At 69.1% G+C, this 57,671-nt stretch carries 45 protein-coding genes (2 of these 45 cut by a window edge); 16 read left to right on the top strand and 29 right to left on the bottom strand.

Going from position 1 to position 57,671, the window contains the following annotated elements; all coding sequences use genetic code 11:
* From tmk to ACFQRE_RS11095, 3 genes are all read right to left on the bottom strand, one after another.
* Window positions 1-246 carry the 5' end (the start) of a dTMP kinase gene (gene tmk / locus ACFQRE_RS11105; RefSeq protein WP_380122203.1) on the bottom strand. Its footprint begins 387 nt before the window's first position, so only the first 246 of its 633 coding nucleotides appear in the window; it begins with the start codon at window positions 244-246; the stop codon falls past the left edge of the window.
* Window positions 247-410: 164 nt separating this feature from the next.
* Window positions 411-1,217 carry a MerR family transcriptional regulator gene (locus ACFQRE_RS11100; protein WP_380122201.1) on the bottom strand — a complete coding sequence of 269 codons (807 nt, stop codon included), beginning with the start codon at window positions 1,215-1,217 and terminating at the stop codon, window positions 411-413.
* Window positions 1,218-1,399: 182 nt separating this feature from the next.
* Window positions 1,400-2,113: a TetR/AcrR family transcriptional regulator gene (locus ACFQRE_RS11095; protein ID WP_380122199.1), complete on the bottom strand. Its 714-nt coding sequence runs from the start codon at window positions 2,111-2,113 to the stop codon at window positions 1,400-1,402.
* 121 nt (window positions 2,114-2,234) lie between these two features.
* Here ACFQRE_RS11095 and ACFQRE_RS11090 point away from each other — a divergent pair, with 121 nt between their 5' ends.
* The 3 genes from ACFQRE_RS11090 (at window position 2,235) to topA (ending at window position 7,102) form a co-directional block, all read left to right on the top strand.
* Entirely contained in the window at window positions 2,235-3,281 is a 1,047-nt protein-coding gene (locus ACFQRE_RS11090; RefSeq protein WP_380122196.1) for an NAD(P)-dependent alcohol dehydrogenase, read from the top strand.
* A 20-nt stretch (window positions 3,282-3,301) separates the two neighbouring features.
* The gene (aroE, locus tag ACFQRE_RS11085) at window positions 3,302-4,156 is read left to right on the top strand and encodes a shikimate dehydrogenase (RefSeq protein ID WP_380122194.1); all 855 of its coding nucleotides are present in this window, start codon (window positions 3,302-3,304) and stop codon (window positions 4,154-4,156) included.
* Between the two features lie 87 nt (window positions 4,157-4,243).
* Window positions 4,244-7,102, top strand: a complete 2,859-nt coding sequence (gene topA / locus ACFQRE_RS11080) for a type I DNA topoisomerase (RefSeq protein WP_380122192.1) — start codon at window positions 4,244-4,246, stop codon at window positions 7,100-7,102.
* An 89-nt stretch (window positions 7,103-7,191) separates the two neighbouring features.
* On the opposite strand, the gene ACFQRE_RS11075 is transcribed toward topA, so the two are convergent.
* Window positions 7,192-7,959 carry a maleylpyruvate isomerase family mycothiol-dependent enzyme gene (locus tag ACFQRE_RS11075; protein WP_380122189.1) on the bottom strand — a complete coding sequence of 256 codons (768 nt, stop codon included), beginning with the start codon at window positions 7,957-7,959 and terminating at the stop codon, window positions 7,192-7,194.
* 115 nt (window positions 7,960-8,074) lie between these two features.
* Between ACFQRE_RS11075 and ACFQRE_RS11070 the strand changes: the two genes are divergently transcribed.
* Window positions 8,075-8,527 (top strand): SCP2 sterol-binding domain-containing protein, encoded by a 453-nt coding sequence (locus ACFQRE_RS11070; protein WP_380122187.1) that lies wholly within the window; start codon window positions 8,075-8,077, stop codon window positions 8,525-8,527.
* Window positions 8,528-8,530: 3 nt separating this feature from the next.
* Complete coding sequence (locus ACFQRE_RS11065; RefSeq protein ID WP_380122185.1) at window positions 8,531-10,108, top strand: AMP-binding protein; 1,578 nt, start codon at window positions 8,531-8,533, stop codon at window positions 10,106-10,108.
* A gap of 97 nt (window positions 10,109-10,205) precedes the next feature.
* On the opposite strand, the gene ACFQRE_RS11060 is transcribed toward ACFQRE_RS11065, so the two are convergent.
* Window positions 10,206-11,024 (bottom strand): ABC transporter permease, encoded by an 819-nt coding sequence (locus ACFQRE_RS11060; RefSeq protein ID WP_380122183.1) that lies wholly within the window; start codon window positions 11,022-11,024, stop codon window positions 10,206-10,208.
* The gene (locus tag ACFQRE_RS11055) at window positions 11,021-11,917 is read right to left on the bottom strand and encodes an ABC transporter ATP-binding protein (RefSeq protein ID WP_380122181.1); all 897 of its coding nucleotides are present in this window, start codon (window positions 11,915-11,917) and stop codon (window positions 11,021-11,023) included. Before ACFQRE_RS11055 ends, ACFQRE_RS11060 begins: the two co-directional genes overlap by 4 nt.
* 143 nt (window positions 11,918-12,060) lie before the next feature.
* Between ACFQRE_RS11055 and ACFQRE_RS11050 the strand changes: the two genes are divergently transcribed.
* The 3 genes from ACFQRE_RS11050 to ACFQRE_RS11040 are packed head-to-tail and all read left to right on the top strand — an operon-like array spanning window position 12,061 to window position 15,883.
* The gene (locus ACFQRE_RS11050; protein WP_380122179.1) at window positions 12,061-13,242 is read left to right on the top strand and encodes a sensor histidine kinase; all 1,182 of its coding nucleotides are present in this window, start codon (window positions 12,061-12,063) and stop codon (window positions 13,240-13,242) included.
* A complete protein-coding gene (locus ACFQRE_RS11045) occupies window positions 13,239-13,913 on the top strand; it encodes a response regulator (RefSeq protein WP_380122177.1) in 675 nt (224 codons plus the stop codon). The genes ACFQRE_RS11050 and ACFQRE_RS11045 overlap by 4 nt, the downstream gene beginning before the upstream one ends.
* Before the next feature lie 11 nt (window positions 13,914-13,924).
* Window positions 13,925-15,883, top strand: coding sequence for a diacylglycerol kinase family protein (locus ACFQRE_RS11040; protein WP_380122174.1), 1,959 nt, complete (start codon window positions 13,925-13,927; stop codon window positions 15,881-15,883).
* Window positions 15,884-15,911: 28 nt separating this feature from the next.
* Here ACFQRE_RS11040 and ACFQRE_RS11035 read toward each other — a convergent pair whose 3' ends face one another.
* Window positions 15,912-16,628, bottom strand: a complete 717-nt coding sequence (locus ACFQRE_RS11035; protein WP_380122172.1) for an SDR family oxidoreductase — start codon at window positions 16,626-16,628, stop codon at window positions 15,912-15,914.
* An 81-nt stretch (window positions 16,629-16,709) separates the two neighbouring features.
* On the opposite strand from ACFQRE_RS11035, the gene ACFQRE_RS11030 reads away from it, so the two are divergent.
* Both ACFQRE_RS11030 and ACFQRE_RS11025 read left to right on the top strand, forming a co-directional pair.
* Complete coding sequence (locus ACFQRE_RS11030; RefSeq protein ID WP_380122170.1) at window positions 16,710-17,558, top strand: LysR family transcriptional regulator; 849 nt, start codon at window positions 16,710-16,712, stop codon at window positions 17,556-17,558.
* Between the two features lie 99 nt (window positions 17,559-17,657).
* Window positions 17,658-18,107, top strand: coding sequence for a hypothetical protein (locus tag ACFQRE_RS11025; RefSeq protein ID WP_380122168.1), 450 nt, complete (start codon window positions 17,658-17,660; stop codon window positions 18,105-18,107).
* A 148-nt stretch (window positions 18,108-18,255) separates the two neighbouring features.
* On the opposite strand, the gene ACFQRE_RS11020 is transcribed toward ACFQRE_RS11025, so the two are convergent.
* From ACFQRE_RS11020 to ACFQRE_RS10965, 12 genes are all read right to left on the bottom strand, one after another.
* Complete coding sequence (locus ACFQRE_RS11020; RefSeq protein WP_380122166.1) at window positions 18,256-18,603, bottom strand: hypothetical protein; 348 nt, start codon at window positions 18,601-18,603, stop codon at window positions 18,256-18,258.
* Window positions 18,604-18,615: 12 nt separating this feature from the next.
* Window positions 18,616-20,376 (bottom strand): sodium:solute symporter family protein, encoded by a 1,761-nt coding sequence (locus ACFQRE_RS11015; RefSeq protein ID WP_380122164.1) that lies wholly within the window; start codon window positions 20,374-20,376, stop codon window positions 18,616-18,618.
* Window positions 20,377-20,529: 153 nt separating this feature from the next.
* Complete coding sequence (locus ACFQRE_RS11010; protein WP_380122162.1) at window positions 20,530-21,039, bottom strand: VOC family protein; 510 nt, start codon at window positions 21,037-21,039, stop codon at window positions 20,530-20,532.
* A gap of 81 nt (window positions 21,040-21,120) precedes the next feature.
* Window positions 21,121-21,624: a MarR family winged helix-turn-helix transcriptional regulator gene (locus ACFQRE_RS11005; protein ID WP_380122160.1), complete on the bottom strand. Its 504-nt coding sequence runs from the start codon at window positions 21,622-21,624 to the stop codon at window positions 21,121-21,123.
* A gap of 19 nt (window positions 21,625-21,643) precedes the next feature.
* The gene (locus ACFQRE_RS11000; RefSeq protein ID WP_380122158.1) at window positions 21,644-23,641 is read right to left on the bottom strand and encodes an ABC transporter ATP-binding protein; all 1,998 of its coding nucleotides are present in this window, start codon (window positions 23,639-23,641) and stop codon (window positions 21,644-21,646) included.
* Window positions 23,638-25,374, bottom strand: coding sequence for an ABC transporter ATP-binding protein (locus ACFQRE_RS10995; RefSeq protein ID WP_380122156.1), 1,737 nt, complete (start codon window positions 25,372-25,374; stop codon window positions 23,638-23,640). The genes ACFQRE_RS11000 and ACFQRE_RS10995 overlap by 4 nt, the downstream gene beginning before the upstream one ends.
* Window positions 25,374-26,039, bottom strand: coding sequence for a TetR/AcrR family transcriptional regulator (locus ACFQRE_RS10990; protein WP_380122153.1), 666 nt, complete (start codon window positions 26,037-26,039; stop codon window positions 25,374-25,376). The genes ACFQRE_RS10995 and ACFQRE_RS10990 overlap by 1 nt, the downstream gene beginning before the upstream one ends.
* Before the next feature lie 143 nt (window positions 26,040-26,182).
* Entirely contained in the window at window positions 26,183-26,701 is a 519-nt protein-coding gene (locus ACFQRE_RS10985) for a CHRD domain-containing protein (RefSeq protein ID WP_380122151.1), read from the bottom strand.
* A gap of 98 nt (window positions 26,702-26,799) precedes the next feature.
* Window positions 26,800-28,299 (bottom strand): DUF7059 domain-containing protein, encoded by a 1,500-nt coding sequence (locus ACFQRE_RS10980; RefSeq protein ID WP_380122149.1) that lies wholly within the window; start codon window positions 28,297-28,299, stop codon window positions 26,800-26,802.
* 179 nt (window positions 28,300-28,478) lie between these two features.
* Window positions 28,479-29,474 (bottom strand): hypothetical protein, encoded by a 996-nt coding sequence (locus ACFQRE_RS10975; RefSeq protein WP_380122146.1) that lies wholly within the window; start codon window positions 29,472-29,474, stop codon window positions 28,479-28,481.
* A 232-nt stretch (window positions 29,475-29,706) separates the two neighbouring features.
* Entirely contained in the window at window positions 29,707-32,148 is a 2,442-nt protein-coding gene (locus ACFQRE_RS10970) for a sodium-translocating pyrophosphatase (protein WP_380122144.1), read from the bottom strand.
* A gap of 167 nt (window positions 32,149-32,315) precedes the next feature.
* Window positions 32,316-32,687: an STAS domain-containing protein gene (locus tag ACFQRE_RS10965; protein ID WP_380122142.1), complete on the bottom strand. Its 372-nt coding sequence runs from the start codon at window positions 32,685-32,687 to the stop codon at window positions 32,316-32,318.
* Between the two features lie 113 nt (window positions 32,688-32,800).
* Between ACFQRE_RS10965 and ACFQRE_RS10960 the strand changes: the two genes are divergently transcribed.
* Both ACFQRE_RS10960 and ACFQRE_RS10955 read left to right on the top strand, forming a co-directional pair.
* Window positions 32,801-35,092 carry a DEAD/DEAH box helicase gene (locus tag ACFQRE_RS10960; protein WP_380122140.1) on the top strand — a complete coding sequence of 764 codons (2,292 nt, stop codon included), beginning with the start codon at window positions 32,801-32,803 and terminating at the stop codon, window positions 35,090-35,092.
* Between the two features lie 54 nt (window positions 35,093-35,146).
* A complete protein-coding gene (locus tag ACFQRE_RS10955) occupies window positions 35,147-35,692 on the top strand; it encodes a hypothetical protein (RefSeq protein ID WP_380122138.1) in 546 nt (181 codons plus the stop codon).
* A gap of 302 nt (window positions 35,693-35,994) precedes the next feature.
* Here ACFQRE_RS10955 and ACFQRE_RS10950 read toward each other — a convergent pair whose 3' ends face one another.
* The 9 genes from ACFQRE_RS10950 to ACFQRE_RS10910 form a co-directional block, all read right to left on the bottom strand.
* Window positions 35,995-36,402 (bottom strand): Rv3654c family TadE-like protein, encoded by a 408-nt coding sequence (locus ACFQRE_RS10950; protein ID WP_380122136.1) that lies wholly within the window; start codon window positions 36,400-36,402, stop codon window positions 35,995-35,997.
* A gap of 56 nt (window positions 36,403-36,458) precedes the next feature.
* Window positions 36,459-36,788, bottom strand: a complete 330-nt coding sequence (locus tag ACFQRE_RS10945) for a TadE family type IV pilus minor pilin (RefSeq protein WP_380122134.1) — start codon at window positions 36,786-36,788, stop codon at window positions 36,459-36,461.
* A gap of 26 nt (window positions 36,789-36,814) precedes the next feature.
* Entirely contained in the window at window positions 36,815-37,009 is a 195-nt protein-coding gene (locus ACFQRE_RS10940) for a DUF4244 domain-containing protein (protein ID WP_380122132.1), read from the bottom strand.
* A gap of 134 nt (window positions 37,010-37,143) precedes the next feature.
* Window positions 37,144-37,731 carry a type II secretion system F family protein gene (locus ACFQRE_RS10935; RefSeq protein ID WP_380122130.1) on the bottom strand — a complete coding sequence of 196 codons (588 nt, stop codon included), beginning with the start codon at window positions 37,729-37,731 and terminating at the stop codon, window positions 37,144-37,146.
* Window positions 37,728-38,477: a type II secretion system F family protein gene (locus tag ACFQRE_RS10930; RefSeq protein WP_380122128.1), complete on the bottom strand. Its 750-nt coding sequence runs from the start codon at window positions 38,475-38,477 to the stop codon at window positions 37,728-37,730. The genes ACFQRE_RS10935 and ACFQRE_RS10930 overlap by 4 nt, the downstream gene beginning before the upstream one ends.
* Complete coding sequence (locus tag ACFQRE_RS10925) at window positions 38,474-39,655, bottom strand: TadA family conjugal transfer-associated ATPase (RefSeq protein WP_380122126.1); 1,182 nt, start codon at window positions 39,653-39,655, stop codon at window positions 38,474-38,476. Before ACFQRE_RS10925 ends, ACFQRE_RS10930 begins: the two co-directional genes overlap by 4 nt.
* Window positions 39,652-40,272 carry a hypothetical protein gene (locus ACFQRE_RS10920; protein ID WP_380122124.1) on the bottom strand — a complete coding sequence of 207 codons (621 nt, stop codon included), beginning with the start codon at window positions 40,270-40,272 and terminating at the stop codon, window positions 39,652-39,654. Before ACFQRE_RS10920 ends, ACFQRE_RS10925 begins: the two co-directional genes overlap by 4 nt.
* Window positions 40,273-40,941: 669 nt before the next feature.
* Window positions 40,942-41,802, bottom strand: coding sequence for a hypothetical protein (locus ACFQRE_RS10915; protein WP_380122122.1), 861 nt, complete (start codon window positions 41,800-41,802; stop codon window positions 40,942-40,944).
* Complete coding sequence (locus tag ACFQRE_RS10910; protein WP_380122120.1) at window positions 41,799-42,638, bottom strand: thioesterase family protein; 840 nt, start codon at window positions 42,636-42,638, stop codon at window positions 41,799-41,801. Before ACFQRE_RS10910 ends, ACFQRE_RS10915 begins: the two co-directional genes overlap by 4 nt.
* Window positions 42,639-42,759: 121 nt before the next feature.
* On the opposite strand from ACFQRE_RS10910, the gene ACFQRE_RS10905 reads away from it, so the two are divergent.
* The gene (locus tag ACFQRE_RS10905; RefSeq protein ID WP_380122118.1) at window positions 42,760-43,953 is read left to right on the top strand and encodes a sensor histidine kinase; all 1,194 of its coding nucleotides are present in this window, start codon (window positions 42,760-42,762) and stop codon (window positions 43,951-43,953) included.
* A 128-nt stretch (window positions 43,954-44,081) separates the two neighbouring features.
* Here the strand turns inward: ACFQRE_RS10905 and ACFQRE_RS10900 are convergent, their stop codons facing one another.
* Complete coding sequence (locus tag ACFQRE_RS10900) at window positions 44,082-55,097, bottom strand: hypothetical protein (RefSeq protein ID WP_380122116.1); 11,016 nt, start codon at window positions 55,095-55,097, stop codon at window positions 44,082-44,084.
* A 512-nt stretch (window positions 55,098-55,609) separates the two neighbouring features.
* On the opposite strand from ACFQRE_RS10900, the gene ACFQRE_RS10895 reads away from it, so the two are divergent.
* The 3 genes from ACFQRE_RS10895 to ACFQRE_RS10885 all read left to right on the top strand — a co-directional run.
* Complete coding sequence (locus ACFQRE_RS10895; protein WP_380122114.1) at window positions 55,610-56,419, top strand: LytR/AlgR family response regulator transcription factor; 810 nt, start codon at window positions 55,610-55,612, stop codon at window positions 56,417-56,419.
* Window positions 56,420-56,490: 71 nt separating this feature from the next.
* Complete coding sequence (locus ACFQRE_RS10890) at window positions 56,491-56,856, top strand: DUF485 domain-containing protein (protein ID WP_380122112.1); 366 nt, start codon at window positions 56,491-56,493, stop codon at window positions 56,854-56,856.
* On the top strand, window positions 56,849-57,671 hold the 5' portion of the coding sequence (locus tag ACFQRE_RS10885) for a sodium/solute symporter (RefSeq protein ID WP_380122110.1). 710 nt of this gene lie beyond the right edge of the window; 823 of the gene's 1,533 nt are visible here — the first part of the coding sequence; its start codon is at window positions 56,849-56,851; its stop codon lies off the right edge, out of view. Before ACFQRE_RS10890 ends, ACFQRE_RS10885 begins: the two co-directional genes overlap by 8 nt.

Below are 57,671 nucleotides of genomic sequence, written 5' to 3'. Positions count from 1 at the left end.
GCGGATGAGCTGGTCGACGTGGTGCGCCTTGTCCGCAGCAAAGAGGAGGGCCTCGGCCCGCGGCGACACGTGGTCTCCGTGCAGGACGAGGTCGCGAATCTGCGCACCCAGAGGGGTACCGCCCGGTTGGCGCGTCACGACGACCTCGCGCCCCAGGGACTCGAGCCCGGCCGCCAGCAGACTCACCTGCGTCGACTTGCCCGCGCCGTCGCCGCCCTCGAAGGCGATGAAGAGTCCCTGTGTCACGCGCCCGAGCCTAGGCGAGCGCAAGGACAGCGGGACGCGCGGACACGTTGGTGAGCGGGCGGCATACGCCAACGCCCTGACCACCGGAGGGAAACTGAAGGGTCCGGAGGGCGAATAACCCTCCGGACCCTTGAGGAACCACCATGGGGAGCAAGAATCGGGGCTCAGCTGTGCCTGTCGGCGTTCGCGTGGATCGCGTCCCGCACATAGACCGCGAGCCCCGGCGCGATGTCCTCGTACGTCTTGGTGAACTGCGGGTCGGCGACGTACATGTCGGCGAGGTTGCGCTGGAAGTCGTGGCTGCAGTCGTAGAACCACTTCTCGATCTGTGCCCGGTGCTCCTCGGCCGCGTCCATTGCTTCGGGCGAGGTCGCCGGAAGTCCGGCCGTCAGCGCCGCCACGAACGCATCGTTGACGGTCGCCGACTCGGCCTTGACCTTCTCCCAGTCGGCCACGGTGTACTTCTCCGTGCGCTTCGCCGACTGCTTCCACGCGTCGGTCTCTCCCCAACGCTCCTGCGCCTCGTCCTGGTACTCGTCCTTGAACCCGTCACCGAAGATCTCCTTGAGGTCCTCGCGGGTCGCTGGCTGCTCGTTCATCTTTCTCTCCAATCTGGCGTCGATCGCGTCGACGAGCCCGTGCAGCTCCTCGACCTTGGTCATGACCGCGTCGCGTTGGCGCCGAAGGTGCTCGAGGGTCGAGCCGTCACCGCGGAGCAGGGCCGCCACCGCGTCGAGGGGCAGGTCCAGCCGCCGGTAGGTGACGATCGTCGCCAGTCGCTCCAGGTCCTCAACCGTGTAGAGGCGATAGCCGGCACGGGTCCGCTCGGACGGGCTCAGCAGGCCGACCTCGTCGTAGTGGTGCAGCGTTCGCACCGTCACGCCGAAGGTTTGCGCCACCTGCCCCACCGTGAGCATCTCCATGTCGCCAGTCTCTCGCGACCAGTTCCTGCGTCCTGTTGTTGCGGTCATGGACACACCGTCCTGCCTCACGTCGCGTGAGGGTCAAGTCTCCCCCCTTGCGTCTGCGGATGCGGTTGCTAGAGCGACCAGAGGCGCAGACGCAACGGCGCGGGTATGCCGCCCGCTCCCCTTGCGTCTGCGCTTCCGGTTGCTAGAGCGACCAGATGCGCAGACGCAAGGGTTGGCTCGCATCAGGGCCTGCGGGGCCGGCGCTTCTCGAGCCCGTCGAGGACGACGTCGAGGCCGAACTCGAACTCGGTCTGGTCGTCGCACCAGCCCAAGGTCTGGTCGGGTCCATCGGTGTGCGCCACGGCGGCGAGCATCCCCATGAGGTTCGGGATGACGTGGGCCATCTGCGCCATGACCTCCTCGGACGTCTCCTGCCCCGCGTCGCCGAGGTCGAAGAGCTCCTGGGTGAACCCGAGGACGCGGCTGCCCAGGGCGTGCAGGGCATGGTGCGTGAGGTCGTGGCCGAAACCCCCGGCCATGAGGATCCCCACGACGCCGTCGTAGTAGCGGACCACCTCGAGGCTGATCTGCGTCCGGCTCTCGAGGACTGACGGCATCCACTTGTGTCTGAGCATCACGTCGCGGGCGGCCAAGGACCTGGCGCGCAGGGCGGCCGCCCAGTCCGTCGCGGGATCGGGCAGGTCGAGCCCGGCGATCTCGGCGTTGAGCTCGGCGCCGACGTGGTCGACCATCGCGTCGAGCAAGGCCTCCTTGTTGGCCACGTGGTGGTAGAGCGACATGGCCTCGACCCCGAGGTCGGCCCCGAGCCGCCGCATCGAGACGGCGTCGAGCCCGGAGGCATCTGCGAGTTTCACGGCACGGCGAAGGACCCGGTCGCGGCTCAGCGGCCTGCGGTTGGGGGTGGTCCGGGTCGTGCGTCGCGCGGGGTCGGTCACGGGGGTTCCTCCTGTCGGTGCGCATCGTATCCATGTGGGCCATTGACGAACTTACGCCGTAAGCCATACCTTACGGCGTAAGTGGTCGGCGAACCCCGCCGTCCGACACAGGAGGAACGTCATGACCGACTCGACCCAGTCGCCCACCCGAGAGCACGCGCCACACACCGCGCCACCCGTCCCCGCGACGATGCGATCCGCGTTCTACGAGGGATACGGCGCCCCCGAGGACGTCGTCACTGTCCGCACTGTCCCCACCCCGAAGCCGGCACCGGGCGAGGTCCTCGTCAAAGTCCGCGCAGCCTCGGTCAACGCACTCGACTGGCACTACGTCACGGGCCTGCCGATGTTCGCCCGACCGAGCCTCGGTCTGCGCCGCCCCAAGCGTCAGGTCCCCGGCGCGGACGCAGCCGGCGAGGTCGTCGCGATCGGCGAGGGCGTCACCCGCCACCGCATCGGCGACGAGGTCTTCGCAGACATCGACGGCGGTGGCTTCGCCGAGTACGCCCTGGCACCCCAGGACGGTTGGATCCCCATCCCTGATGGCGTCTCATTCGAGCAAGCCACCACCCTCGGCGTCGCTGCCGAGACCGCCCTCCAGGGCTTGCGCGACTGGGGCAACCTGCAACAGGGCCAGCGCGTCCTCATCGCCGGAGCCTCGGGTGGGGTGGGCAGTTTTGCCGTGCGCCTCGCCAAGCTCCTCGGCGCCAGCCACGTCACGGCCGTCTGCAGCACCCGCAACGTCGACGCCGCCCTGGCCGGTGGGGCCGATCGCGTCGTCGACTACACCCGCGAGGACGTCCGAGCTCTCGGCGACCGGTTCGACGTGTTCTTCGACAACGCGGGCACCCTCCCCCTGCGCCAGTGCCGCAAGCTCCTCGTCAAGGGCGGCACCTACGTCTCGATCACGGCCCCCAAGACCAAGTGGGTCAAGCCCCTGCCTCGCATGCTGAGCGTCCCCCTCTACTTCGCCCTCACCGGCAAGAAGGCGCCCGCCTTCAAGGTCGCATCCCGCAGTGCCACGGACCTGGCCTGGCTCGTCGAACAGGTCGCCGCGGGTCGCCTTGAACCCCTCATCGAGCGGCGCTGGTCGCTCGAGGAAGCCCCCGAGATCCTGCGCAGGCAGGGCGAGTTCCACGCGCAGGGCAAGTCCCTCGTCATCCCGTGAGGACCGTGGGAGGGTGAGCCATGAGCTTCCTCAGCGTGCTGTCCGGCTCCTTCTCCACCCCAGCTGACGGCAACCCGACCGTGGCGATGATGGAAGCGGCCTACGCAGCTGCGGGGCTCGACGCTCGCTACCTCAACGTCGACGTCTCCTCGGCGAACCTCGCCGACGCGATCATCGGCGCCAGGGCGATGGGCTGGGTCGGCTTCAACTGCTCGATGCCGCACAAGGTTGCCGTGATCGACCACCTCGACGGCCTCGGTGAGTCGGCCGAGCTCATCGGTGCTGTGAACTGTGTCGTGGCTCGAGACGGCGACCTCATCGGAGAGAACACCGACGGCAAGGGATTCGTCGAGGCGATGCGCGAGCTGCGCCACCCGGGCGGAACCCACGTCGTCGTCCTCGGCGCGGGCGGCGCCGGGCGAGCCATCGCCGTCGAGGTCGCTCTCGCCGGCGCGGCTCGTGTCACTGTCGTCAACCGCAACGTCGCCAGGGGCGAAGGCCTCGCCCGACTCGTGGTCGAGCGAACCGAGGCCGACGCGGACTTCCAGCCCTGGACCAGCGCGTATGCCGTTCCGACCAGTGCCGATGTCGTCGTCAACGCCACCTCGGTCGGCCTCGGCGACCCCGAGGAGCTCGTCAACATCGACGTCGACAGCCTGCGACCCGAGTTGCTGGTGGCCGACGTGATCCCCAACCCCCCGCACACGGCATACCTGCGCGCGGCAGCGCAACGAGGGGCGCAGACCCTCGACGGACTCGGCATGCTCGTGGCCCAGGGAGCGGTCGCGATCGAGCTGTGGCACGGCATCAGTCCCGACCGGGATGTGATGCGGGCGCGACTGTCGCAGGTTCTGGGCCCGGAATCGCCGAACTGACGGTTACCTGTACCGTCCTTGTCGTTCCCTCGTCGGAGCAGCGACGAATCCGCTGCACGAGGTGATCAGCAAAGGATCAGGTGCGCCATGAGTCCGACCAGCACGGGCCGCAAGCTCGTCATCGTCGAGTCACCCGCGAAGGCCAAGACCATCGCCGGCTATCTCGGCCCCGACTGGGACGTCGAGGCGTCCGTCGGCCACATCCGCGACATCCCGACCCCGTCGGAGATGCCCGCCGACATGAAGAAGGGCCCCTTCGGCCGCTTCGGCGTCGATGTCGACAACGACTTCGAGCCCTACTACGTCGTCGACTCCGACAAGAAGAAGAAGGTCGCCGAGCTCAAGCGCCTCCTCAAGGGCGCCGACGAGCTCTATCTCGCAACGGATGAGGACCGCGAGGGCGAGGCCATCGCGTGGCACCTCCTCGAGACCCTGCAGCCCAAGGTCCCGGTCAAGCGCATGGTCTTCCACGAGATCACCAAGGAAGCCATCCAGCGCGCCGCGGCCAACACCCGCGACCTCGACACCGCCCTTGTCGATGCCCAGGAGACCCGCCGCATCCTCGACCGCCTCTACGGCTACGAGATCTCGCCGGTCCTGTGGCGCAAGGTCAAGGCCGGCCTGTCCGCTGGTCGCGTGCAGTCCGTCACCACCCGCATGGTCGTCGAGCGTGAGCGTGAGCGCATGGCGTTCCGCAGCGCCAACTACTGGGACGTCGAGGGCGAGTTCACTCCCGACGCCGCGTCGTCCGCCTTCACCGCTCGCCTCTCCCAGGTCGACGGGAAGCGCGTCGCCACGGGTCGCGACTTCGGCGACGACGGTCAGCTCAAGGGCGAGGTCGCCCACCTCGACGAGGCCGCCGCGACCGGCATCGCCCACGCGGTGATGGCTGCCGACGTCACCGTCGTCAACGTCGCCGAGAAGCCCTACACGCGCCGCCCGAGCGCACCGTTCACGACGAGCACCCTGCAGCAGGAGGCCTCGCGCAAGCTGCGCCTCAGCAGCAAGAACGCGATGCGGGTCGCCCAGCGCCTCTACGAGAACGGCTACATCACCTATATGCGTACCGACAGCACCGCGCTGTCGCAGTCCGCGCTCACTGCCGCCCGCCAGCAGGCCCGGGACCTCTACGGCGGCGACTACGTCCCCGACGCGCCGCGCAACTACGCCAAGAAGGTCAAGAACGCGCAGGAGGCCCACGAGGCCATCCGCCCCGCCGGTGACCGTTTCCGCACGCCGGCCCAGGTCGCCGGAGAGATCCGCGGCGACGAGTTCGCCCTCTACGAGCTGATTTGGAAGCGCACCATCGCTTCCCAGATGGCCGATGCCAAGGGTTCGACGGCGACCGTCAAGCTCGGCGCCACCCTCGATCGCGAGGCCCCCGCAGAGCAGGTCGAGTTCACGGCCAGCGGGACGGTCATCACGTTCCGAGGCTTCATGGCGGCATACGAAGAAGGTCGTGACGAGCAGCGCAACGCGAACGCCGACGAAGAGCGTCGCCTCCCCCGCATGGGCGTGGGCACCGAGCTCAAGGTCATCCGCGCCGAGGCCGACGGTCACGACACGTCCCCGCCCGCTCGCTACACCGAGGCCACGCTCGTGAAAGCCATGGAGGAGAAGGGAATTGGTCGCCCATCGACCTACGCCTCCACCATCGGCACCATTCAGGACCGCGGCTACGTCTCGAATCGCGGCAACGCGCTCGTGCCGTCGTGGCTGGCGTTTGCCGTGACGCGCCTCATGGAGGAGCACTTCACGCGGCTCGTCGACTACGACTTCACCGCGTCGATGGAGGAGGACCTCGACCAGATCGCCAACGGCGACGCCCAGCGCGCGACCTGGCTCAAGCGGTTCTACTTCGGCGACGAGGCCACGTCGAGTGAGGGCCTGCGCGACCTCGTCGCCGACCTCGGCGACATCGACGCCCGCGCCATCTCGACGATCGACATCGGCGACGGCATCGTCGTGCGCGTCGGTCGCTACGGCCCCTACGTCGAGGAGGTCGCGCCTGCCGGTGTCGACCCCGTGACGGGCGAGGTCTCCGAGGCGTATGCCGCTGCCTCACCTTCCGCTGACGGGTCCGGTGCTGAGGGTGGTGAGGGTTCGGACAAGCCCGCGACCCCGCGACGCGCGACGATCAACGACGACATCGCGCCCGACGAGATGACGCCCGCGAAGGCGCGCGAGCTCCTCGACACCGCCGCCGACGACGGCCGGGTCCTCGGTCAGGACCCCGGCAACGGTCGCGACATCGTCGCCAAGGCCGGGCGCTATGGGCCGTATGTCACCGAGGTGCTGGACGAGGAGACCGCGGCGCTCAAGGGCAAGGCCAAGGTGAAGCCGCGCACCGCGTCGCTGTTCGCGGACATGGATCTCGCGACGCTCGACCTCGACACGGCCCTCAAGCTGCTGTCCCTCCCCCGCATCGTGGGCATGACGACCGACAAGGTCACTGGCGAGGACGGCAAGGAGTTGTCGGTGCAGGTGGAGATCACCGCGCAGAACGGTCGCTACGGTCCCTACCTCAAGAAGGGCACCGACTCCCGCTCGCTCCAGACCGAGCAGCAGCTGTTCGACATCACGCTCGAGCAGGCCGAGGCGATCTACGCCGAGCCCAAGCAGCGTGGCCGGGCAGCCGCGAAGCCGCCACTCAAGGAGTTCGGCCCCGACCCGGTGTCGGGCAAGCCGGTTGTCGTCAAGGACGGCCGCTTCGGCGAGTACGTCACCGACGGCGAGACCAACACGACCCTCCGTCGCGACGACGACCTCGAGACGATGACGGCTGCTCGCGCGTTCGAGATGCTCGCCGAGAAGCGCGCCAAGGGCCCGACGACCCGCAAGCGCGCCGCCAAGAAGACGGTGAAGAAGGCCGCCACCAAGAAGACGGCCGCCAAGAAGACCGCGGCCAAGAAGACGACGGCGAAGAAGGCCGCCAAGAAGGCCTGACCCCAGCCCCGACTTCGTGCCCGAGACGGACAAGAGGAGCGCAGCGACGAGTGTCCGTCTCGGGCACGAAGTCGGTTTGACGGTGCTGGTCAGGTGACGCGGGCGAACTCGCGCCAGCGCGCGAGCATCGCCGCATCGTCGGAGGCGAACTCGTCGCCTCGGTTCCAGAGACCGAGGTAGAGCTCGGCGGCGCTGCCGCTGAACGTCACGTCGACGTCGTCGAGCTCCACAGCCCTGGGCGTATGCCGTGTGCTCACCAACGGTTCGCCGCTCACCTCGACAATCCAGGCATGGTCGACATCGCCCGGGCGCACCGCAATTCGCATCGGCTCCTCGCTGCGCAGCTGGTACTTCGCCCGCGGCAGGAAGCCCGTGAGCAACTCGTCGATCCCGTCCGCAGCGAGCGGTGAGCCGATGTCGGCGAGCTGAGCGGACGGCATACGCGACAGCTTTGCCGACAGCGCGTCGACCGCGTGGATCGTCGTCTCGTGGCACTGCCGACGCGCCCAGAACTCGCGGGGCGCAGGCGCATCCTTGAGGAAGACGAGCGCGTCGAGGTCGGCGGGAGCGGCTTCGAGGGCGGCGAGGAGGGCCGCACCACCTTCGGTCAACCACTGCACGGGATCGGCCCGCGCCAGGCCCTCCTGCTCGAAGGGCTCGATGTCGCGCGCTCCCTCACTGTCACCCACGACGTTGGCGGTCGCCCAGCGATGCACCGCACCCTGGTGGGCGAGCAGGTCACGAACCGTCCAACCGGGACAGGTTGGGACCGGAGCGTCGAGACCGGCTGAGGCTGCGTCACGCACAAGGCTGCCTGTTGCTGCGGTCAACGCCGCGAGGTGAGACTCACGATTCATGGCTGCATCGTCGCGCATCGGTGTGACGGGAGGCACTGGAGTGCGCGCCTTGTCGCCCTACCTACTCACAAGTAGGGTCGATCCTTGACCCCGTACCTCAATGAGGAGCCTCACGATGACTGACATCGACCCCACGACTTTCGCCACGATGGACCCTGCCGATTTCGCCGCGACCGTCAAGACGCTCTCCGACAAGGAGATCAACGAGCTCATGGGTGGCGAGCACCGTCAGGCCATCCTCGACGCGATCTTCGACCGCTTCCCCACGCTCTTCAACCCCGAGAAGGCCAAGGGCGCCGACGCCCGCGTCAACTGGCGCATCACCGGTGGCTCCGGCGGCACGGATGACACGTACGCCGTCGTCGTCAAGGACGGCGCGTGCACGGTCGAGAAGTCCCCCACCGAGGAGCCCAAGACCTCGATCATGCTCGGCCCGGCCGAGTTCGCGAAGCTCATCACCGGCTCGGGCAACCCGACGATGATGGTGATGATGGGCAAGATCAAGGCCCGCGGTGACCTGAGCGCGGCCATGGCCTTCCAGAACTGGTTCGACACCCCCAAGGCCTGACTTATGTCGATCAGCCTGCTCACCGTTGGTGCGGTGATGGCCAAGCGCGGCATGCTCGCACCCGGCCCTCCGCACCGCCAGGTCAGCCAGCTCCGCTCGCTCCACAAATGGGGCTTCGGCCTCGCTGGCGAGCTGCGTCAGGCGGCCCATCGCAGCCCCAAACAGGTCGCCGTCATCGACGAGCTGCGTGGTTCGGTCACCTATGGCGAGCTGCTCGCCCGGTCCGAGCAGGTCTCGAAACTGTTGAGCGCCAAGGGTTTCCGTCCAGGACAGCGCCTTGGCCTGCTCGCGCGCAACCACGTGGGGGCGATCGAGATCATGACCGGCGCCTCGGCCGTCGGCATCGACCTCGTGCTCATGAACACCGGCCTGTCCGCTGGCCAGCTCGCGCTCGTCGCAGACCAGCAGGAGCTCACCGCCCTCATCCACGACGACGAGTTCGACGGCGTGGTCGGTGACCTGCCCGACACGATCACGGTCATCCGTGAGCGCGACTGGGCGGCCGAGCTCGACGCTGCGCCGGCGGCGACGCGGCTCGACCCCCCCGCCAAGGGCGGCCGCACGATCATCCTCACGTCGGGGACGACCGGCACCCCCAAGGGCGCCGCCCGCAAGACCCCCGGCGGCTTCGGTCCGCTCATCTCGATCATCGAGCGCATCCCCCTGCGAGCCGAGGACCGGATCCTCGTCAGCGCGCCGATCTTCCACACCTGGGGGTATGCCGCGATGCAGCTGAGCTTTGCCCTGCGGGCCACGATCGTGCTCCAGAGGCGCTTCGACCCGCAGGCGACCAAGGACCTCCTCGAGACGAGGGCGTGCCACGCGATGTTCGCCATCCCCGTGATGCTCCAACGGATGATGGAGCTGCCCGCTGACCCAGCAGGCAAGAGCCGCCGTCCCGAGCTGCGCGTCGTCGCGACCTCGGGGTCGGCCTACCCGCACGGGTTCACACGCACGTTCATGGACGAGTACGGCGACGTGCTCTACAACCTCTACGGCTCCACCGAGGCGTCCTGGATCTGCATCGCGACGCCCGAGGACATGCGCCGCGACCCCGACACCGCGGGCACGCCACCCCTTGGCACCGTGGTCAAGATCCTCGACGCCGACAACAAGGAGGTGACGCCGGGCGAGACGGGTCGCATCTTCTGCGGCAACGAGCTCGTCTTCGATGGCTACACCTCCGGGTCGACCAAGGACTTCGTCGACGGGCTCGTGTCCACCGGGGACATGGGCCACGAGAAGGACGGCCTGTTCCATGTCGACGGTCGCGACGACGACATGATCGTCAGCGGTGGGGAGAACGTCTATCCCATCGAGGTCGAGTCACTCCTCGTCGACCACCCGGCCGTGCGCGAGGTGTCGGTCGTGGGCGTGCCCGACCCAGAGTTCGGTCAGCGCCTCGCAGCGTTCATCGCGCTCAACGACGGGGCGGAGCTCTCGGCCGACGAGGTCAAGGCGCACGTCAAGGCCCACCGGGCCCGCCACTGTGTGCCGCGCGAGGTGCATTTCCTCAAGGAGCTCCCCCGCAACGCCACCGGCAAGATCCTTGCCCGAGAACTGCGCGCCAGCATCACCTGACGAACGAGCGACTTCGTGCCCCAAACGGACACGCTCGGTCGGCCGAAGGCCTCCGTTTGCGTGTCCGTTTGGGGCACGAAGTCGAATGGCGTGCGGGCTACTTCACCTCGCGGTGCATGACCCGGTAGGACCCGATCGCGAGCGGTAGCAGGACCCACACACCGAACGAGGTCGCGAGCTGGCCCCAGTTCTCACCGGTCATCGTGCCCTCGAAGAGAGGTCCCGTGACCTGGTTGAGGTCGAGCCACTTGCTGGGTCCGTCGAGTGCCCTGATGAGGCTGGTCGCCACCGTCCAGAGCGTCGGCAGGAGCAGTGACGCCACGATGGCGAAGGGTGTGTTGAGGAAGACGAACCCGAACGCGAGGCCCTGCAGCACGTAGATCGCGAAGGCGACGATGACTCCGACGGCCACGGTCCAGGTGACGTCCCAGGCGCCGTCTCCCCCGGCCACGCCACCGCCGATGACGTTGGCCAGCGCCGAGGCGGCGAATGCTGATGCTGTGACGATGAGTCCGAGCGCCACGGCTGCCACGATCTTGGCGACGATGACTCGACCGCGTCGGGGCTCGAGGGTGAATGTCACCAGGCCGGTGCGCTGACTCCACTCGGCGGTGGCCGCCATGATGCCGACGATCGGCAGGAGCATGACGAGCGGGAGTGCCGTGAATCCGAGGAAAGTGCCATACGTCATCTCGGCCGCCTCGCCCCAGATGAGGAGGGCGGTCACGACGAGGAGCGAGATCGCGGACATCACGATGAGCATCCAGCGGCCGGCACGCGTGTCGACCATCTTGCGCAGCTCGGCGTTGATCAGGCGGGACATCGGAACTCCGGGACGCCCGTCCTGCGCGGGGGTCGCCACCGGCCGGGCCAGTGCGGGATCAATCTCGGGGGTGCGGGTGTCGGTGGTGGTCATGCTGCGGTCCCTTCGCGTGACGTGGCGGCGGTGAGGCTGAGGAACATCTCCTCGAGGGCCTCGCCGCCCCCGGAGCGGAGCTCGAGGAGGACGATGCGCTCGTCCAGGGCGATCTGTCCGACGACTCCCGGTTCGGCATCGACGACGAGGCCGGACGAGATGTCGTTGACCGTGACCCCGGCGCGCTGGAGCGCAGCTAGCAGGGCTGCGTCGTCGTTCGAGCGGACGGTGGTGCCACCGCGGCTGAGCAGCTCGTCCTTGGTGCCCATCGCGACGATCTGGCCGCGGCCGATCATGACGAGATCGTCAGCGATGACCTGAACCTCGTGGAGCAGGTGGCTCGACAGCAGCACCGTGCCGCCGCCGTCCGCGAAGTTGCGGAGCAGCCCCCGCATCCAGTGAATGCCCTGCGGGTCAAGGCCATTGGCCGGCTCGTCGAGGATGAGGACCTCGGGCTGACCGAGCAGAGCGGAGGCGAGTCCGAGCCGCTGACGCATGCCGAGGGAGTAGTTGCGGACCCGGCGGCTGGCTTCCTCGTCGGTGAGCCCGACGATGGCCAGGGCCTCCTCGACACGCGACTTCGGCACACCGATCTGGATCCCGGCGAGACGCAGGACCTCGCGGCCCGTGCGGCCGGGATGCTGCGCCGAGGCGTCGAGCATGACGCCGACCTGGCGCCCCGGGTTGTGGAGGTCGCGGTAGGACTTGCCCAGGATGGTCGACCGTCCACTCGTCACGGGCGTGAGGCCGGTCATCATCCGCATGGCCGTGGACTTGCCGGCACCATTGGGGCCGAGGAATCCGACGACGCTCCCCGGACGGACCTCGAAGGAGATGTTGTCCACCGCGGTGAACCCGCCGTAGCGCTTAGTGAGGTTCTCGACTGTGATCATGACGACCACTCTGGTCCGTGCGCACGGGTGCGCACATCGGTCGTCGGTCCCGACCGGCATACGACTTTGGTATGCCGTCCGCTCACCGATCGCAGCCCGTGGGCTGACGTGCGCGCACCCGTCGGCTGCCTAGGCTCAACCTCATGCCCCCCTCCACGCCCGTTGCACCGAGCCGCCTGAGCTCGCTGTGGCGCTATGCCTTGGCGCTGCTCATCAGCGTGGTGGCCTGGGGAGCCGTTGCCATCGCCATGGACGACGCCAACATCGGCGACGAGCCCATCACCGTGTGGCTCATCCTCGGCGACACGGCGCTCGGTTTGGCCTCCTTCATCCTCATGCGATGGCGGCATCGCTGGCCGGGCCCGGTCGCCGTCATCACCGGGGCGTTCTCCTTCGTGTCGGCAGCCAGCGCAGGACCGGCCACCTGGGCCGTCGGCTCCACTGCGTCTCGGCACCGCTGGCGTCTCCTGGGTCTGGTCGCCCCCCTGAACATCGTCGCCGGCGTCGTCCAGGAGCGGTTCTACCCGGGCGAGGACGAGCTGCCGCTGTGGGCGTTGATCCTGTTCGGATTCCTCATCGTCGGCATCGTCATCGCCGTGGGCTACGCGATGGGTTCGCAACGCGACCTCATGGACTCATTGCGCGATCGAGCAGACACGGCCGAGCGGGAGCAACAGGCTCGAATGGCGCAGGCCCAGGCCGCAGAGCGCACCCGTATCGCCCGCGAGATGCATGACGTTCTGGCACACCGGATCTCACTCGTGGCGATGCACGCGGGAGCACTGACCTATCGCACAGACCTTTCGGCGGCGGAGCAGGCAACGGCAGCGAGAGCCATCGAGGACAACGCCCACCATGCGCTTCGGGATCTGCGTGATGTTCTCGGAGTGTTGCGGGACCCCACCCAGCCGACGAGCAGCAACCCCGAGTTACCGCAGCCGGTCATCAGCGACATCGCCCGCCTCATCGAGGAGGAGCGCACCAGCGGCATGCGGGTGACCCTCGACGACACCATCGACGGTGAGCTGCCCGACAACCGGGGGCGGACGGCATACCGGATCGTCCAGGAAGCACTCACCAACGCACGCAAGCACGCCGCCGCGACGTCGGTCACGGTGACGCTGAGCGGCAGCGAGGACGACGGTCTGACCGTGACGATCCGCAACGCCGCCCCGGTCGGCACGCCCGGATCGACGCTGCCCGACTCGGGCCTCGGGCTCATCGGGCTCGACGAGCGGGTCGGGCTCACGGGCGGTCGGTTGAGACACGGGCGCGATGCCGGGGGCGGTTATGTCGTCGAGGCGTGGATACCGTGGCAGGTGTGAGTGACCCGAGCGATCCTGCACCCATCCGGCTGGCCATCGTCGACGACGACCCGATGGTGCGCGCGGCGCTGCGCATGATGCTCGGCGGCGACTCGGGCATCACCGTCGTCGGCGAGGCGGCCAGTGGCGAAGAGGCGCTCGCGCTCGTGCCGGAGTCCGGTGCCGAGCTGGTCCTCATGGACATTCGCATGCCCGTTCGCGACGGGCTGAGCGCGACCGAGGTTCTGCTGAGCCGCGATCGGTCGCTCAAGATCATCGTGCTCACCACCTTCGACGCCGACGACATGGTCCTGCGGGCGCTGCGGATGGGTGCCGCCGGCTTCATGCTCAAGGACACGCCCCCGGCGCGTCTCGTCGAGGCGATCAAGACGGTCGCGGCCGGGCAACCCATGCTCTCGCCGAGCGTCACGGCCCAGCTCATCGCGGCCGTCGCGGGACCGGATTCCGGCGCCGACGAGCGACAGGATGCCCGGGCGCGACTCGCCAGGCTCACCGACCGCGAGCGCGAGGTCGCACAGGCAGTGGGGCGCGGGCTGAGCAATGGCGAGATCTCGGCGGAACTCTTCATGGGCGTACCCACCGTCAAGACCCACGTCGGTCGGCTGTTCCTGAAGCTCGGGGTGGAGAACCGCGTGCAGGTCGCGATCCTCGTCCACGACGCCGCCGAGTGATGCAACCCAACGTGACCAAGAGGTCGAACGTGGTCGAGCACCTCGTCGGGGTCATCGTGCACCCGGCCAAGCCACGCAGCCGTTCAGCGCTGGCCGCGTTGAGGCGGGCCACGCGGCGCCGCGGATGGCCCGAGCCCATCGTGCTCGAGACCTCGGTCGACTCACCCGGCGCCGCCCAGGTGGGCGAGCTGCTCGGTCAGGGCGTGGACCGGCTCGTTGCCATCGGTGGGGACGGGACCTTGCGTGAGGTCGCCGCCGCCCTGGCCCGCTCCGGCGGTGCATCCGACGGCGTTGCACTGGGGGTCATCCCTGCGGGGACCGCCAACCTGTGGGCGCGCACCATCGGCGTGCACGGCTACGACCTGGATGCCGTCGCCGACGTCGCGATCGCCGGGCCGGCACGTGACAGCGACCTCGCGTGGGTGACGGTCACGAGGGCCGACGGGACGACCCGCACGCACGACGTCGCCGTCGTTGCCGGGGTCGGCATGGACGCCGAGGCCTTCGCCGCGACGCAGGAGCGCACCAAGGACCGGATGGGGTGGGCGGCCTACTTCGCGGCGCTCGGGCGACGTGCCGTGGGCGACCCGATCACCGTGGGGACGCAGCTCGACAGCCGACCCGCGACGCGTGAACCGGCGCGCACGGTCCTCGTCGGCAACTGCCGGGTGCTTCCCCTCGGCCTGCCACTCATGCCCACGGCGTCGATGACCGACGGCCGTCTCGATGTGCTCGTCATCGCGCCCCAGAACGTCTTCGGCTGGCTCGGCGTGGGCGCCGGGGTCCTGTCGGGGCGCCGCGGCGGTTGGACCGGCATGCGCACCCACCGCGCGCGCCACGTCGTGCTCGACCTCGAGGAACCCACCGCCGTCCACGTCGACGGTGACCCGGTCGGCGAGGCGGTCCGGCTCGAGTTCGGGGTCTCGCCAGCGGCCCTGCTCGTCCGCAGTCGCGAGGTGGCCGAGAGTCCCGACGAGCGCATCCACCGCCTCGTCGACGACCCCGAGCGTGACCTCGCCGACCTCGCGAACGCCCTGCACCGCAGTCGCCGCTGGTCCTCTGACCACGCCCGGGAGCACCTCGTCCGCGACGCCTTCCTCTCGCTCCAGGGCGCCGACCTCACTCGTTTCAAGAGCCTGCTCAGTGCAGGATCGGACCACCGCGATCTCGAGCACCTGGTCTTCGACGTCGTGGACGACCCCGGCGCTCGGCGGGACATCCTCGACCACATCGCGACCCAGGCCGCAGCCATCGACGACCTGCCCGATCTGCACGTGCTGAGCGACATCGACGACACCTTGCGGTCCGCACTGCACGACAAGCGCTATCCGCGCGGCACCGTCTATCCGGGGGTCATCGCCCTCTATCGCGCACTGGACGCCGGGCGTTCCGGTGACCCGACGACACCCGGTGACCTCACCTTCGTCACCGCCCGCCCGATGGACCCCTTCGGCCTCATCGAGCAACACACCCGGCGCGGCCTGCGCGATCTCGGCCTGCCGCCCCACGCCGTGCTGTCGGGGACCTTCGACGGCCTGCGCAGCCACGACTCGATGGCGGGAGCGAAGATCGAGAACTTCGAGCGCTTCCGGTTGCTCATGCCCGAGACCCACGTCGTCTTCATCGGCGACAGCGGTCAGGGCGACATCGAAGTGGGCCGGCGGATGCTCGCGGCCGACCCGGATGCGGTGCGTCTCGTCCTCATCCACGACGTCGTCGCACTTGCTGACGAGGAACGAGCAGCGTTGCGATCAGAGGGAATCGTCATCGTCGACACTCCCGTGGGTGGTGCCGTCGAGGCGTATGCCGCCGGGCTGGTTTCGTCTGCCGGCCTCGCCTCGGTGGTCGAGGCGGCCGAGCGGGACCTCGCGCACATCAGGTGGGAGTCACCCGCGCAGGAACGGGCGACGACAGCGCTCGTGGAGCGCGATCTCGCAGCTGCGCGGGCGGCATACGCCGAAAGGCAGTGACGCCTGGCGCACGTCCCGCGCGACCGACCTACCAGGGGATGACGCCCGCGTCGTCGAAGTACCCGCCAGTCGGACCGTCGTCGGGCAGCGTCGCGAGGTGGATCGCGATCCCCGCGCCCTGTTCCGCTGTCCGGAAGCCCCGAAACCCGTTGAGGTCCGTGGCGACATACCCCGGGCAGCCGGCATTGATCAGGATGTTTGTGTCCTTCAGTTCCTTCGCGTACTGCACGGTGATGGCGTTGAGGAACGTCTTGGACGGCGAGTACGCAGCGGCGATCGGCCCGACGTCCCCAGCGCTCTGCAGCGTGAGGGACCCGACGCTGCTCGACATGTTCACGATCCGCGGCGACCCCGCACGGCGCAGCAGTGGCAGCATGGCGTTGGTGACCCGCATGACGCCGATCACGTTGGTCTCGACAACTGTCCGAATCTCGTCGAGATCCACGACAGTGGGCTCCTGCGGCATCCCGCCGGTGATCCCGGCGTTGTTGACCAGGACGTCCAGGCCACCCCTCTCCTCCAACAGCAGGACGGCGCCCGCCACGCTCGCCTCATCCGTCACGTCGAGCGGGACGCCGAAGGCATCGACCCCCTCCGCCCGGAGCTTCTCCACGGCAGCCTCGCGGCGGGCGTCGTCCCGCGCGCCGACCCCGACGCTCCACCCCTGGGCGCCCAGGCCCTTCGCGATCTCGTAACCGATTCCCTTGTTCGCGCCAGTGACCAGCGCAGTTCTCGTCTCGCCCATGGGTCAAGCGTGCGCCCTGTCGCGAGGTGGCGGCCAACACCGATCGGGTGCTCGGCGATACCGCGAAGGTATCGTGGCTGGATGGAGACACGGGAGCTGAGGTACTTCGTCGCAGTGGCGGAGGAATTGCACTTCGGGCGCGCCGCCGAGCGGCTGGGAATGTCCCAGCCGCCTCTGTCGCGGGCCATCCAACAATTCGAACGCCGCCTCGGTGCGAAGCTGCTCGAGCGGAGCAGCCGCGGCGTCGCGCTGACCGAAGCGGGTGCGGTGCTGCTCGACGAAGGTCGGGCGGCGTTGGACGCCGTGGCGGCGGCGGAGCGCCGCACCCGCCGGGCCGCGCCCTCCGCCTCTGGACACCCTGGGCTGGTGCTGGTCGCGAAGGCCGGGGCCTCGAGCGAGCTGCTGTCGAAGCTGGTCCACGCGTACGCCGCCGAGCCGGACGCCGTCCCCGTCAAGGTGGAGCTGTGCGGGATCGGCGAACAGGAGCGGTGGTTGCGCGACGGTCGGGCCGACGTGGCCTTCCTGCACCTGCCGTTCGACTCGGTGGCGGGTTTCGACACCGAGGTGCTGTCGGTGGAGTCACAGGTCGCCGTCCTGCCTGCCGGGCACCCGTTCACCGTTCGCGCGGACCTGCGCATGGCGGACGTCACCGGCCTGCCCGACCTGCCGCTACCGCGCTGGCCTCACCGGGACGGGTCCCGCCCGGAGGGCGAGGGACCCGAGGTCCGCGACGTCTCCCAGCTTTTCCAGCTGATCGCGCTCGGCCGGGCCTGCGCCGTGCTGCCGGAGTCCGTCCGGAGTGCGGTGGGCAGCGATCTTGCCGTCGTTCCGGTGCTGGACGCCCCGACAGTGACGACGCTGATCGCCTGGCCGCCACACAGCCGGTCCCGGGCGCTTGCCAAGCTGGTCGAGACGGCTACGAGGCTCTGACCCGGCCGTCCACGTGCGGGCACCCAAGCCACGTCGCTCTTGACATGGGATAGGCGCACTATCCATTATTGGAGAGAGCCACTATCCAAGGAGAGCCGCATGTCCGTGCTGACCGACCCCCACACCCTCGTCACGACCACCGCCGTCCTGTCCGACGCATCCCGCTCGACCGCCGGGATCCTGCTCCTCGCCCTCGTCACCGTCGAGACGGGCGGGATGTACATGCTGAAGATCGTGCGAGGCGGTGCTGACGTGACGCCGTTCCAGGAGAAGTTCGCGCGGGCCGGTCACGCGCACGCCGGCGTGCTGCTCCTGCTCGCACTCATCTGCCAGATCCTGGCCGACTCGACGACCCAGACCGGGGCCCTCAACTGGCTGTCCCGCTCAGGAGTCGCGGCGTCAGCCCTGCTCATGCCCGGCGGCTTCTTCTTCTCCTCCATGGGCGCCGGCCGGACCCAGCCCAACAGGCTCATCGCGCTCGTCTTCGCCGGCGCCGCACTGCTGGCCATCAGCCTCATCTCCCTCGGGATCGGGTTGCTCACGGCCTAGGGTCGGGACGTGGACACGCACAGCCCGGTCATCCACCTCACCACGGCGCACCGCGCAGTCTCCGACGGTCCACAGACCAACGCAAGAACGCCGCGTATGCCGTGTGGCCGGCATACGCGGCGTTCTTTCTTTTTCGTTGGACTGGGTGTCAGCGCCGCTTCTTCTTGGACTTGTTGGCGGTGGGCTTGGGCTTCTTGCGCGGCGCAGGTCGCGTCGCGTCATCGACGACCGGCTCGACGTGGTCGGGCACGATCGTCGGGCGGGCCCTGGCCCAGCCGAGGAATCCGGCCGAGACGACGAGCAGGGCGAGCCCGGTCCAGAGGTTGGCATTGACCCCGCCGGTCTTCTCCAGCTCCTTGTCGCCGAAGAGACCCATGAGCGTGAGGATGATGCCGTAGAGGCCGAGCAGCATCCCGATGAAGTTGCGGATGTCGAAGGCGCCGGCGGTCTTCTTGCCGCCGGTCTGCTTGGCGGCTGTCTTCTTGGTGTCAGGCATGTCGCGCACCCCTTAGAAGGCGAAGTTGAGGATGAGGACGAGGACGCCCGCGACGATCGCGAGGGGGATCGTGCGCTGGAACCACGGACGGGCCGCCTCGTCCGGATCGACGAGGTCCTCCTTGGGTGTCTCCGAGTAGACGAGACCCTTGAGCTCCGAGGCCGGTTTGGGCTTGGTCACCAACGACACCACGACCGACACGAGGATGTCGACGACGAAGGCCGTGGACGCCGCGACGAAGCTGGCGCCCTGCCCCTCGAGGGGGATGACGCCCACGCTCGCCTTGCCGAAGGCATCCTCGGAGAGGAAGGCCACGGTGACGGCGGACAGGGTTCCGGCGACGAGGCCGGCCCAACCGGCGGTCGGCGTCATCCGCTTCCAGAACATCCCGAGGATGAACGTCGCGAAGAGGGGCGCATTGAAGAACCCGAACAGCGTCTGGAGGTAGTCCATGATGTTCGAGAACCCGCCGGCGATCGATGCCGTGAAGATGGCGATGATCGTCGCGGCCACTGTCGCGAGACGCCCGATGCGCAGGTAGTAGTCGTCGCTGCGGTCCTTGCGGATGTAGCGCTCCCACAGGTCGTAGCTGAAGACCGTGTTGAAGGCCGAGATGTTGGCGGCCATGCCCGCCATGAACGCCGCGAGGAGACCGGCGATGGCCAGCCCCAGGAGGCCGTTGGGCAGCACGTCGCGCATGAGGAGGAGGAGGGCGTCGTTGTACTTGACATCGCCGCTCGCACCGCCGGTCGGGGCGCCGCCGTTCTTGAGGTCCATGATCTCCTTCACCATGACCGCCGCGACCATGCCCGGGAGGATGACGATGAACGGCACGAACATCTTGGGGAAGGCGCCGATGATCGGGGTCTTGCGCGCCGACGAGATCGAGTTCGAGGCCATGGCCCGCTGGACCTCGACGAAGTTCGTCGTCCAGTAGCCGAAGGAGAGGACGAAGCCGAGCCCGAAGACGATGCCGATGACGGAGAGGAACCCGGAGTCGAAGCCGGTGAGGGCCTGGCCCGGCCAGGACTCGAGCTGCTGCGCGGCGGGGGCCACCTCCGCCTTGGCCGGTGCGGCCTCGGCGAAGGCCGTGATCTTGTCCTTGAGGCCGCCATAGCCGCCGACGCGGTGCAGCCCGATGAGGGTCAGCGGCAGCAGGGAGGCCACGATGACGAAGAACTGCAGGACCTCGTTGTAGATCGCGGCCGAGAGGCCACCGAGGGTGATGTAGGAGAGCACGATGACCGCCGCGACGATGAGTGCCACCCAGAGGGGCCAGCCGAGCAGCGCCTGCACGATCGACCCGAGGAGGAAGAGGTTGACGCCGGCGATGAGCAGCTGCGCCACGGCGAAGCTGATCGCGTTGACGAGGTGGGCACCGGTGCCGAAGCGGCGGAACATGAACTCCGGGACCGACCGGACCTTGGAGCCGTAGTAGAACGGCATCATCACGATGCCGAGGAAGAGCATCGCCGGGATGGCGCCGACCCAGAAGTAGTGGACCGTCGGCAGGCCGTACTGCGCGCCGTTGGCCGACATGCCCATGATCTCAACGGCGCCGAGGTTGGCCGAGATGAACGCCAGACCGGTGACCCACGCGGGGAGTGATCGACCCGAGAGGAAGAAGTCGATCGAGTCCGAGACGGCCCGTCGGGCGGCGAGCCCGATCCCCATCACGAAGACGAAGTACAACCCCACGATGAGGTAGTCGACGGCGTTGGCATCGATGAGTGGCTCAGCAGCGATGAGGGCTGGTGCGAGGGCCGATGACATCGGCATCCTCCTCGTGATCAAGGGCGGCTCCTGGAGCCCGAACGTGCCAAACCTACTCCCGGATCACGGCCCGGGCTCGGCGAGCCAGCCGGCCTTGGGAGCGGGGCCCTGTGGTCACGAGAGCCGTGGTCTCGAGCGCAGTGGTCGCGAGGGTCAGGCCTGCTGCTCGGTCACGATCCGGCCGGCCGTGAGGACGCCGGTCCACTGCCGGACCTCCGAGGGCAGGTCCAGCCGCTCGACCGGTGCGAGGTCGTCGAACTCGCCCCACTTCTCGCTGGGGAGCATCCACATGATCTCGAACTCGTTGCCGTCGGGGTCCTTGCCGTAGATGCTCTTGGTCGCGCCGTGGTCGGACTGACCGGTGAAGGCGCCAGCGCCCGTCAGCAGCTCTCTGGCGGTCTCGAGGTCCTCGATCGCATCGACCTGCCAGGCGAGGTGGTAGAGCCCGACGCCGCGCCCCTTGGGTGCCGCGTCGGGGCCCACACCGAAGAGGCCGAGGTCGTGGTGGTTGCCCGAGCGGGCCAGTCGCAGGAATGCTGCGCCCATGCGCGGCTCACTCGCGGCAATCTCCATGCCGAACACTTCCGTGTAGAAGGCGACCGAGCGCTCGAGGTCGGCGACATAGAAGACGGCGTGGTTGAGGCGGACCGGGTCGATGCCCATGGGGACTCCTGAGGTGGTGGCGTGTTAGTTGAATCTACAACTAACTGTAACGGAGTCCGGCGCCGCCATGTTCCGCCGAGGTCAGGAGATGCTGGCGCGAGGGTCCTGGGGGGCGTCGCCCGCAGGGTCGACGGTCGTGAGAATGGCGGCGAGCGCGTCGGAGAGCGCCTCGACCTGGGTGCGCGTCAACGGATCGAAGACGGTCGCCCGCACCGAGGCCACATGGCCCGGCGCGGCCGCCGCCAGGGCATCCCATCCGGCGTCGGTCAGCGTGGCATTGCTCGCCCGCTTGTCCTCGGGCGCGACGGCTCGCACCACGAAGCCGCGCTCCTCGAGGCGACGGACGACGTGAGACAGGCGCGGCAGGGTCGCGTTGGTCTGCAGCCCGAGGTAGGTCATCCGCAGTGTGCGCTCGGGCGCGTCCGAGAGCATCGCGAGCACTTGGTACTCGTAGTGGGTGAGCCCGCTCTCGCGCCGCAACTGGGAGTCGAGCACTCCCGGCAGCCGCTCTGCGACGGCGATCAGTCGCAGCCAGGCCGTCATCTCGGTCCGGTCCAGCCAGCGCGGGTCGTCCTTGCCACTCACGGGCCCGAGCCTAGTGGGGCTACTCGACAGGCTCGGCGACAGCGGCACGGAACTGGGCGGCATACAACTCCGCGAAAGCGCCGCCGGAGGCGAGCAGGCCTGCGTGCGTGCCCTGTTCGACGATCCGACCGTTCTCCATGACGAGGATGAGGTCGGCGTCGCGGATCGTCGAGAGACGGTGGGCGATGACGAAGCTGGTCCGGTCCTGACGCAGCGCGGCCATGGCCTGCTGCACGAGGAGCTCGGTGCGCGTGTCCACCGATGAGGTGGCCTCGTCGAGGATGAGGAGCGCCGGGTCGGAGAGGAAGGCGCGGGCGATGGTGATGAGCTGCTTCTCACCGGCGCTGATGTTGCCCCCCTCGGCGTCGAGCACCGTGTCATAGCCGTCGGGCAGCGAGTGCACGAACCGGTCGACATAGGTCGCCTGGGCCGCGGCAATGACCTCGTCCTCGGTGGCGTCGGGCCGGCCGTAGGCGATGTTCTCGCGGATCGTCCCGCCGAACAGCCAGGTGTCCTGGAGGACCATCCCGATCTCGCCGCGCAGGTTGTGCCGGCTGAGGTCGGTGATGTCGACGCCGTCGAGCGTGATGCGACCGGAGTTGAGCTCGTAGAACCGCATGATGAGGTTGACGAGCGTCGTCTTGCCCGCGCCGGTGGGACCGACGATGGCGACCATCTGACCCGGCTCGACGGTGAGGTCGAGGTGCTCGATGAGCGGGGTCTCCGGCGTGTAGGAGAACGAGACGTCCTCGAACGCGACGCGACCGTGCGGGTCGTCGAGGACGACGGGCGAGGTGCTCTCGGGCTGCTGCTCGGGAGCGTCGAGAACCTCGAACACCCGCTCGGCAGAGGCGACTCCGGACTGCATGAGGTTCGCCATGGACGCCACCTGGGTGAGCGGCTGGGTGAACTGTCGGGAGTACTGGATGAACGCCTGCACGTCACCCAGACTCATCGAGCCACTCGCCACACGCAGCCCACCGACGACGGCGATGATGACGTAGTTGAGGTTCCCGATGAACATCATCGTCGGCATGATGATGCCGCTGATGAACTGCGCGCCGAACCCCGCGTCGAAGAGGTCGTCATTCTTGGCCTTGAAGGAGGCGCGGGCCTCGTCCTGACGACCGAAGACCTTGACGAGCTGATGGCCGGTGAAGGTCTCCTCGACGAGGCCGTTGAGCTCGCCGGTCGACTTCCACTGCTGCACGAAGTGCTTCTGCGAACGCTTGCCGATGGCCGCCGTGACGAGCATCGTGATCGGGATCGTCACCAGCGCGATGAGGGCGAGCAGCGGGGAGATGTAGAGCATCATCACGACCATCGCGATGACGGTGAGCAGCGACGTGAGCAGCTGGCTGAGCGTCTGTTGCAGGCTCTGCGCCACGTTGTCGATGTCGTTGGTGACGCGGCTGAGGAGCTCACCACGCGGCTGGTTGTCGAAGTAGGGCAACGGCAACCGGTTGAGCTTGTCCTCGACGTCACGTCGCAAATTGAAGATCGTCCGGTTCACCGCGCCGGTGAGGATGTAGCTGCTGGCCCACTGCAGGAGGCTGGCCACGACATAGATCCCCAGCACGATGAGCAGGACGCGGCCCACGGCACCGAAGTCGATGCCTGCACCCGGGATGAGATGCGGCATACCCGCGACGAGGTCGGCGAAGGTGTCCTGGCCGTTGGCGCGGAGCCCGGCAACGATCTGGTCGATCGAACCCTCGGACGGAAGCTTCTTGCCGACGAAGCCCGCGAAGATGAGGTCGGTGGCCTTGCCGAGGATCTTGGGACCGATGGCGTTGAGGATGACGCTGGCGAGAGCGAAGGCCAGGACGCCGTAGAGCGCCAGGCGTTCGGGCTTGAGGAGTCCGAGCAGCCGCTTGGCCGACGGCTTGAAGTTCGTCGACTTCTCGGTCGGCTGACCGAGACGCATGTGCGGCGGTCCACCTCGTTGCGACGCGGCCGGGCCCCGTCGCTGTTCAGCGGCCTTCTCTTCCTCGGTGAGGATGCGTTCCCCGCTCATGCTGCTGCCTCCTCTGCGCTGCGCTGGCTCTCGACGATCTCGACAAAGGTCGGACACGTCTCCAGCAGCTCGTCGTGTGTCCCCGTGCCGACCACGGCGCCGTCCTCGAGGACGATGATCTGGTCGGCGTCGATGATCGTCGAAACCCGTTGTGCGACAACGATGACCGTTGTATGCCGGGTGACCGGCCTGAGTGCCGCCCGGAGCCTTGCGTCCGTGGACAGGTCGAGGGCCGAGAAGCTGTCGTCGAAGAGATAGACGTCGGGCTTCGCGACGAGTGCTCGGGCGATGGCGAGTCGTTGGCGCTGGCCGCCGGAGACGTTGGTGCCTCCTTGGGCGATCGCGGACTCGAGCCCGTCGGGCATGGCCTGGACGAAGTCCTCGGCCTGCGCGATGCGCAGCGCCTCCCACAGCTCCTCGTCGGTGGCGTTCGAGTCGCCGTAGCGAAGGTTGGACGCGACCGTTCCGGTGAAGAGGTAGGGCTTCTGCGGCACGAGTCCGATCCGCGACCAGACGTCCTCAAGGGCCGCCTCGCGGACGTCGACTCCGCCGAGCAACACGGCCCCCCCGGTGACGTCATAGAGCCGCGGGATGACCGATAGCAGGGTCGACTTGCCGGAGCCCGTGCTGCCGATGATCGCGGTCGTCTGGCCGGGCTCTGCCGTGATCGACACCCCCTGCAGCACAGGCACATCGGCGCCCGGGTAGGCGAACTCGACGTCGCGCAGCTCGACGGACGTGCCGCCGACCGGGATGGCGACGGGGCTCGTCGGGGGGACCACGGTCGAGTCGGTGTCGAGGACCTCGGCGATGCGTCCGGCCGAGACCGTGGCGCGCGGGATCATCATCGACATGAAGGTCGCCATCATCACCGACATGAGGATCTGCATCAGGTAGCTCATGAAGGCGGTGAGCTCACCGATCTGCATCTGGCCGTTGTCGACGCGCTGGGCGCCGAACCACAGCACCGCGACCGTCGAGGCGTTGAAGATGACCATGACGATCGGGAAGACCAGCGCCATGAGCCTGCCGACGGCCAGGGCCGTGCCGGTGTACTGCGTGTTGGCATCGGCGAAACGCGCGCGCTCGTGGTCCTCACGGACGAAGGCGCGAACGACGCGGATGCCGGTGATCTGCTCGCGCAGCACCCGGTTCACCCAGTCGACCGACTCCTGCATGATGCGGAAGTTGGGGATCATCCTGCGGATCACGAGGGCAACGCTGAGGGCGAGCAGAGGCACCGCGACGGCCACGAGCCAGGACAGTCCCGCGTCCTCGCGCACCGCCATGACGATCCCGCCGACCATCATGATCGGAGCCGACACCATCATTGCGGCACCCATGAAGACGACCGTCTGCACCTGGGTGACGTCGTTGGTGTTGCGCGAGATCAGCGTCGGCGCACCGAATCGCGACACCTCCTGCGCGGAGAAGTCCCCGACGCGCGCAAAGATGCCGGCGCGCAGGTCCCGGCCCATGCCGGCCGCGGCGCGGGCCCCGAGATAGGTCGCCGCCACGGTCGCAGCGATCTGGACGAGTGACACCGCGAGCATCCAGCCGCCGGCCGACATGATGTAGCCCGTGTCGCCCTTGGCCACGCCCTGGTCGATGATGCGGCCGTTGAGGCTGGGCAGATAGAGCGAGGCGATGGTGCCCGCCAGTTGGAGCAGGACGAGCACCGTGATCGCCCCGCGATAGGGGCGCAGGTAGTCGCGCATGAGTCGAAGCAGCACTACTTCTTCCTCCGGGTCGTGGTGGATGTGGCCCTGGCGTTCTTGGTGGCCTCGGCGTTCTTGGTGGCCTTGGTCGTCGGACGCCTCAGCGCGCCCTCGAGCAGGACGTCGACGAGCTGCTCCGGGGTGGAGTTGTTGCCGTCGAGCATGGGATGGACGCTCGACAGGGTGAGCATCCGCAGGTAGCCGATAAAGGTTGTGGCCGGGACCCGGAGCTGGTGCTCGTCGGGCCCGATGAGGTCGACGAACGCAGCGTCGAGCTCGGCCGTCGCCTGCTGACGGCGCTGAAACGCATCTCGTCCGGTGGGCGGCTTGAGGGGTTCCCCCGAGGAGTGCAGGACGGTCATCAGGGCGAAGACGCCCTCAAGGTGCGTCTGCATGATCGCGACGGCGGCTGCGAGTCGATCACGCATCGCGAGCGCGCGGTCGATGGTGGCGAGTTCCCCAATGATCGTCGAGTTGTCGAACGCGTCGTGGACACACGCGTGGATGAGATCGTGCTTGCTCTCGAACACCCGGAAGATCGTGCCCTCGGCAATGCCCGCAGCCTTGGCGATCTCCTTGGTGCTGACCGTCGTGCCCTTCTCGCGCAGGAGAGGGATGGTCGCGGCAATGATCGAGGCCCGACGGTCGTCGGGGCTCAGGGCGGGGGCACGAGGAGGCACGTCCTCAAGTATGAGTGAGTGAGCACTCACTCACAACAAGTTTTCTGACCTGCGCAAATGCCGACCAACATGCACGGATCGGCCCGCCCACTCATTCGTGGCCGAGCCGATCCGCGGTCTGGGGGCTTGTGCTGTGGCAGGACTCAGCCGTCGGAGTGGAGCTGACCTCGAACCGCACCGGACGGGAACTCGCTGTTGTGCACGTTGACGTAGTACGCCTCCGGGTTGGCCAGAATCGTCTGGACCTCGCCGGGGTCAAGACCCTTGCCTGCCTCACCCTCCGTCAGACAGTCCGCCGACTGCCCGCCCTGCGGGAACGCCAGGTTGACCTCGACCGGGCCGTTGGTGCCCTTGGCTCCCTTGTGGATGTGCGCCATCCGCGCTCCGCCCGGGGCCAGGTCGAGCTCGGCGATCTTGCTCACCTCAAGGATGTAGCAGAGCGTCGTGGGGTCGCCGTCGATGCCGAAGACGTAGGCCTCGCCACGACCGTTCGGGTCGCCGACGACACCGTTGGCACCGGTGGAGCTGACTTCGGCGCGTCCGGTGAGGTGGGCGCCGATGAGGGCGTTGGTGTGACCGGCCTGAGCCGACGTGGGAGCCAGCATGAGGCCGGCCGCGAGTCCGGCGACGCCCATGGCGCCTCCGACGAGAATGCGCTTCATTGCGGATCAACTCACTTTCGCAGGGAGGGCCGGGAGTCGACCCTGTACGTCGTTCGTTGCGGACGTCGATCCGGATTGCTCGGCGGCGCCCACCGCATTCAGACGAGCAGTCCGTCCTTGGCCGCGTCACGGACGAAGGCCACCACTTCACGTTCGGTCTCGTCCGCATCACCCTCGAGGATCCCGGCGATCGCGCTCGCCGCTTGCCTTGGCGTGAGCTCACCATCCGCAACTGAGAGGTATGCCGCGGTCACCGTCGTGAGCGTGATGATCCGTCCCAGCCCACCACCTTGGCGAGCCACGATGACCGACGGGTCGGGCGCGCCCGGCCGGGTATGGCGTTCCTCTGTGACGTCCGGGGTCGCGGTCCACGCCCGGTCGAGGACGTCGTCGTCGGAGTGCTCCGCCAACCAGGTGCGCGCCTCGAGCCCCACCCGAACGCTCTCCCCCATCGCCGGTGGCACCGGCCCACGCTCGTCCATGAGGTCGACGAACGGCTCCCGGTCCCCGACCGGACGCTGGAGGGTGATGACTCCGAAGCCGATCGACTCGACATCGCGAGATGCGAAGTCGTCGAGCCACGCGGCATACATGGCATCGAAATCCGCCGTGCCCGGGTGGTGACCGCCGTCGCGGGACCACGTCTCGGCATACTCTGCGGGGTCCTGGACCTCGCGCTGGACGACCCACGCGTCGACGCCCGCACCCTCGAGCCACGAGCCGACCCGCTCGGTCCACGTCGAACCACGCGGCACTTCCCAGTTGCCGAGGAACTGTGCGACTCCGCCGGGCTCCAAGTGCTCACCGACGGAGCGCACGAGGTCCGCCACGATCGCGTCACCGGACGCACCGCCGTCGCGGTACTCGAACAGCGGCACCTCGCCCGAGCGCGGCGTGATGACGAACGGGGGGTTGCTGACGATGAGGTCGAAGCGTTGTCCCGCAACGGGATCGAGCATCGAGCCCGCCCTCGTGTCCCAGTCGACCTCGTTGAGGGCGGCGTTGAACCTGGCGAACGCCAGCGCCCGCTCAGAGAGGTCCGTGGCGACGATCGAGTCGGTGTGCGCGCCGAGATGGAGGGCCTGCACGCCGCACCCGGTGCCGACGTCGAGCGCCCCACCCACGGGTCGGCGAATCGTCCACGCCGCCAAGGTCGTCGAGGCCCCGCCGATCCCGAGGACGTGGTCGTTGCGCACCGGCGAGCCCGTCGCGACCTCGGCCAGGTCGGAGGCGACCCACCAGTGACGTTCGTCGGCGGCATACGGGCGCACGTCGACGCGGGCGACGACGCCGTCACCCTCCTCGTCGACGAGGCCGAGGGCCACGGCGCCCCGCGCGCGGAGAGTGGGCAGGGCCCGGTCGACCTCGGCCACGTCCACCGGGTCGCCGAGCGTGAAGAGGCGAATGAGGGTGGCAACGGGTGCGGTTGACGCACCGGCGACCCGACGAGCGGGCAGCGGTTGCTCCCGCAGCAGGGCGCCACTGGCCAGCGGACCGAGGAGCTCAGTCACCCCGGTGACGGTGAAGTCGGCAGCCCTCAGATCGGCGCGCAGCCGCGCAATGAGGGTCTCGTCGAGGCGAGGCGTACGAAGAGTCACGGCGCGTCAGCCGTCAAGGAGCGCATGCCGCCCAGCCTAGAGCCGCCCCCGCCAAGCCCAGCACGAGCCAAGCCAGGCTTCTGCGCCGCTCGCGCCATCGGCGCTCATCGTGGCGGATGGCGTAACCATGCCCGCGCCTTCGGTCAGCCTCTGCGCCCCTGGCCCCACCGGCGCAGGCCTCAGGCAGCGTCCGGGCGCCGCGGGTGCCTGGCCGCGATCTCGTGGGCGAACCAGGTGTTCACAGCCGACGGTCGAATCCCCTGTGCCGCGAGGACCCTCGCCATCTGACTCGGCCTCACGGCATCAACCCACACCCACCGAGCCATCTTGTTGCCCTTGGCCCTGATCCGGTCCTCGCGCTTCTTCTCGTTCCACAGGGTGCGCTCGGCCTCCTTCGGATCCATCCCCGCGCGCAGGCCGTACTTCTTACGTCCGTCGAACTCCCCGATGACACCATCCCACCCGAAGTCTCCACTGCCGATCAAGCCGTCCTCGTCCTCGAGGGGGACCTGGAGGATGGGCCGAGGAATGTTGAGCCGGAACATCTGGACTCGCGAGAGCGACTCACCGACGGACATCGACTTGCCATCGGCGAGATCCAGCGCCAGCCGGGCACGCGTCCGGCCCGGAGCCCCAGGGTTGACCTGGGCGAACTCCGCTTCCAGATCCGCCATGTTGCAGAGCTCGTGGTGCAACGCATAATCAGCCGCCGCCACGGCGTCCGAGAGCGCCTCCGCGCGAGCAATGTCGAGAATCGTGCGCGTCAGCGTCGTGACCTCCAGCCCCTGCTCCACGACTGAACCATCAACGGGAAGGTGGTGACGGCGAATAAGCCCGGACGAGCGCACCCGCTTGCCCGTGCCGATGACCTCGATGTACTTGGGCCAGGCCGAGACCCGTGGTAACCCCCACACGGCTGCAGCCGATGTGTGCGAGAAAACGCGGGGAGAGTCGGTCTTCATCCGGAGAGCGGTGGCCTGAACGAACGCGGCATGTCGCTGCTCCTGGGTGAGCGTCCCCCACGTCTGCGCCGCGATGACCACTCCGTGCCGAACCGGCACCCACAGCCGGCTCCCTGCCTCGTCCTTCTCATGTGTGCTGAGGCCGAGTCTCCGAACGTCGGCTGCCAGACGCAGCTTGGCCGGGTCGAAGGGCGGAGAAAGTTCTGAGCGCATGCCAGATCGTTGCAGTTCTGGCGGATTCGGCCGCGGAGTCATCCACAGGTTCAGGATGGCCGTCATCACCGGCGCTCATGCTGACCATCGGCGCTCGCATCGTGGCGCCGATGGTCACGTTCTGCGCCGGTGGCGCCACCGGCGCAGAGGGCGGCGCACAAACGGCGGCCGGCTCACCCTGTCGGGTGGGCCGGCCGCCGTTCACTGCTGATGGCGTATGCCGTGTGCCCGCCTAGCGCTGGGCGGGAACCTCAGTGCCCTCGAGCGTCTCGTCGACGGCCTGACCGGGGTCGGTGACAGCACCGGAGTCGGGCGCCTCGGCGTCGTACTCGGCGACGGGCTCACCCTCGTCGTCGCCACCGATGGCCAGGTCGCGCCGCTTGGAGATCGCGACGGCCGTGACGACGATGACGAGTCCGACACCGGCGATGCCGTAGCGGATCGGCCCACTGGCGTCCTCACCGACCGACAGCATGACGATGGCGGGAGCGATGAGCACCGCGACGAGGTTCATGACCTTGAGCAGCGGGTTGATCGCCGGACCGGCGGTGTCCTTGAACGGGTCACCGACGGTGTCCCCGATGACAGTGGCTTCGTGGGCAGCGCTGCCCTTGCCACCGTGGGTGCCGTCCTCGACGATCTTCTTCGCGTTGTCCCAGGCGCCGCCCGAGTTCGCGAGGAAGACGGCCATGAGGCAGCCCGTGCCGATGGCGCCGGCGAGGAAGCCCGCGAGGGCGCCGATGCCGAGACCGAAGCCGATGATGACCGGGCTCAGAGCGGCGAGCAGACCCGGGGTGGTGAGCTCGCGCAGGGAGTCCTTCGTGCAGATGTCGACGACCTTGCCGTACTCGGGCTTGGTCGTGCCCTCCATGATTCCCGGGATCTCGCGGAACTGGCGACGCACCTCGAAGACGATGGCGCCGGCAGCGCGGGTCACGGCGTTGATGGCCAGGCCCGAGAAGAGGAACACGACGGCCGCGCCGAGGAGCAGGCCGACGAGCGTCGACGGGTTCGTGACGACACCCTGCGCGTCCGCGATGAACTTGTTGCCGGTCGCGATCTGGGCCTCGGTCAGCTTGGACGCGTCGATCTCGCCGATCGTCGTCTGCCAGGCGTCCGTGTAGGAACCGAACAGTGCCGTGGCGGCCAGGACGGCCGTCGCGATGGCGATGCCCTTGGTGATGGCCTTGGTCGTGTTGCCTACCGCGTCGAGCTCGGTGAGGATCTGAGCGGCCTCGGGGCCGACGTCACCGGACATCTCGGCGATGCCCTGCGCGTTGTCGGAGACCGGACCGAACGTGTCCATGGCGACGATGACACCGACGGTCGTGAGCAGACCACAGCCGGCCAGCGCGATGAGGAAGAGCGACAGGGCGACCGAGCCACCTCCGAGGAGGAAGGCGAGGTAGACCGCGCCACCGATGATGGCAGCGGTGTAGACGGCCGACTCGAGACCGACGCCGATGCCCGAGAGGACGACCGTGGCCGCACCCGTGAGCGACGTGCGTGCGACGTCCTTGGTCGGGCGCTTGTCGGTGCCGGTGAAGTAGCCCGTGAGCCAGAGGATGATCGCCGCGAGGACGATGCCGATGATCACGGCGAGGATCGCGGTGATGCGCGGGTTGCCCTCGAGGGCACCAATGGCCTGGTCGCGCGAGCCGAGCTCGGCGAACGTGGCCGGCAGGTAGAGCCAGGCAGCGACCGAGCAGAGCACGGCAGCGATGGCGGCCGAGATGTAGAAGCCCTGGTTGATGGCGTCGAGCGCGCTCTGCGTGCCGCGGGCCTTGGTGATGAAGACACCGATGAGCGCGGTGATCGCACCGAGCGCGGGGACCAGGAGTGGGAAGACCAGGCCGTAGGACCCGAAGGCAACCGAACCCAGGATGAGAGCGGCAACGAGCATCACGGCATACGACTCGAAAAGGTCTGCTGCCATGCCGGCGCAGTCGCCGACGTTGTCGCCCACGTTGTCGGCGATGGTCGCCGCGTTGCGGGGGTCGTCCTCGGGGATGCCGGCCTCGACCTTGCCGACGAGGTCGGCGCCGACGTCAGCGGCCTTGGTGAAGATGCCACCGCCGACGCGCATGAACATCGCGAGCAGGGCGGCGCCGAAGCCGAAGCCCTCGAGGACCTTGGGGGCGTCCGCCTTGTAGAGGAGGACGACGATCGAGGCGCCGAGCAGGCCGAGGCCCACGGTCGCCATACCGACGGTGCCACCGGTGCGGAAGGCGATGCGCATGCCCTCGTCGCGACCGTTCTCGCCGCGCGACGCGGCGGCAACGCGCACGTTGGCCTTCGTCGCGAGCTTCATGCCGAGGTAGCCGATGGACGCGGAGAAGAGCGCACCCACGATGAAGAAGCCGGAGCGGCCCATCTTCACGCCCCAATCGGGAGCGGGCAGGAGGAGCAGCAGACCGAAGACGAGGACGACGAAGATGCCGAGCGTCTTGAACTGACGCGTGAGATAGGCCGCAGCCCCCTCTTCGACCGCAGCGCCGATCTCGCGCATCTTGTCGGTACCAGTGTCCGCGGCCAGAACCTGCTGCCGGAAGACGAACGCCATCGCGAGGGCGATCACGGCGATGACCGCGACCCCCACGACGAGCGTGACGTTTGATCCGGTGAGCTCCAGCGTGGACGTCGCCTCGGCCGGTGCGAGCGCGAGTGCAGCCATTCCATCCTCCTTGACGGGTGTGCGTCATCAGCCATCGACGTGTCTCGCGATCCGTTGGACCACAGGCAGACGCGGGGTGGACCTTACCCGGTGACTCAGGTCACATGAACCCTCGGAGGGCGGGTGTGACTGCTCTCACGCTCGTCAGTGCGAGGGATCGGCCTGATTCAGGCGGAGACGTCAGGCTCGACGAGGTCGTCGGGGTCGGCCGCCAGGGCCGCCTCGACGGTGTCGTGGATGGCGATGACCCGGTCGAGACCGGTGATGCCAAAGAGTCGGAGGATGCGTTCGTTGGTGCAGACGACGCGCAGCCAGCCGTCGACCTTCTTGACCGCCTTGAGCCGGCCGACGAGCACTCCGAGACCGGTCGAGTCGAGGAAACCCACGTCCTGCAGGTCGACGATGATGGCCGTGTGACCGGCGGCGATGCGCTCCTCGAGCGCCGATCGCAGCTGGGGTGCGGTGTAGACGTCGACCTCGCCCGAGACGGTCACGATGGTGACGTCATCTCGTTCCGTTGTCGCCACAGTCAACTTCACTACAGCCGGCTCCTTGTTTCGCGTCGGCGTCCGTGTCTCGGACCCACTTCGGTGCCAACCCCCGAAGCATCACACCCCGGGGCCTGTCGGCGCACCGCATTACCGTAACTGCTGTGTCGTCATCTGCCGAGCCCACCGCGATCCTTGCTGCCCTTGCAGCCGGGGAGCGCGGGGCTCGTCTGCGTCACGTCGAGCGCCTGCCCGCCCGTGCCGCCCAGCTCGCCGACTGGCCCGACTGGATGGCTTCTCCCCTGCTCGCGAGCCTCACCGGGTCCGGCATCACGCGACCTTGGTCGCACCAGCGCGAGGCGATGGACCTCGCCCATGCCGGCTCGCACGTCGTCATGTCGACGGGCACGGCTTCGGGCAAGAGCCTGGGCTACCTCGTTCCTGCGCTCACCGCGGTGCTCGACGGGCTCGAGTCCCCGACCGGTCGTGGCGCCACGGTGCTCTACATCGCGCCGACCAAGGCCCTGGCCGCCGATCAGCTCGCCCGCATCGAGGCGCTGGCGATCCCGGGGGTTCGGGCGGCGACCTATGACGGTGACACCCCGACCGATGAGCGCCGCTGGATCCGCGAACACGCCAACGTCGTCCTCACCAACCCGGACCTCCTGCACCACTCAATGCTGCCCGGGCACAGGAACTGGTCGCCGTTCCTGCGGTCCCTGAAGTACGTCGTCATCGACGAGTGCCACATCTATCGCGGCGTCTTCGGCTCCCACGTCTCGTCGGTGCTGCGGCGCCTGCGGCGGGTGTGCTCTCGCTATCGCTCGTCGCCGACGTTCGTGCTCGCCTCCGCGACCGTCAGTCACCCCGCGTCCCATGCCAGTTCCCTGGTGGGTATGCCGGTCAGTCCCGTTGACGTCGACGGTTCGCCTCGCGAGGCGCTCACCTTTGCCCTGTGGGAGCCGCCGACGATTGACGAGTCGCGGCGATCGGCCACGACCGAGGCGGCTGAGCTGTTGGCGGATCTCGTGGCCGCGGGCGTGCAGACGTTGGCGTTCGCCCGCAGCCGGGCGGGGGTCGAGTCGTTGGCGTCGTCGGCGAGGCGACGACTCGGGCAGGTGAGCGGGGGCGCGGAGGCGAGCATCGCGGCATACCGAGGGGGTTATCTGCCGCAGGAGCGGCGCGAGCTCGAGCGCGCCCTGCGCGACGGGGAGCTGCGCGGACTGGCGGCGACCAATGCGCTCGAGCTCGGGGTCGACATCAGTGGGCTCGATGCCGTGCTCATGGCGGGGTGGCCCGGTCGGCGCGCGAACCTGTGGCAGCAGGCGGGGCGCGCGGGGCGTTCGGGGCGGGAGTCGTTGGCTGTCTTCATCGCGGCAGACGATCCGCTCGACACCTATTTCCTCGAGCATCCGGAGGCGATCTTCGGGGCGCCCATCGAGTCGACCGTCATGGACCCCGCCAACCCGCACGTGCTGGCTCCGCACCTCGCTGCTGCGGCGCACGAGCTGCCGCTGACCGAGGCGGACCTGCCGATGTTCGGGACCGGAGCGCGGGGGGTGGTGGACCTGCTCGTCGAGCGGGGCATCCTGCGGCGACGGCCGACGGGGTGGTTCTGGGCGCGCGACGACCGGCCCGGCGACCACCTCAACCTGCGCGGCACGACCGAAGTGGTCTCGATCGTCGAGCGTCGCAGCGGCCGAGTCCTCGGGACGATCGACGAGGCGTCGGCGCACTCACAGGTCCACACGGGTGCGGTCCACGTGCACCAAGGCGACACGTTCGTCGTCACTGACCTCGACCTGCCGGCGGCAACCGCGACGATCGTGCGTGGCGACCCGGGGTGGAGCACTCACTCGCAGTCGCAGAGCTCCTTCTCGATCCTCGGCGCCCAGCGGACCGAGCGGTGGGGTGAGATCGACGTGTCCTTCGGCTCGGTGCGGGTGACGACGCAGGTGACGGGATTCTTGCGGAGGTTGCCGTCGGGTGAGGTGCTCGGGACGCATCCGCTGGATCTGCCGGAGCGATCGCTCGTCACTCGCGGCGTGTGGTGGACGATGCCGCTCGACCTGCTCGAGGAAGCCGGGATCGAGGAAGCCCAGGTGCCGGGTGCAGCGCATGCTGCCGAGCACGCGGCCATCGGGATGCTGCCTCTCGTGGCGACCTCGGATCGCTGGGACGTCGGCGGGGTCTCGACCGACATGCATCCCGACACGGGGCTGCCGACGATCCTCATCTACGACGGCTACCCGGGTGGTGCGGGCTTCGCCGAGCGGGCGCACGGGGCGTTCGGCGAGTGGATCGAGGCAACCCGCGATGCCGTCGCGAGGTGTCGATGCGAGCGCGGATGCCCAGCCTGCGTGCAGTCGCCCAAGTGCGGCAACGGCAACGAACCCCTCGACAAGGCACGGGCGATCCGGCTCCTCGACCTCGTCCTCATGTCCCGCCCCGCCTAGGTCCGAGCCCCTGAACAGGCATTTTGCTCTCAAAAGAGCGCTAGCCTCGAAGGCGTGATCATCCTCGGACTCATCCTCGTACTTGCCGCCATCGCCGCAGGGATCCTGCTTTTTGAAGGCACCTCCCGGCTCACTGACGGCGTCGACATCGACATCATCGGCGGCGGCACCATCAGCCTGCCGCCGCTCGCCCTGCTCATCACCGGAGCCGCGGTCATCAGCGTCTTCTGGCTCGGGTGGGTGTTGCTGCGTCAGGGCTTCAAGCGCGGCGCACGCCGCCGTCGTGCGGCGAAGGAAGAGGCGGCCCTCACCGAGCAGCGCCGCGTCGAGAACGAGCGCAAGATGCAGGAGGAGTTCGCGCAGCGGGAGCGTCAGCTCACCGAGGAGCGTCGTCGCCACGGGGAGGAGACCTCCACCCTGCGCCGCGAGAGCGATGCCCGCGTCGAGGAGCAGCACCTCTCGACCGAAGAGGCCCGTCGTCGCGCCGAGATCGCCGAGGCGCAGGCCCGCTCCCGCACCGGCGAGGGCCCCCGCGCCGGAGACACTCCGCGCACCGACCCCCGCGCCGGAGACACCCCGCGCAACGACCCGCGCGTCTGACCTCGCCTCAGCACACCCCGCGCCTGACCTCGCCTCGGCACACCCCGCGCCTGACCTCGCCTCGGCACACCCCGCGCCTGAGCTCGCCTCAGCACACCTCCCGCGCCTGACCGGCGAACCCGGCGAACTTCTCCCGGCATGGCATCGACCGATGCTGTGCCGGGTTTCGCCATTTCTGCGCCGCTCGCGCCGACGGCGCAGAGCCTGACCACCGGCGTCGCCATTCCTGCGCCGTGGGTCAGGGTCTGCGCCGCTCGCGCCGGGGGCGCTGAAGCTGACCAACGGTGGGCGCCGATGAAGGGTCACGGGCGGGGGACATCTGCCGGGCCGGCGCGGGCCGAGGCGACGGCACGATCGGGGACGCCCGGCCAGCGCGTCGCCACCGCCATCGACACCCGGATGGAAACAGAGTCGTTCTCGCCGAGGGCGCACACAACGACCTGGGCGTCATTGCGGCCCGCCACGGCTGCGGCCCGGGCACACGCGTTGGCCTGACCTTCCTGGAGTGCAGTGGCTCCGGCCAGGGCTGCGAGGTCGGCGGCGGTGCGGGCGCGATGGGCGGCCGTCGCAGCGGCGCCCAGTTGGAGTCCAGCCGTCGTGAGGACCAGCAGCACGCCAATGGCTGCCACCGCGAGGACCGTGCCGGAGCCTCGCTCGCCCCACCGCCCCGGGACGGACGACTTGTTTCCCGCTCGCGCGGGTTCCAGCATCGGTGAGCCTAGGGAGATGGTGCGCGAACGGGCAACAAGTCGAAGGCGTTCCGGGATCATGGGACGGCCTCGGGGACTGCGTGGGCGACGCCCTGAGGCCGGGCGCTGACACCGAGGGCCCTGAGCAGGGGAGGCGAATCGGCCGTGACGTTCACCGTGATCGAGTCGGTGCCCACCTCGAACCCGATGTCGGCACCGTCGGGCGCCTGACGCGCCACCTCGGCGCGAACCCGACCGGCGTCCTCGCCTCGAGCCAGGAGCCGGGCACCCACCCGAGCGGCGTCGACGCACCTCAGGTGGTCGGTGACCACGGCAACTGCACCGAGGGCCAAGGTCAGCACCAGGACGAGGGCCGGCAAGGCCACGGCGATCTCCGCCGTGACCATGCCGGACTCGCTGCGTCGACCTCGAATCACGTGCCCGTGCCGAGAGCTGCGGTGATGACGCTGGCCAGGGCCGACTTCACCGGGCCGGACTTCACGACGAGCATGAGCACGGCCGCGAAGGCGCACGCTGCCAACGTGCCCACGGCATACTCCGCCGTTGTCATGCCAGCTTCGGCTGACTCCTTGATACGCGCCAAGCGACGCGAAAGACGCTGTGTCACAACGGATCTCCTCGATCGGTGCGGGGCGTGTCCCCGCTTCAGGACGAGTCCAGCCCACTTCGCCGTTCACCGCGACACCCGCTCAAGGATCTGTGGACGGTGACCGCGCGAGACTCGGGTTGTGGACAACGGGATCACCCCACGCCGAGGCTCGATCGGGCCAGATGGAGCACGACGGGCACCACGGTCGTGCCGATGAATCCCGGCAGGAAACACGCTCCCAGCGGCAGGACGAGGAGCACTCCCGCCCGCTGCACGGCAGCCTCGACGCGCGAGGCTTCTTCACGACGCATCCGCTCAGCAGCGGCCAGGACGACGCCGGCCGGCGCTGCACCCGACTGCTCGGCCGCCTGCCACGCGAGGGCAGCCGGACGCCACGCCTCCCCCACATGCCCCCATGAGGTCGCAGCGTCCTGGCCCCACCGGTGAGCGCTGGCGACCACCCGCAGCTGGAGTGCCACGGCCCCACCGACGTGATGGGCCACTGCCTCCAGCGCCTCGATCGGACCAAGCCCCGAACGCAGCGCGAGGGCACACAGCACCAGAGCATCGGCAGCCTCATCGACCGTGACCGCCCGCGAAGCACCGGACATCGCAAACACGTGGTCGGGCTCGGACTCAGGACCCGGTGCCCCGGCACTGGCGTGGGCGACCAGGCTCTGCCCGGAAGGCCACAGAAGGCAAGCGCCCACGACCGCGAGCAGTGCAAGGACGAGGGTCACGAGATCTCCGCCGACCGCAGGGCTCGACGCAGAACCGTTCGCGACCAGAGCCACCCCAAACCCGTGAGGACGAGCCCGCCGACCGCGGCCACGAGCGATGCGGAGCTGCCATAGACGTCCCCCACCGGAAGCCCCAGGACCAGAGCAACGAGTGGACCGCTCAGCGGCAGCAGGGTGAGCAGCCACATCGAGGCGCGCGGACCCGCGGCGAGGACTGTCCGCCGGTCCTCACTCTCGGTCCGTTCGCGCAGGACCGCGGCTGACGCTCGAGCAGCAGGCGCTGCCGCCACGCCGAACTCATCGGTGAGCTGCCAGGCCGCCGCCAGGAAGGCGAGGTCGCGATCCCCTTCTGCCGCACGGGCCAAGCATTCGCCGATGGACCCACCCTGCTCCTGCGCTGCACTGACTTGGTGACCCAGCGTGGCGAACTCCGTTCGGGTGGCCGCCGAACCGCCCACGTCGCAGGCGAGGCGGGCGGCTTCGGCCGCAGGTAGTCCGGCGTCGAGGCCCACGGCGGACAGCTCGGCGAAATCGGCAACCCACCCGCGCCGGCGCCTCCCGAACCGAACCTCTCGCGCCAGCAGACCCCGTAGCCGCGAGGAGCCGCTCGACGACGGTTCGCCACCATTTGTGCCCAAGAGGGCGAAAGGGGTGCGCGATCCGGCTCGCCGCGAGCGCTCGTATGACCTGCCTCGCGGCCACAGAAGGAGCGCGGTGACGAGCAGGACCACCAGGAGCAGGGTCATGCCGCGACCCGATCTTCACCGAGAAGTGCGTCGAGCCGAGAAGCACCGGGCCCACGGTGCACCCCGGACAACACACCATCTCCAGCAGGGCCGGTGGCCACGACCGCCTCGTCGACCACGACCTCGGCTCCGGTCCAGCGCGTCACCCCGACGGCCCGCACGAACCGAGACGGCCCCACCCGGGCCACCTCGATGACCACCTGAACCGCCCCACGCAGCTGCGCGTGCACCGCCTCACGGCCCAGCCCCGCCAACGCCCCCAACGCCTCGAACCGGGCCGGAGCCTCACCCAGCCCGTTGGCGTGCAGCGTCCCGGCGCCACCGTCGTGCCCGGTGTTCAGTGCGGCCAACATCTCGCGCACCTCCGCACCACGGACTTCCCCCACGACCAGCCGGTCGGGCCGCATGCGCAGCGCCTGCCGCACCAGGTCCACCATCGTCACTCCACCAACACCCTCGACGTTGGGTATCCGCCCCTGCAGCCGCACGACGTGCGGGTGCGCGGGCGCGAGCTCGCGCACGTCCTCAACGACCACGATCCGCTCGTGAGAGGCACATTCAGAGAGCAACGCCCCCAGCACCGTGGTCTTGCCGACGCCAGTGCCACCCACCACGACGAAGGACAACCGCGCCGCCACCACCCGACGCAGCACCTCGGCCAGGCCGTCACCCACCGCCCCGAGCGCCACCAACCCATCGACACCCACCGGCTGATGTCGCGGCACGCGCAGACTCAGATGCGTCCCCGACTCCGCGAGCGGCGGGAGGATCGCGTGCAGTCGCACTCCCCCGGGCAGCACGCCATCGACCCACGGCTGCGCCTCGTCCAATCGTCGACGAGCCAGCCCAGCGAGCCGCGTGGCCAGGGCCCGAGCGGCACCAGCATCGAGCCGCACCCCGGTGTCCTCGACACCTCCACCGCGATCGACCCACACCGCACCGTCGCCGTTGACCAGCACATCCGTCACCGTGGCCAGGCCGATCCACGGCTCCAATGGACCGAAGCCCAGCACCTGCTCCCGCAACCGGGCCCCTTCGCTCGCCGCACCCTCGGCACCGAGCTCGACCACCGCGCCCGTGAGGTCAGAAATCACCGATGCATCCGGAGCCCGACCGGCCCGGATCGCCTCCTCGATGCCGGGCCACCGCTGATCCCCACCGACCGACGAACCACTCATGCCGCGCCCGCACCCAGGTAGTCCAGCAGGTCCAGCACCACGCGATCTGCACTGTCCCGCAACGGTCCTCGCAGCCCCGGCCACTCGCCCCGCTCGGCGTCGCGGCGCACCCGGGCGTCGGCCTTGAGGTGGGCCAGGTGCTGCACGCCAAGGTGATCGAGCACTTCATCGAACTCGGGGCCCAAGGAACCCGAGGAGCGCGTCACCAGCCCCACCCCAGACCCGGACAGGTCAGCCAACAGGGCCTCCGTGTCAGCCAGCTGGCGCGCCTGCAGCCCGGACACGACGTGCACGGCCTCCGCCTCCTCCACCAGCGCCTCGACCACCCCCGTCAGGCCGGGGCAATCGATCACGACCGGCACCTCGCGGCGCAGGGATGCCACCACGTCGAGCATCACCGACGGCAGAAGCTCCGCACCTCGCCCACCCGCCGACAGCACCGGCACCTCCCCTCGAGGCAGCGCCGCAATCAATCGCGAGCACGATGTCGTCCCCCGCAGCCGCGCCAGATCGGGCCACCGCAGCCCCGGCACGTGCTCGGTGCCGCACGTCATGTCGAGCCCGCCACCGCGCACGTCGCCATCGACCAACACACATTCACCCAGGTGCATGGACATGCGTCGGGCCAGCGCAGCCGCCCACGTCGACGCACCCAGCCCACCGCTGGCCCCGATCACCACCACAAGAGGAGTCACAAGAGGAGTCGCAAGAGAAGTCATGGCGATGACGCTCACCCACCAGCCGACCCGACCACCACCCCGGTGAGCCGATCTGTGGACAAGAGCACCCGGCATACGCCGCCTGTGGACAGCCACAGAAGCCAGCTGGCAAAAGAAAAGGCGACGGCCCCGGTCGGGGGGATGACCGGGGCCGTCGGGCGGGCCGAGCCCCGGGGGGGAGAGGCCGGACCACCCGTCGCTACAACCCCGAAGGGGAGCGATGGCACCATCGTTGCCCATCGATCCGGTGCATGCAAGGTGAACCTTGAAACTCGCACCAAAGTGACCATTCAATGGTCACCCGAACGCGCGTCAATGACGATGACGCCCCTCGAAAGGGGCGTCATCCGCCGCGAGCGTGCAGGGCGACCAAGCGTGAATTTCCTTGCCGTCGTATCGGGTCAAGCCCGAACAGACCGGTCCATCAGTGGACTGCCCGCGCGTGGGTACCCGTTGCGTCTCGCGGTTGTTCTCTGGACGGGTGGTTCCTGGAAGGCCTGCCCGATGAACCCTGTCTACTCCCCTGCCGGAGCAACAACAAGACTTGACTTTCGCTCCGGTGAAGCGTCAGGTGAGCCGACCGGCGAGGACCGCGTCAGCAATCGCCTCACCTTCGGCGGCACCGGCGACGATCGCGTCGCAGCAGTGCGTGAGCCACAGCCCGACGCCTGCGGCGTCCCCCCGGGTGTATGCCGTGAGCCCGCCGAGGTAGGCCGGCCCACCTCCCGTGCCGTGCCCGGCTTCGGGAACGGCGACCCCGGTCGGGTCGAGGCCACCGGCCTGGATGACGGCGCGTTCGATGGCGCGGGCGACGACACCGTTGCCGCGGGTGAACGGTCGGCCGGTGACGATCTCGGCGTGCGCGAGGGCGGCAACGATCGGGATGGGGAGGGTCTTGGCGCTGGCGAGGAGCTCGACGACGCTCTGCAGTCGTTCGCGCGCCTCGGCTGCGGGAGGGGCCTCGCCGATCTCGATGAACTCGCGGCAGTCCTCGCCGTCGAGCCGCGGGCGACCGAGTTCGGAGTCGGGGACGAGGCCGGCGGCGGCTGCGGTGTGGAGGCGGGCGAGGGCCTGCATGGGTGCATTGAGGACGACGGCGCCGAGGCGTTCGGTCTCGGCGGTGGCGGCAACGACTCCACGCATGACCTGCTCGACCGGGTCGGGTTCGTCGTGCCACGTCACGGCCCCGCGCATGAGGTCGCGGACGATGTCGACGGAGAGGCGCGCACCGTCGAGCTCACCGCTGGCCCAGGCTCCGCGGACGCGGGACTCGGCGGCGGCCTCGGGGATGCGCCGGCGCAGGGCGTTGTGCCAGCGCAGCTTGGTGCAGGCCTCCCGAGCGGCGTCGATCTTCTCGGGTATCCCGGGCAGGGACGCGAGGGCGTTGACGGAGGCGGCGAGTTGAGCAGCGGTGTCGGACAACGTCACTTGGCCTTCGCGCGGTCGTGGGCGCGGGTCCCACGCTCTGCGTGGGCCGGCATACGCACGCCTGCAAGTTGGCGCGACTGCGCGACGACGCGATCGCGCGAATCCCAGATGATCGCGTCCTCCTCGAAGAGTCCGCCGATGACGTTGCGGGTCGTGATCCGCATGCGCAGCCAGCCGGGGGCGGGGCGCGAGCGGATGTGACCGGAGAAGGCGATCGTCGGCGCCCAGCCGAGCGCGCCGAAGGTGAACGTCACCGGCGGCAGCGCGTCGAGGAAGAACGGGAGCGAGGTGACGTCGGGTTCGCGGCCATCCTTGAAACGAATCCACGCGCGCATCTCACCGTCGTTGGCGGGCTGGCCGACCGCCCAACCGACAGTCGCCGGGTCGATCCGGATGTCGACCCGGTCGAGGAGTCGGATCTTCTCGGCGAAACCACCGCGGGCTGCCGGTGCGCACTGGTCGGGGTCGGGCAGCTCGGGCGGCGCCTCCTGGACGTGGACCGGCTCACTGTTGGCGTCGAGGTCGGCAAACGTGGCGGTATGCCGCAAGCGCACCTTGTCGTCCTGGCTCACCGTGACCTCGGCCGTGGAGAACGACCGGCCGATGCGCAGGATCTCGGTCTCGACGGTGGCGGGGCCGGGTTGGGCGGCGGCGAGGAAGGTCGTGCTGAAGGCGACGGCGTCGGTCTGGCTGTTGGACACCTGCATGGCCTCGGAGGCGGCCTGGGTGGCGAGCGACATGAGCACTCCGCCGTTGATCGCTTCGCCGATCACCCAACCATCGGTGAGTTCGGCGGTGCCGTCAGTGGTGCGCAGAACGTCGTCGAACTCAGTCATGTGCCGAGCGTATGCCGACCGGCCGCGCCCCATGCCGCTGCGTCTGCGTATGTGGTGGATCTAGCAGCCACATCCGCAGACACAAGGGTCGGTTCACCCGGTCACCCTCTAGCCTTGCGGCATGTCGGCGTCCTTCGATCTGCCCACCGCCGTGGTCGTGGCAGGGGCGATGCTGCTGCTCGGGCTCGGCGTCTGGCTGGCGGGGCGGGGCCGTCGGCGGGGCTTCCTGTCCACCGTCGACCGGGTCACCTATTCGACGCTGCACACCGCCTCGCTCGCGTCGCGCCACCTCGCCGACGGGCTCACCCCGGAGTCGGCCGACCGCGCCGGCAAGCACTTGCTGGCGATCCTGGGCGCTCGCTCGGTCGCGATCTGTGACGCCTCCGGGCTGCTCGCCTGGACCGGCCCCGGCGAGCACCACTCCCCCGATGCGCACTCGCATGCTGCCGCCACGCGCGAGTCGGGTGCGCCGACGGTCCTCGGTGGCGGTGACATCACCTGCAGCGACCCCGACTGCCCCATCCGCGCCGCCGTCACCGCCCCACTCATCGCCGACGAACGCGTCGTCGGGACCCTGACGGCATACGCCCCCGCGACGTCGGCTGGCCTCGCCCAGGCCACCGGCGAGCTGGCCCGTTGGGTCTCGGCCGAGCTCGATGTCGCCGAGCTGGGCCGCGCACGCACTCGCGCCATGGAGGCCGAGCTCCGCGCCCTGCGTGCCCAGATCAGCCCTCACTTCATCTACAACTCCCTCGGCGCCATCGCGTCGTTCGTGCGGACCGACCCCGAGCGGGCGCGCGAGCTGCTGCTCGAGTTCGCCGACTTCACGCGCTACGCCCTGCGTCAGGGCGGGCCGTTCACGACCCTCGCCGAGGAGCTGCGCAACGTCGAGCGCTACCTCGTGCTGGAGCAGGCGCGCTTCGGTGAGCGCCTGCAGGTGTCACTGCTCATCGCGCCCGAGGTGCTGCCGGTACGGGTGCCCTACCTCGCGGTGCAACCGTTGGTGGAGAACGCTGTTCGGCACGGACTCGCGACCAAGGAAGGCATCGGCCACGTGACGATCACGGCCGCGGACCTGGGGTCCGATGCCGAGATCTCCATCGAGGACGACGGCGTGGGGACGGATCCCGACCAAGTCCAACGCATCCTCGACGGCCAGTCCCGCGCCGACTCCGTGGGCCTGGGCAACGTCGATGCCCGGCTGCGCCAGGTCTATGGCGACGAGTTCGGGCTCGTCGTCGAAACGGCTGTCGGTGCCGGGACGAGGGTCAGCTTCCGGATCCCGAAATACGCGCCCGGAGTCCACCCGGACTAGATCGGCGTATGCCGCCCGGCTCCGCGATGCCCGGCTCCGCGATGCCCGCCCCCGAGCTGCCTCACCCGGCCCGACCGGCCCTGACCTGCCCCACCCTGCTGGGCAGATCAGGGGCAGGTCAGGAGAGGTCAGTAGCCAGCGCAGGCGTTCGCGTCGTCGAAGTGACCCGGTGTCGTCGGATAGGCGCTGCCGGTCCCGTGGTCCTTGCCGTCGGCGTTGTAGACGAGAGCCAGCTCGTCGTAGGCCGAGGTCCCGGGCGTCAGCACGTCCGCCGTGGCGCCGCCTCCGCCAGGCCGACCGGCACCGTTGCCCGTGGCCCAGGCCTTGAGGAAGTCCTCCACCGCCGGGGCCGGGACCCTGACGTCGGTGAACCCGCCGTAGGCCGCGTTGCAGTGGCTCCACAGGTTGTAGACGCCGGACCAGTCGATGAGCCGGTCACCGTTGTGCGGGCCGTTGTTGGACAGGTCGCCCTGCATCACGTCACGGTCCCAACCGCCGTAGACCCAGTCGACGCCCTGGTGGTGCTGGTTGTTGGCCAGGGTCGAGGTGGTCGTCACGACGTCATCAGCGCGGTCGGTCATCTCGAACCAGGAGCACGGGTCGGTCGTGCCGTCCTTCTTGGTCGTGACGGGGTCCGTGCTCGTGCTGCACGTCCGGCCGATGAGTCCCGCACCCGTGCCATAGGCACCGCGGGGCCGCCAGTCGATGACGTCCTGGTCCTTGCCACCAGCCAGATGGTCGACGAACTCACCGTTGGTGCCCGCGTCGGCCAGGCACGCCGCGTCCGTGTAGGTGCAGACCTTGCCGGCCCCACCCCACATCACGTCGTTGCCGCGGTCGCCGAACATCGAGTCGCCGCCAGAGTCACCGTTGGCGAGGTCGTCGCCGGCACCCGCGTGGATGGAGTCGTGGCCTGCGCCACCGCGGATCCGGTCGACCCCGCCGAAGGTGATCCCGTTCAGTGGCATCGGGGTGCTGGTCGCGCCACCGACGAAGTCGGTGCCGTTGACGTCGTGCAGCAGGTCGACCTCCCGGCTCACCGAACCATCGCGACGCGTCGTGAAGGAGACGGCCGGAGGCATGGTGAGCGTCGTTGTCGTGGACCGTGATCCGGTCTCGAACCGATTCTGTATGCCGCCTCGGTCGCCGAGGATTGCGTCCTCACCGTCCTCGCCGAACAGGGTGTCCGCACCGAGCTCGCCGTAGATGTCGTCGTCGTCCGCGCCACCCAGGATGTTGTCGCCGCCGTCCTGGCCGTAGAGCACGTCCTGGCCGGCGTCGCCGAACACCGTGTCCGAGCCGAAGGCTCCGGCAATCTCACAGGTCGACGTTGCCGTGGACCCGGTGGCCGGGCAGAAGCGCGTCGACGACGCGCCGCCACCGGCGATCCGGACCTTGGCCTGGCCGAGGCGTGAGGCGCCGTAGCGCGGCGTGTAGACGCGATCCGTCGTCCCGCCGTCGACCGCTCGCTGGATGGAGCCGTTGTCGCCGACCACGAAGTCGTCGTTGCCGTCTCCGTGGATGACGTCGTTGTCGTCGCGGTAGCCCTGGCGGCCCCAGCCGCCGGTGAGGTCGTCCTGACCCGCGGTGACAGGTGCGGCATCGACTGCCGGCGTGGCCCAGGCCGCACCAGCGGGAGCTGTCGCGATCTCGGCAGCCGCCAGCGCAATGTCGCCGTGGACGGTGTCCGCACCTCCGTCAGCCTCGACATAGTCGTCGTCTCCGCCGCCGCTGATCCGGTCGTCGCCGTCCTGGCCGAAGATGACGTCGACGCCGTCCTGACCGGACAGTGCGTCGCCCGCGGAGTGCGTGGCGTTCGCGGCCGCTGGTGCCGGGCCGACGAGGTCGTGGAACGTCACTCCTCGCGACGGGACGAGCGCGGTCTGGGTCGCGTTCGCCCGCAGGGTGCGCCAGTCACGGTCTGTCGTGGGCCGGTTGAGCAGAGCGTTGTCGCCCATGATGAGGTCGGAGCCGGGGCCGCCATAGACGTTGTCGGCACTGTCCGGCTGACCGACCTGACCGGTGCTGGTCGTCGCGCTGCCCATCGAGGAGCCTCCGACGACGTCGTCGTCCTCGGTTCCGCCGAGCACCAGGTCAGAGCCCTGACCGCCCTCGGCGTAGTCGACTCCGGCACCGGCGTCGGCGCTGTCTGCGCCGCCCTGGCCCAGCATCACGTCATTGTCGGCGTTGCCCGTGATCGTGTCCGCACCAGAGGTGCCGGCCACCGGGGAGTCGCCGAGGTCGTAGGGCATGACCGTGCGCTGCGTGGTGACCCGGTTGAAGGTCAGGAGCGTGGTCGGCGAGACGGGCGGTGTCACGGTGGGCCGGGTGAGCGACCCGTTGTCGCCGAGCACGACGTCCTGACCGACGTCGCCGGCAAGGGTGTCGCCGGCGTCGGGCTGGCCGATCGTCGAGGGCGTCGCTCCGGACACCGGGGTGTAGGAGCCACCGACGACGTCGTCGTCTCCGGCGTCGCCGTGGACGAGGTCGACCCCGGGGCCGCCCTCGCCGTAGTCGGCTTCGGCGCCGAGCGAGACGTCGTCGTTGCCGCGCTGGGCGAACACGACATCCACGTCGTCGCCGCCTTGGATCACGTCATCGCCGAACACTCCGGTCGGAGAGCCAGCTCCCTCATCGGCCAGGTCGACACCTCTCGGGGTGGTGAGATCGCGGCCGCTCATCACGGGGTGGGCCGATCCGACCCGGGTCACCATGGCGTTGTCGCCGGTGATGACGTCCTGGCCGTCGCCGCCCGTGAGGGTGTCGCCCGCGTCCGCCTGACCGGCCTCGCCCGAGGACGTGGTGAACGAGCCGCCGACGACGTCGTCGTCCTGGGCACCACCTGTGACGGAGTCCGTGTCGGGGCCGCCCTCGCCGTAGTCGGCTCCGTCACCGAGGGTGACGGTGTCGTTGCCGCGCTGGGCGAAGACCACGTCGACGTCGTTGCCGGCATCGATGACGTCGTTGCCGGACACACCGGTCGGAGAGCCGGAGCCCTCGTCGGCGAGGTCAACCCCGCGCGACGTGGTGAGCCCACGCCCCGCCATCACCGCGTGCGAAGTCCCGCCGCGGGTCACCTTGGCGTTGTCGCCGGTGATGACGTCCTGGCCGTCGCCACCGCTGAGGGTGTCACCCGCGTCGGGCCGACCCTGTTCGGTGCCGGAGGCCAGCTGCGAGGAGCCACCGATGACGTCGTCGTCGCCGGCCTCGCCCCAGATGCCGTCGGAGCCGGGGTTTCCCTCGGCGAGGTCGTTGCCGAGGCCGCCGTAGACCGTGTCGTCGGCGAGGCCGCCGTAGGCGCGGTCGTCGTCGTCGCCAGCGACCAGGTAGTCGTCGCCTCCGAGGGTGGCGTCGGTCGAACCGAGGTCGGTCGGGTAGGGCTGGTCGGCAAGGACGTCGCTCGGCGCGTTGTCGCCGACGAGGACGTCGGTGCCACCGGCGCCCAGAAGGACGTCGCCGCCGTCTGCCACGCCGGACACGGAAGTGCCACCGAGCAGCATGTCGGCCTCGGAACCGCCGTCGACCCAGTCGGAGCCGCCATTGCCCTGGAGCCGGTCAGCACCCGTGCTGCCGTAGAGGGAGTCGGCGCCGTCGTTGCCATAGACCTGGTCGGGTCCGACCTCGCCGTAGGCCTGGTCGTCGCCGCTGCCACCGAACACGAGGTCGGCGTCGTCGCCGGCGTAAAGGTGATCGGCGCCCGAGTTGCCACAGAGACGGTCAGCTGCGCCTGCGGCATACGCCCAGTCGTTTCCGCCTCCGGCGTTGACGACGTCAACGCCGTTGCCACCGAGGATGAGGTCGGCCGCGTCCGCGGAGACGGTCGTCTCGCTTGGTTGGGCGCTCACCGGGTTCGACTGCACGTCGCAGGCGTCGACGGTGGTGTCACCGAAGATCGTCGACGGGCCGTTGGAGCCGTAGATGCGGTCGCTGCCGGTGCCGCCGACGAGCAGCTTGGTGCTGGCGCCCGCGTCGGGGAGGACGGCCACGTCGCGGGCCGCGCCGAGGACGTCGGTGACGGCGCCTGGGCCACTGACCGTGGCCGGGGCGGCCACGACGTAGTCGTCGCCAGGACCTCCATAGATCTTGTCCGAACCCAGGCCGCCTGTGAGGACGTCGGCTGCACCGCCGCCAAAGACCGTCGCCGTCTGCGTCGCGGTCGAGGCCGTGGTGACGAAGTCGAGGCCGTTGGATCCGTAGACGGTGTCGGACCCGGTGCCGGTGCTGACCGTGTTCGTGTCCGTGTCGGCGTCGCCGGAACCCGGGTCGCTCTCGCCGATGGCGGCGTAGGTGCCCGTGTAGACGGTGTCGGTGGCCGACCCGCTCTTGAGGACGTCACTGCCGGCGCCGCCGACGATCACCGAGCCCTGGGCGCGGTAGAGCGCCTCCTTCTCGGCCGAGCCGCCGGTCGTCCCGGCCTTGATGCCCGCCGAGTCGGCGAGCACGCTGTCGTTCGCGGTGCCGATGGTGTCGGCGCCGCCGTTGCCCGACAGGCGGACCCGGCCGAGGCCGGCTGCGATCTGGTCGATGCCCGAGCCCGCCGGGTTCGCCTTGTAGAAGTCGGCGTCGGCAGCGTCGGCGAGGCTCGAGTCGACCTTCACGGCGTTGGTCAGCGTGACCGAGCCGGGCTTGTCGGGCGACAGCGCGACGCTGGGTGAGGAGTCGGCGTGTGCGAGCGAGGCGTCACCGGCCACGACGTCGTTGCCGTTGCCGACGGTGATCGCGTCCGCATCCTGGCCACCGGCGACGTGCGCCACCGCCGAGCCGGGCGCGGTCGCGAGGTCGGTGCGGTCGAGGGTCGTGATCGTGTCGGCGCCCTTGCCGCCGTCGACCCACGACGTGCCCACGCCGGTGCGGATGACGTCGTCACGGTCGCTGCCGAAGACGACTGCGGTCTTCGTGAACGGTTTGGCCTCCAGGCCCTCGACGGGCGGCTGACCACCGGTGAAGCTCACGGTGAGCGGTGTGGTGGTCCCTCGGGCGTCGACGACGACGGTCGAGATCTGAGTGTCACCCGTGTCCGGGAAGGTCTCGGTGATTCCGAGCCCGCGGACCTCGACGACGGCCGGCTGCTGGACACCGTCCTCGTCCTTGTAGGTCGGTACCTGCCGGACGACCCACGTCTCGGCCTTGTCGGTCGCACCCCAGGGAGCACCACGCTGGGCGTTGGTGCCGAACTTGCCGGCGAAGACGTAGAGCGTGGACCCGGTGCGGCCGGCGAGCCTCGGCGGAGCCGGTTCGCAGTCTGGCTTGAGGCTGAAGTCGAGGAGCTTGATGTTGATGAGGGTGAAGTCGAAGCTCACCGAGAACGGACTGAACCCCAGGGTGACGAAGACCTTGATGTAGAGAGAGAGCTCTCCTGAGACGTTGAACAGACAGATCGGATTGATCGCCACGGCCCTGCCGAACTCGAAGAGCCGGAACTTGCCGTCGTTGTTCGGGTCGTTCCAGTAGAAGCCGACGGTGAGCCGGACTCCGCCGACGACCCCGACCTCGATGATCGCGAGGGACACCGACGCGCCGGCCTCGAGGTAGCCCGTGAACTGGACGACCGGGATCGGCTTACCGGTCTGGTCGACCGTCTTGAAGTAGAGGCTGTCGAGGATCTCGGCGGCACCCTTGCCCTCGATCGCACGGCGGATGCCGTAGGTGTCGAACCCGGCGGCGATCCGCATCGAGACCGAGGCCCCACCGCCGATGACCATCATGACCGGCGGCGGTGCGTAGATCGGGCCGAAGGACTTCTGGAACTGGAAGCCGAGGGTGAGCGGCCCGCTGTCGAACTCGACGAGCGGGATGTCACCGCCGGAGATGAGGTCGAAGAGCCGGGTCGGGTCGTCGAGGACCGGGAAGGACAGACCGGCGAGGGCCCGCTTCGCCGTGTTCGACATCCGGCCCGAGGCGTCCTTGGCCGCGACCTGCTGGGCGGGCGTCTTGCCCGTGGAGTCCACCGGGGCCGGGTCCTTGGTGGCGATCATTTGCGAGGCGTTGCCGGCCGACGCGCGGGTCGTCGTCACGGCCGTCTTCGACAGGGTGAAGCTGCCGATGTTGACCCCGCAGCCGCCCTGGGTGGTGTCCGGGCAGTTGACGTTCTTGAGGAAGTCCTTCGTCGTCTTGATGGCGTCCAGGAAGGGCTTGATCTTCGGGCCGCCGGCAATGGTGCTGAACGTCTCGGCGAGGGTCGCGATCGTGATCGGCTGACCACCAGCGGCCGTCGAGAGGTCGGAGATGACCGGCATGGGTGTGAAGATCGTGTCGAGAACCGGCTGGAGCGGCTTCGTCGCGTCGACGACCTGCTGGAGGTAGGGCTTGATCGCCTTGCCGAAGAACTTTCCGGCGTCCAGGGTCACGTTGTTGAACTGGACGAGGAGGCCGGCCGGGTTCTTGGGGTCCTTGCTCGTGGAGGCGCTCCACGCCCACTTGAGGACGAAGTCGGTCGAGATGCCCGGCAGGGCGGCGTCGGCCGTGCCCTCGAGGTGCCAGGCGATGTCGACGATGGCGTCGAGGTTGACGGTGATCGCGTCGGCGATCCGGGTGCGGGCGATGTCGGCGAGCTTGAGCTTGCCGTCCTTGCCCTTGATGTCGATGCCGAAGGAGCCGACGAACTCGGACCGGGTGTGCTTCTTCGAAACGTCGACCTTGATGATCGACAGCTGCGCGGTGAGCGCGGTCGTGTTGATGGGCGCGTCCAGCCTGAGGGCGGCGCCGACGGCGAGCTCGTTCTGCGTCGAGGTGTCGACGTAGAAGCCCTCGGTGCGGCTCATGACCACCTTGAGCGAGAGGCGCCAGCCGACGTCGCCGACGATCTTCCCGGAGCCACCGGTCTGCAGGGACAGACCGGGGATGCCGAGGTCGACGGGCAGCTCGGCGCCGATGCAGTCGTTCTTGCCGTCGGCGGCGTCGACGCAGCCCTTGTCGCCGGACACGACGCCCTGGCCCATCGTGAGGCCGAGGCTCACGCCGTCGACCTTCTGGACGGGAGTGTCGTCAGGGCACGTGGTGGCGGGGAGGAGCGGGTTCGTCGTCGCGGCCGAGTAGGCCGTCACCGGAGGCGTCCCGAGGTGGTCGTCATACGTGGCGAGGGCACCGACAGAGCCGACGAGCCGGTATGCCGTGGCCGGAGGTTCGGTCGTGCCCGTCTGGGTCGCCCGGATGATCTGGTAGCCGTTGGCGCCGACCGCCTTGGTCCACGTGACGGTGTTGAACTTGCCGCTCGCACCGGCGGTGAGGGTGGCGGCGTTCTTCACCACGACGGTGGCGGCCGACGGGACGGAGCGCTTGAGCGGGTCCGCGCCCTGGGCGTAGGTCGAGACGACCTTGTAGACGTACTGCGTCGTGTCGGCGGCGACGGCGTTGTTCGGCGTGGCCGCGGGTGCCGTCGGGGGGAGGAGGGTGAGCTTGCAGGTGAAGTCGACCTGGATCCCTGACGAGCCGCCGACGACGACCCCGAGCGCCTTGGAGAGCTCCGTGGTGAGGAGCGTCTTGGCCGGGCCGACCCGGCTGACGTCCCCGTTGTTCTTGATGAAGAGCGCGAGGTCCTTGCGGACCTTCCCCATGAAGTCGGCGCCAGCCTGCAGGTCCTTGCCCACGACGGGCATCTCGCCACCGTTGGACGCTGTCCGCAGCGCGGTCTCGGAGTAGAACATGTACTGCTGGACACCTTCGAGGAGTGAGCCGAACTTGAAGGCGCCGTTCTCGAGGATGCTCTTGATCTCCTGCGGGTAGGTGATCTCGGTCGACGCACCGGTGAAGAGGTCCGCGAGGCTGTCCTCCTGGGCGCCGAGCGTCGTCGTCACCTCGAGGTTGCCCGTGCCTTCCGTGCCATTCGCCCACACTGGGAACGCGGCGCAGACGACCTGGTCGTCCTCGTCGCAGGCGTCGCCGCCGCCGACGGCGAGGTCGAAGCCGTCGGTGAAGAAGTCCGAGATCGACGGGTCGTCCTTGGTCGTCGCGCCAGTCGCCTTGACGCCGAAGCCGGCGTGCACCGAGCCCCGGTTGCCGTCGCTGTCGCGGCCGAGCTCGAGGCTGATCGGGCCGAGGTTGGCGCCGAAGAACGCGTCGTCCGCGCCGACCTTCGCCGCGAAGTTCACCTCGGACCAGTCCTTGTCGACCTTCGTGTTCTCGATCGGGCTCGTCATCGCGGCCGCGGTGAGCGGCAGGTAGAGGCGCAGCTTGACGGTGCCGCTCGCCTGCACGCTCAGCTCACCGCCACTGGACAGGCCGATGACGTCGAGGTCGTCGCCGAGGTTGAGGCTCACCGGTTGGGTCACCTCGTAGGCGCGAGCCCACGAGAGGTCGAGCCTCAGCTGCTCGTCTCCGTCGTCGTTCTTGGCAAGCCCGAAGTCGATCGTCGAGCCGTTGCCGAGGGAGGCCTCGGCCATCGCCAGGGTGTCCTGGAGGGTGTCCGGCGTCATGGCGCTCAGGACGTGAACGGCGCCGAGGAGCTCGTTCTCGACGAGGTAGGGGGTGTTGTCCACCGGCGGGCTCGGGAGCTGGGGCGCGAGGTCGAGGGTCGTGCCGTCGGCGCCGACAATCGTCGCGAGGGTTGAGCCGACGACGATCTGGCGACCGAGGAACTCCTTGGTGAAGGCGGCGCCCGGGTCGGTGAGGACGGTGACCGCAGGGCCGCCGTCGACACCGGCACGGTCGGCATACTTCGCGGTGCCGCTGGCGCCCGCGCCGATGAGCTGGCTCACCGAGGACCCGACGAAGGGGATCGGGGTGTCGAGTCCGCCGCCGGTCATCGTCGTGAGGTCGGCGCCCGCGGCCTCGAGGGTCCCGCGCACCGCACCGAAGAGCGACGTCGGCTCGAGCTCCTTGTCGAGGGCGTCCTTGATGTTGAGGGCCTTGAGGAGGTCCGCGCGGTCCGCGTCCTCGGCCACGACCGTGACGTCGCCGGCGTCGATGCCGTCGGCGAGGGCGGCGACCGTCGCGGTGAGCGTGATGCCCGTCGAGTCGGGGTTCTCCTCGTCCTCACCGAAGGCCGTCGGGGCGTCCGGGACGGAGATGGCCAGGTTCGCCTCGACGGTGCCGCCGAGGGTCCGCTTGAAGACGTCGGCGGTGGAGGTCGCGGTGCGCACCGTCTGCCGGCGCACCTGCTCGACGAACTCGGGGACGGCGACGTCACCGGTCTTCGTCAGGGCGAGGGTCTGGAGGTGGCCGGACGGGACCGACAGCGCGACGTCGCCGGTGATGTCGAGGGCCAGGAAGCCGCTCGTGGTGCTGATCTGCACCGGCGAGGTGATGGCCGCGTCGGCGACGAGGAGGTCGCGGGTGCTCTGGCGGAGCATGACGCGGTCGGCCGGGAGCGGGAGGGAGGTGATGATGCGGGCGAGCCCGGAGTCGTCGACCTGCTGGAAGGGGCACGGGGCGTTGCCGGTGCCGGGGTCGCAGTCGGGGACGACCTCGTTGGCCGCGTTCGTGTACTTCTCCGGGGCCCTGAGGTCGAGGACCATCGGCAGGGTGACGACGACGTCGGGGGTGATCTTCGCGGTCGAGACCTCGGCGTTGGCGCCGGCGACTCCGATCCTCGTCTTGAGCACGTCGGCGAACTGCGGGGCGCCGGTCTTGGGGTCGGCAGCCTCGATGGCGAAGAGCGTGCCGTTCGTGGGCGTGCCACCGGTCCAGCCGTCGGCCGTGAGGGTGAGCTTCGTGCCGCTGTCGATCGTGGCGACCGTGGCGGTCGAGGTGCCGGCGGTGACCTTGCGGCCCGCGAGGAGTGCGGCGCCGTCGTTCTTCGGTCCGTCGAGGTCGACGCCCGAGGCCGTGAGACCCGTGGCGGTGTATGCCGTGCCGGTGCCGGAGGTGGCCGCGCCGAGTGGGTTGAGCTCGAGGTCGGTCTTCCCGCCGCGGGTCGTGACGATGGTGAAGTTGACCTTCTTCGTGCCCGGGTCGAAGGTCGCGGCCTCCTTGCCGTCGCCGTCATCCTTGTCGAGGACGTCGATGGACCAGCCGGAGTCGGCGTACTCCGCTGCGTCGAGTGCGGCGAGCATGTCCTGGAGGGAGGCGAACTTCGGCTGCCCCGGGGTGCTGTCGTCGGGGTCGGCGTCCGGCACCTGGTCGGCGAGGAAGGTCTTGATGCCGCCGACTGCGTCGATGGCGTTCGAGAGCGACCCACGCATGAGCGGGAGGTCGCCGTCGCCCGCGTTCTGCATGCCGAGGACGGCGGACGCCGCCTGGGACAGCGAGGCGGCGAGGTCGCGCGGGGTCATGGTGAGGAACGGCTTCGCGGCTTCCGGGACGACGGCCGTCACGAGCGGCGCCTCGAACGAGGCCGGGGCAGCGGAGCTCAGGGTCACGGTCGTCCCCACGCTCGGGAGGCCGGCGACTCGGTCGCTGGCTCGTGGCTTCGCCTCGAGGCTGCCGGCCAGGCTGCCCACCTGCGTGGCGGTGACGATTCCGGTGCCCGCGCCCTCGGCGGCGAGCTCGCCGTCGTCGGCCGTGTCGGTGTCGGGGTTGTCGAAGGCGAGCAGGCCGGCGGCGTCGTTGTCCGGGTTGGCCCAGCTCGTGCTGACGTTGCTCTGGAGGCGGTAGTCGTCTGTGTCGGCAGTCCCCGTCACGCTGACGCCGAGGATGCCCAGTCCGGCGTTGATCGTGGTGGTGGCCGGCAGGTCGGCACTGGTCGCGATGGACAGGGAGGGGGCGGTCAGGCTGGCCTTGCCGGAGGTGGAGTCGAAGACGAAGGTGAACGAGCCGGTCAACGTGCCCTTGACGACGATCCCGGTGCCGCTGGACAGGCTGAGGGTGCCGCTCTCGTCGCGGATGTCGAGGCCGGCGTTCTGGGTGAGCGTGCGGGTGAAACCGACGGTGAGGGAGGTGTCGTTCGGGTTGCTCGACGTGAAGGCCCAGCCGCTGCCGTCCGCGTCGTCGACGTAGCCCTTGAGGTCCGCCAGGGTGTCCTGCGTGCCGAAGTCCTTGAGCGGTCCGGTGGCCCCCAGCGCCGAGGAGAACGCCGTCTTGAGCCCGACCGACTCGGCCGGCGTGACGGCCAGCGTCGGCAGCTGCTTGGCCACGGCCGTGCCCGACGCGACCTGCGGCAGGAAGTCGGTGGCGAGCCGCGTGAACAGGGCGCCGACCGCCGTGGTCGCGGCGTCCGGTCCCGCCGCCTGGGCGGACGGTGCCGCCGCGATACCCAGGGTCCCCAGCATGGCGACAGTGACGATGGATGCGAGAGCTGATCTGCGCAGAGCGAGCACGTGAGTTCCCCGACGTGAGGCTCGGGGTCTTGAGAGGCCCTGAGTGGCGGCGGCTACCGGAATCAATAGCCGAAATGGGTGCCGGTCCTTCACCTCAAGGATCGTCATTTTCGGGTCATCCCAACAGCACTCGCTGGCCACCCAGAGAGCACATTCCCACTGCCCACTCAACCGCCGATATGACTCTTTGTGACTAGTTTTACTAGTTATTCACCTCCAAGAGGCGCTCTCGCGCCCGAATCCGGCATCGCTGCAGGTCCACGTTCACGAGCGACTCACGACCAACGTCAGAGTCCGCGCCGTTCTCCCGAAGTGGCATCTGGTCCGAAATGGCCAGCCCGCACAACTCGGACCTCGGCCAGCACCGGAGTGCCACGGCAGCGCGTGAGGGTTACCCCGATCTCAATCAAGGGAGGTCCTTCCGCTCAAGTTCCTGATGCTCCCGGCATGACTATTCTCGGTGCATGGCCAATGACGGCTCGCTGCGAGCCCTCGTCGTCGATGACGAGCTCCCCGCCCTCTCCGAGGTGCGGTTCCTGCTCGACTCCGATCCGCGGATCGGGTCGGTGCTCACGGCGACGAATGGCACCGAGGCGCTCCAGATGCTCGAGGCCCATGAGATCGACGTCATCTTCAGCGACATCTCGATGCCGGGCCTGGACGGGATGGCTCTGGGTCGGGTCCTCGCTCGCTTCGCCTCTCCCCCGCAGCTCGTCTTCGTCACTGCTCACGAAGAGCACGCCGTCGACGCCTTCGCCCTCGCTGCAACGGATTACGTGATGAAGCCCGTGCGCGGCGAACGTCTCGCTGAAGCCGTCCGTCGCGTCGTGGCCAAGCAGGACGAGGCGGGTATGCCGCCCGCTCTCGTGGGTGAGCCCGGCTCACCCTCCGCTGTGGTTGGGTCTTCGGGCGGTGGCTCAGGGGCGCCGGCGGAGGACGAGACGATCCCCGTCGAGCTCGGTGGCGTCACCCGCTTCATCACCCGGTCGCAGATCCGCTATGCGCAAGCTTCTGGCGACTACGCCCGGCTTCACACCGGCGACGGCAGCCATCTCGTGCGGATCCCCCTCGCCGTCCTCGAGGAGAAGTGGGCCGACCACGGCTTCATCCGGATCCACCGGTCCACCCTCGTGGCACTGCCGCACGTCACCGAGGTACGGATGGACCACGGACGGTGCTCGGTCGTCATCGGTGACGTCGAGCTGCAGGTGAGCAGGCGGCATACGCGACAGCTTCGGGACGTCCTGCTGAGGCGACCCGGCACGGCACACTGATGGCGCACGAGCGGTCCGGTGCGCCGCCGCGAGTGAGGATCACGAGTTCGCGGCGTTCGGCGGTTGCGGCGGTGACGGCGCACGCCAGGGTGCGCGCGAGCGACCTCGACGAACAGACCGAGCTCGGTGACGTCTACATCGACGGGTTGCGGCGGGCCCAGCTGCGGTTGGCGCTCACGGTGTTGGCGTTGATGGTGGCGGCGATCGGCGGGTTCCCGCTGCTGCTGACGCTCGTGCCGTCGACGCGGACGATGACCCTGGCGGGGGTGCCGTTCCCGTGGCTCGTGCTCGGGGTGCTCGTCTATCCAGCGACCTGGTTGCTGGCGCGAGCCTATGTGCGCCAGGCGGAGCGGATCGAGACGGAGTTCGCCGACATCGTCGCGCCCGTTCTGGACGGGCGCGGCGTCGGGGATGCGCAGGAGGGGCGTGATGGCTGACGCGTTCTCGATCATCGCCGTCGCGCTGGTGTGCCTGACGACGATGGTCGTGGGGGCGTGGGGGTTGCGGCTGTCGCGGCGGACCTCGGACTTCTATGTGGCCGGGCGGACGGTGTCGCCGCGGCTGAACGCGAGTGCGATCTCGGGTGAATACCTCTCTGCCGCTTCGTTTTTGGGCGTCGCCGGGCTGATCTATGACCAGGGCGTCGACCTGTTGTGGCTGCCGGTGGGCTACACGTTGGGCTACCTGGTGTTGTTGGTGATGGTCGCGGCGCCGATGCGTCGTTCGGGGGCGTACACGTTGCCCGACTTCGCCGAGGCGCGGTTGGGGTCGGTGTTCGTGCGGCGGCTGGCGGCGGTGCTCGTCGTGGCCATCGGCTGGATGTATCTCGTGCCCCAGTTCCAGGGCGCTTCGCTGGCGTTGCAGCTCGTGACGGGGGCGCCGCAGTGGGTGGGGTCGCTGCTGGTGGCTGTTGTCGTGGCCGTGGCCGTGGGCGCAGGTGGGATGCGGTCGATCACGTTCGTCCAGGCGATGCAGTACTGGATCAAGCTGACGTGTCTCGCGGTGCCGGCGTTTGTGTTGATTGCCTTGTGGCTGCGCTCTGGTGGGGGCGCGCCGGTCGTGTCGCCGTCGTGGTCGCTGCCGTTCCAGCCGCGGTCTGGCGAGGACCACCCGTTCTATCGGACGGGCTCGATGATGCTGGCGTTGTGCCTCGGGACGATGGGCCTGCCGCACGTGTTGGTGCGCTACTACACGAACCCCGATGGGGTGGCGGCGCGACGGACGACGGTGTCCGTCGTCGCGTTGCTGGGCG

The organism is Knoellia pratensis, from assembly GCF_042666395.1.
Classification (GTDB): domain Bacteria; phylum Actinomycetota; class Actinomycetes; order Actinomycetales; family Dermatophilaceae; genus Knoellia; species Knoellia pratensis.
Note: the sequence above shows the minus strand (reverse complement) of the source record. Positions and strands in the feature narration are given on the sequence as shown.

What these genes read in the sequence shown, in the direction of transcription:
- ACFQRE_RS10945 (WP_380122134.1), bottom strand. Translation starts at nt 36,788, where the DNA reads ATGGTCACGGCGGAGATCGCCGTGGCCTTGCCGGCCCTCGTCCTGGTG.
- aroE (WP_380122194.1), top strand. Translation starts at nt 3,302, where the DNA reads ATGAGCTTCCTCAGCGTGCTGTCCGGCTCCTTCTCCACCCCAGCTGAC.
- ACFQRE_RS11020 (WP_380122166.1), bottom strand. Translation starts at nt 18,603, where the DNA reads ATGCCTGACACCAAGAAGACAGCCGCCAAGCAGACCGGCGGCAAGAAG.
- ACFQRE_RS11055 (WP_380122181.1), bottom strand. Translation starts at nt 11,917, where the DNA reads ATGATCACAGTCGAGAACCTCACTAAGCGCTACGGCGGGTTCACCGCG.
- ACFQRE_RS11060 (WP_380122183.1), bottom strand. Translation starts at nt 11,024, where the DNA reads ATGACCACCACCGACACCCGCACCCCCGAGATTGATCCCGCACTGGCC.
- ACFQRE_RS10920 (WP_380122124.1), bottom strand. Translation starts at nt 40,272, where the DNA reads ATGTCCATGCACCTGGGTGAATGTGTGTTGGTCGATGGCGACGTGCGC.
- ACFQRE_RS10905 (WP_380122118.1), top strand. Translation starts at nt 42,760, where the DNA reads ATGTCGGCGTCCTTCGATCTGCCCACCGCCGTGGTCGTGGCAGGGGCG.
- ACFQRE_RS10950 (WP_380122136.1), bottom strand. Translation starts at nt 36,402, where the DNA reads ATGCTGGAACCCGCGCGAGCGGGAAACAAGTCGTCCGTCCCGGGGCGG.
- ACFQRE_RS11100 (WP_380122201.1), bottom strand. Translation starts at nt 1,217, where the DNA reads ATGACCGCAACAACAGGACGCAGGAACTGGTCGCGAGAGACTGGCGAC.
- topA (WP_380122192.1), top strand. Translation starts at nt 4,244, where the DNA reads ATGAGTCCGACCAGCACGGGCCGCAAGCTCGTCATCGTCGAGTCACCC.
- ACFQRE_RS11025 (WP_380122168.1), top strand. Translation starts at nt 17,658, where the DNA reads ATGTCCGTGCTGACCGACCCCCACACCCTCGTCACGACCACCGCCGTC.
- ACFQRE_RS10930 (WP_380122128.1), bottom strand. Translation starts at nt 38,477, where the DNA reads ATGACCCTGCTCCTGGTGGTCCTGCTCGTCACCGCGCTCCTTCTGTGG.
- ACFQRE_RS11090 (WP_380122196.1), top strand. Translation starts at nt 2,235, where the DNA reads ATGACCGACTCGACCCAGTCGCCCACCCGAGAGCACGCGCCACACACC.
- ACFQRE_RS10975 (WP_380122146.1), bottom strand. Translation starts at nt 29,474, where the DNA reads ATGCGCTCAGAACTTTCTCCGCCCTTCGACCCGGCCAAGCTGCGTCTG.
- ACFQRE_RS11010 (WP_380122162.1), bottom strand. Translation starts at nt 21,039, where the DNA reads ATGGGCATCGACCCGGTCCGCCTCAACCACGCCGTCTTCTATGTCGCC.
- ACFQRE_RS11070 (WP_380122187.1), top strand. Translation starts at nt 8,075, where the DNA reads ATGACTGACATCGACCCCACGACTTTCGCCACGATGGACCCTGCCGAT.
- ACFQRE_RS11030 (WP_380122170.1), top strand. Translation starts at nt 16,710, where the DNA reads ATGGAGACACGGGAGCTGAGGTACTTCGTCGCAGTGGCGGAGGAATTG.
- ACFQRE_RS11015 (WP_380122164.1), bottom strand. Translation starts at nt 20,376, where the DNA reads ATGTCATCGGCCCTCGCACCAGCCCTCATCGCTGCTGAGCCACTCATC.
- ACFQRE_RS11075 (WP_380122189.1), bottom strand. Translation starts at nt 7,959, where the DNA reads ATGAATCGTGAGTCTCACCTCGCGGCGTTGACCGCAGCAACAGGCAGC.
- ACFQRE_RS10895 (WP_380122114.1), top strand. Translation starts at nt 55,610, where the DNA reads ATGGCCAATGACGGCTCGCTGCGAGCCCTCGTCGTCGATGACGAGCTC.
- ACFQRE_RS11000 (WP_380122158.1), bottom strand. Translation starts at nt 23,641, where the DNA reads ATGAGCGGGGAACGCATCCTCACCGAGGAAGAGAAGGCCGCTGAACAG.
- ACFQRE_RS10900 (WP_380122116.1), bottom strand. Translation starts at nt 55,097, where the DNA reads ATGCTGGGGACCCTGGGTATCGCGGCGGCACCGTCCGCCCAGGCGGCG.
- ACFQRE_RS10925 (WP_380122126.1), bottom strand. Translation starts at nt 39,655, where the DNA reads ATGAGTGGTTCGTCGGTCGGTGGGGATCAGCGGTGGCCCGGCATCGAG.
- ACFQRE_RS11035 (WP_380122172.1), bottom strand. Translation starts at nt 16,628, where the DNA reads ATGGGCGAGACGAGAACTGCGCTGGTCACTGGCGCGAACAAGGGAATC.
- ACFQRE_RS10910 (WP_380122120.1), bottom strand. Translation starts at nt 42,638, where the DNA reads ATGACTGAGTTCGACGACGTTCTGCGCACCACTGACGGCACCGCCGAA.
- ACFQRE_RS11065 (WP_380122185.1), top strand. Translation starts at nt 8,531, where the DNA reads ATGTCGATCAGCCTGCTCACCGTTGGTGCGGTGATGGCCAAGCGCGGC.
- ACFQRE_RS10985 (WP_380122151.1), bottom strand. Translation starts at nt 26,701, where the DNA reads ATGAAGCGCATTCTCGTCGGAGGCGCCATGGGCGTCGCCGGACTCGCG.
- ACFQRE_RS10970 (WP_380122144.1), bottom strand. Translation starts at nt 32,148, where the DNA reads ATGGCTGCACTCGCGCTCGCACCGGCCGAGGCGACGTCCACGCTGGAG.
- ACFQRE_RS11050 (WP_380122179.1), top strand. Translation starts at nt 12,061, where the DNA reads ATGCCCCCCTCCACGCCCGTTGCACCGAGCCGCCTGAGCTCGCTGTGG.